38 protein-coding genes (1 of these 38 running past the window's edge) are annotated in these 57671 nt (G+C 66.8%); 8 read left to right on the top strand and 30 right to left on the bottom strand.

The features are described from left to right. From HAV22_RS15580 to HAV22_RS15445, 28 genes are all read right to left on the bottom strand, one after another. Positions 1–21881, bottom strand: partial view of a hypothetical protein gene (locus tag HAV22_RS15580; protein ID WP_166860094.1) — the 5' portion only. 3526 nt of this gene lie to the left of the window's left edge; 21881 of the gene's 25407 nt are visible here — the first part of the coding sequence; its start codon is at positions 21879–21881; the stop codon falls past the left edge of the window. 242 nt (positions 21882–22123) lie between these two features. Further along, a complete protein-coding gene (gene flhA / locus HAV22_RS15575; protein WP_166860093.1) occupies positions 22124–24163 on the bottom strand; it encodes a flagellar biosynthesis protein FlhA in 2040 nt (679 codons plus the stop codon). Beyond that, entirely contained in the window at positions 24163–25248 is a 1086-nt protein-coding gene (locus HAV22_RS15570; protein ID WP_166860092.1) for an EscU/YscU/HrcU family type III secretion system export apparatus switch protein, read from the bottom strand. The genes flhA and HAV22_RS15570 overlap by 1 nt, the downstream gene beginning before the upstream one ends. Beyond that, positions 25249–26007, bottom strand: coding sequence for a flagellar biosynthetic protein FliR (locus HAV22_RS15565; RefSeq protein WP_166860090.1), 759 nt, complete (start codon positions 26005–26007; stop codon positions 25249–25251). An 11-nt stretch (positions 26008–26018) separates the two neighbouring features. Beyond that, positions 26019–26285 (bottom strand): flagellar biosynthetic protein FliQ, encoded by a 267-nt coding sequence (locus HAV22_RS15560; protein WP_166860089.1) that lies wholly within the window; start codon positions 26283–26285, stop codon positions 26019–26021. Between the two features lie 60 nt (positions 26286–26345). Then, positions 26346–26714, bottom strand: a complete 369-nt coding sequence (locus HAV22_RS15555; RefSeq protein WP_166860088.1) for a hypothetical protein — start codon at positions 26712–26714, stop codon at positions 26346–26348. A 15-nt stretch (positions 26715–26729) separates the two neighbouring features. Further along, entirely contained in the window at positions 26730–27329 is a 600-nt protein-coding gene (locus HAV22_RS15550; RefSeq protein ID WP_166860086.1) for a tetratricopeptide repeat protein, read from the bottom strand. Positions 27330–27381: 52 nt separating this feature from the next. Then, a complete protein-coding gene (locus HAV22_RS15545; protein WP_166860085.1) occupies positions 27382–28107 on the bottom strand; it encodes a sigma-70 family RNA polymerase sigma factor in 726 nt (241 codons plus the stop codon). 34 nt (positions 28108–28141) lie between these two features. Then, positions 28142–28894, bottom strand: a complete 753-nt coding sequence (gene fliP, locus HAV22_RS15540) for a flagellar type III secretion system pore protein FliP (RefSeq protein WP_166860084.1) — start codon at positions 28892–28894, stop codon at positions 28142–28144. Then, positions 28891–29235, bottom strand: a complete 345-nt coding sequence (locus HAV22_RS15535; RefSeq protein WP_166860082.1) for a flagellar biosynthetic protein FliO — start codon at positions 29233–29235, stop codon at positions 28891–28893. Before HAV22_RS15535 ends, fliP begins: the two co-directional genes overlap by 4 nt. Further along, a complete protein-coding gene (locus HAV22_RS15530) occupies positions 29235–29585 on the bottom strand; it encodes a FliM/FliN family flagellar motor switch protein (RefSeq protein ID WP_166860081.1) in 351 nt (116 codons plus the stop codon). The genes HAV22_RS15535 and HAV22_RS15530 overlap by 1 nt, the downstream gene beginning before the upstream one ends. An 18-nt stretch (positions 29586–29603) precedes the next feature. Continuing rightward, complete coding sequence (locus HAV22_RS15525; RefSeq protein WP_166860079.1) at positions 29604–30386, bottom strand: FliM/FliN family flagellar motor switch protein; 783 nt, start codon at positions 30384–30386, stop codon at positions 29604–29606. Continuing rightward, positions 30386–31564: a flagellar hook protein FlgE gene (locus HAV22_RS15520; protein WP_166860078.1), complete on the bottom strand. Its 1179-nt coding sequence runs from the start codon at positions 31562–31564 to the stop codon at positions 30386–30388. The genes HAV22_RS15525 and HAV22_RS15520 overlap by 1 nt, the downstream gene beginning before the upstream one ends. 9 nt (positions 31565–31573) lie before the next feature. After that, the gene (locus HAV22_RS15515; RefSeq protein WP_208296217.1) at positions 31574–31978 is read right to left on the bottom strand and encodes a flagellar hook assembly protein FlgD; all 405 of its coding nucleotides are present in this window, start codon (positions 31976–31978) and stop codon (positions 31574–31576) included. Further along, on the bottom strand, positions 31979–32893 hold the full coding sequence (locus HAV22_RS15510; protein WP_166860076.1) for a hypothetical protein: 915 nt from the start codon (positions 32891–32893) through the stop codon (positions 31979–31981). Further along, positions 32883–33353, bottom strand: a complete 471-nt coding sequence (locus tag HAV22_RS15505) for a hypothetical protein (protein WP_166860075.1) — start codon at positions 33351–33353, stop codon at positions 32883–32885. Before HAV22_RS15505 ends, HAV22_RS15510 begins: the two co-directional genes overlap by 11 nt. Continuing rightward, positions 33350–34660 (bottom strand): FliI/YscN family ATPase, encoded by a 1311-nt coding sequence (locus tag HAV22_RS15500; protein WP_229421265.1) that lies wholly within the window; start codon positions 34658–34660, stop codon positions 33350–33352. The genes HAV22_RS15505 and HAV22_RS15500 overlap by 4 nt, the downstream gene beginning before the upstream one ends. Beyond that, the gene (locus HAV22_RS15495) at positions 34657–35508 is read right to left on the bottom strand and encodes a FliH/SctL family protein (protein ID WP_166860073.1); all 852 of its coding nucleotides are present in this window, start codon (positions 35506–35508) and stop codon (positions 34657–34659) included. The genes HAV22_RS15500 and HAV22_RS15495 overlap by 4 nt, the downstream gene beginning before the upstream one ends. Continuing rightward, positions 35496–36020 carry a hypothetical protein gene (locus tag HAV22_RS15490; RefSeq protein ID WP_166860072.1) on the bottom strand — a complete coding sequence of 175 codons (525 nt, stop codon included), beginning with the start codon at positions 36018–36020 and terminating at the stop codon, positions 35496–35498. The genes HAV22_RS15495 and HAV22_RS15490 overlap by 13 nt, the downstream gene beginning before the upstream one ends. After that, entirely contained in the window at positions 36017–37438 is a 1422-nt protein-coding gene (gene fliF, locus HAV22_RS15485; RefSeq protein WP_166860437.1) for a flagellar basal-body MS-ring/collar protein FliF, read from the bottom strand. The genes HAV22_RS15490 and fliF overlap by 4 nt, the downstream gene beginning before the upstream one ends. An 18-nt stretch (positions 37439–37456) precedes the next feature. Further along, complete coding sequence (fliE, locus tag HAV22_RS15480; protein ID WP_166860070.1) at positions 37457–37753, bottom strand: flagellar hook-basal body complex protein FliE; 297 nt, start codon at positions 37751–37753, stop codon at positions 37457–37459. After that, positions 37750–38187: a flagellar basal body rod protein FlgC gene (flgC, locus tag HAV22_RS15475; protein ID WP_166860069.1), complete on the bottom strand. Its 438-nt coding sequence runs from the start codon at positions 38185–38187 to the stop codon at positions 37750–37752. Before flgC ends, fliE begins: the two co-directional genes overlap by 4 nt. After that, the gene (gene flgB, locus HAV22_RS15470) at positions 38187–38567 is read right to left on the bottom strand and encodes a flagellar basal body rod protein FlgB (protein ID WP_166860067.1); all 381 of its coding nucleotides are present in this window, start codon (positions 38565–38567) and stop codon (positions 38187–38189) included. The genes flgC and flgB overlap by 1 nt, the downstream gene beginning before the upstream one ends. A gap of 49 nt (positions 38568–38616) precedes the next feature. After that, on the bottom strand, positions 38617–39756 hold the full coding sequence (locus HAV22_RS15465; RefSeq protein WP_166860066.1) for a flagellar basal body P-ring protein FlgI: 1140 nt from the start codon (positions 39754–39756) through the stop codon (positions 38617–38619). Positions 39757–39760: 4 nt separating this feature from the next. Then, complete coding sequence (locus tag HAV22_RS15460; protein WP_166860064.1) at positions 39761–40333, bottom strand: flagellar basal body L-ring protein FlgH; 573 nt, start codon at positions 40331–40333, stop codon at positions 39761–39763. 14 nt (positions 40334–40347) lie between these two features. Next, on the bottom strand, positions 40348–41334 hold the full coding sequence (gene flgA / locus HAV22_RS15455) for a flagellar basal body P-ring formation chaperone FlgA (RefSeq protein WP_166860061.1): 987 nt from the start codon (positions 41332–41334) through the stop codon (positions 40348–40350). A gap of 13 nt (positions 41335–41347) precedes the next feature. Further along, positions 41348–42130, bottom strand: a complete 783-nt coding sequence (flgG, locus tag HAV22_RS15450; protein ID WP_166860059.1) for a flagellar basal-body rod protein FlgG — start codon at positions 42128–42130, stop codon at positions 41348–41350. Between the two features lie 4 nt (positions 42131–42134). Then, entirely contained in the window at positions 42135–42878 is a 744-nt protein-coding gene (locus HAV22_RS15445; RefSeq protein ID WP_166860057.1) for a flagellar hook-basal body protein, read from the bottom strand. 208 nt (positions 42879–43086) lie between these two features. Between HAV22_RS15445 and HAV22_RS15440 the strand changes: the two genes are divergently transcribed. The 5 genes from HAV22_RS15440 (at position 43087) to HAV22_RS15420 (ending at position 51305) form a co-directional block, all read left to right on the top strand. Next, positions 43087–44265, top strand: a complete 1179-nt coding sequence (locus HAV22_RS15440) for a tetratricopeptide repeat protein (RefSeq protein ID WP_166860055.1) — start codon at positions 43087–43089, stop codon at positions 44263–44265. A gap of 29 nt (positions 44266–44294) precedes the next feature. Next, the gene (locus tag HAV22_RS15435; protein WP_166860053.1) at positions 44295–44936 is read left to right on the top strand and encodes a hypothetical protein; all 642 of its coding nucleotides are present in this window, start codon (positions 44295–44297) and stop codon (positions 44934–44936) included. Positions 44937–45327: 391 nt separating this feature from the next. Then, on the top strand, positions 45328–48147 hold the full coding sequence (locus tag HAV22_RS15430) for a TonB-dependent receptor (RefSeq protein ID WP_166860051.1): 2820 nt from the start codon (positions 45328–45330) through the stop codon (positions 48145–48147). A gap of 99 nt (positions 48148–48246) precedes the next feature. Further along, positions 48247–49767: a tryptophan halogenase family protein gene (locus tag HAV22_RS15425; protein WP_166860049.1), complete on the top strand. Its 1521-nt coding sequence runs from the start codon at positions 48247–48249 to the stop codon at positions 49765–49767. Positions 49768–49796: 29 nt separating this feature from the next. Beyond that, entirely contained in the window at positions 49797–51305 is a 1509-nt protein-coding gene (locus HAV22_RS15420; protein WP_208296216.1) for a glycoside hydrolase, read from the top strand. A 28-nt stretch (positions 51306–51333) separates the two neighbouring features. Here HAV22_RS15420 and HAV22_RS15415 read toward each other — a convergent pair whose 3' ends face one another. Further along, positions 51334–53418: an amidohydrolase family protein gene (locus HAV22_RS15415; protein WP_166860047.1), complete on the bottom strand. Its 2085-nt coding sequence runs from the start codon at positions 53416–53418 to the stop codon at positions 51334–51336. 324 nt (positions 53419–53742) lie between these two features. Between HAV22_RS15415 and HAV22_RS15410 the strand changes: the two genes are divergently transcribed. Further along, entirely contained in the window at positions 53743–54171 is a 429-nt protein-coding gene (locus HAV22_RS15410) for a DoxX family protein (RefSeq protein ID WP_166860045.1), read from the top strand. Between the two features lie 152 nt (positions 54172–54323). Here HAV22_RS15410 and HAV22_RS15405 read toward each other — a convergent pair whose 3' ends face one another. Further along, the gene (locus HAV22_RS15405; RefSeq protein WP_166860043.1) at positions 54324–55706 is read right to left on the bottom strand and encodes a TonB C-terminal domain-containing protein; all 1383 of its coding nucleotides are present in this window, start codon (positions 55704–55706) and stop codon (positions 54324–54326) included. A gap of 697 nt (positions 55707–56403) precedes the next feature. Here HAV22_RS15405 and HAV22_RS15400 point away from each other — a divergent pair. Continuing rightward, on the top strand, positions 56404–56721 hold the full coding sequence (locus HAV22_RS15400; RefSeq protein WP_166860041.1) for a type II toxin-antitoxin system HigB family toxin: 318 nt from the start codon (positions 56404–56406) through the stop codon (positions 56719–56721). Continuing rightward, positions 56711–57085 (top strand): helix-turn-helix domain-containing protein, encoded by a 375-nt coding sequence (locus HAV22_RS15395; protein ID WP_166860039.1) that lies wholly within the window; start codon positions 56711–56713, stop codon positions 57083–57085. The genes HAV22_RS15400 and HAV22_RS15395 overlap by 11 nt, the downstream gene beginning before the upstream one ends. Positions 57086–57671 lie beyond the last annotated feature (586 nt).

The raw sequence follows: 57671 nt of genomic DNA, 5'->3' as shown, positions 1-57671 counted from the left end.
GTGATGCTCTTCGCGCCGGCCGTGATGCCTTTCTCGATCATGCCGCCGGCATACTCGGTGCCCTTGAACAGGTCGGCGATTTCGCCGGAGACCGCCGCGCTGACGCCCACCGCGGCGACCTGGCGCCAGCTGAACGAATCCTGCTGCTTGAACGCGATCGCCACCCCTTGCGAGGCGATATTGCCGGCCGCCGCGTTGAGGCTCTGCGACAGGATCGGCGAATTCGGCACGCTGAATGCGCCGATCGAACCGACGCCGGCCGTGACCATCGAGCCCACCGCGCTCAGCGCCACGCCCTTCCAGTTGATCTTGTCCTGCAGCCCCACGCCGACGGCGAAGGCCTGGCTCGCAAGCGAGCCGACGGCACCACCGATCGCGACGGCGGCCATGCCCGCCGCGGTGAAGCCCGCGCTGCCGCCCAGCACCGCCATGCCCATGCCCATGGTCGTCGTGGCCGTGCCGGTCGCAGCGCCGAGCAGGCCGGCAGCCGCGCCCGCGGTGTAGATCGTCACGACGATCGCGATGACGACCACCAGGATCATCAGCAGGCCGGAACAGCCCTTCTTCTTCGGCGGCGGCGGCGATTTCAGGTTCGGCAGCTTGCTGCCGATGATCTCGTTTTCGTTATAGGTCTTGTGCGCCGACTCGTCGATGTCGCCGGACGCCGTCTTCGCCGGCACCGACAGGACCTGGCCGGCCTTCAGCTTTTCCGTGCCCGTCAGGCCGTTGGCGCCGGCCAGCATGTACCACAGGCTCGGGGTGCCGTAGACCGAATTCGAAATGCTCTGCAGCGTCTCGCCATCGGCATTGACGGTGTACGACGTCATGCCGCCGGACGGGAAGTCCTTGCTGTAATGCTGGAACAGCGCATAGTTCTCGCTGTCGATCTGCGTGTACGCGCCGCCGTCGATCTTCGTGCCAGTCTCCGCCACCGGATTACCCATCGCATACAGGTAGTCGATGCGGTCGCGCGCCGAACCCTTGCCGCTGTCGTGGTACTTGGCCAGGATCTGGTTCGTGTTGTCGTAGACGTAGTACGACACTTCCTCGCGGTCCATGCCGTCGCCCTTGCCCTGGTTGAGCGCGACGAGCTTGTCGTTGCTGTTGTACGAGAAGGTGGCGTTGCCGCTGGCGTCGCCGAAGGCACGGATGCCGGCCTCGCGTCCGTCCGCGTGGTAGTCGTAGACGTAGTAATAGGTCTTGTTCGACTTGCCGAACGTGCGCATGGTCGTCTTGCTGACCCGGCCCGCCGCGTCGTACTGCTGCGTCACTTCCTGCACTTCCAGGTCGCTGCCCGGCTTGTGCGTCTCGGTGCGCGTGAAGGTGTTCGCGGACGCGTTGTCGAACTGCTTGGTGATCTTGCTCGTCACCAGGCCGTCCGTCACCTCCTGGAAGAAGGTGTTGTTGCCCACCGCGTCGTATTCCCAGGTCAGGACGAGGTGCTGGGCGCCGTTCACCACCGTGACCGCGCTCAGCGGACGGTTCTGGCTGTCGTAGGTATAGGTGGTGACGCCGTCGCCGGCCGTGTAGGTGGCGCGGTTGCCCGCCGCGTCGAACGTGTACGACCCGGTGATGGTGCCGTTCGGCCCGCCGTCGCGCAGCGTCTTGACGCGCCCCGCTTCGTCGAATTCGGTGTAGTGGTCGACGGTCGTGCCGCCGCCAAAGCCCTGCACCCGGATCTGGTTGCCGGCATCGTCGTAGGTGATCGTTTCCTGCAGGCCCGTGACCGCGTCGGACCAATGCGTCATGCGGCCCATGTCGTCGTACACATAGGTCAGGTCGCGGTCGTGCGAACGGCCTTCGAAATCGACCGCGCCGACGGTGCGTTCCGACACTTTGCGGCCGAGGATGTCGTAGCCGTACGTGGTCGTCACGCCCGTGCCGAAGTCGCGCACTTCGACCAGGTGGCCGGCGTCGTCGTAGGCGCGGCGGATGTTGCGCGTGCCCGTCGCCGGCCCGGTGCCGCCACCGCCGCCACCGCCACCACCGTCGTCGTCGCCGCCGACGTCGACCAACATCGGGCTGACCATCGACCGGTTCTGCACGGTGGCGCCGCCGAAGTAGCCCGTGTTGGCGCCGGCGCCGCTGGTCTCCGTCACCTGGCGGCCGTAGTCGTCGTAGGTGTAGTCGACGACGCTGCCGCCGGCGTCGATGCTGCTCGCCAGGTGGGCGTAGCCGCCATAGATGCTCGTGTTGGTCGCGCCATCGCCCTTCGTCTCGACGATCATGTTGCCGAAGACGTCGTAGGCGCGGCGCGTCGTGACGGCGCGTTCGGTGCCGTTGACCGTGCGCCATTCGGTGACGCTGTCGACGCGGCCCTGGCTGTCGTAGGTCATCTCGCGGCGATGGCCCTGGGCGTTGCCGACGTCGTGCTGGGCAATGCGGTTGCCGCGCACGTCGTACTCGAAGGCCGTGGTGCCCTGGCGCAGCACGCGACCCAGCGAATCGTACTCGATCGGCATGCGGACGCCGTTGCCGTCGACGATGGCGCTGACGCGGCCGAAGCCGTCGCGTTCGTACGTCGTGATCCGGCCCGTCGCGTCGATGGCCTGGACCTGGTTCCCGGCCGGGTCGAAGCGGCTGTAGCTGGTGAAGTTGCGTTCGTCCGTCACGCTGACCTTGTGGCCCAGCGCATCGTAGCCGTAGGCCTTGTGCTTGCCCAGGGTGTTGATGGTGCCGACGAGGTTGCCGTTCAGGTCGTACTGGTTGTACGACGTCTTGCCGGCCGCGTCGGTCTGGGTCAACACGTGGCCCAGGAAGTCGTAGCTGGTGCGGGTGAGCGCCTGGCGCGCCACGCTCTCGCCCTGCACGACGAACGCGGCGTCGTAGTGCGCGATCTCGCGGTTGAGCAGGTCGTACTGCGCGTAGGACGTCAGAGCCTTGGCATTGCCCTTCTTGCCATAGGTGTCCGTGCGCACGGCATTGCCGGCCGCGTCGACGCCGTACTCGCGCCACACGCCGTCTTCCCCGGACGTTGCGATCTTCGCGTTGAGCGCGTTGTAGCGCGTCTCGACGAAGTAGCCGGCGCTGGTCGACGTCGCGTTGACCGACCCGCCTTCCAGGCCCGTCTCCGCCGACGCGAGCTGCATGCCCGCCAGGAAGTCGTCGTTGCTCAACTGGCCGATGTAGACGCCGGCCGTCAGCTTGGTGCCGTTGATCGAACCGCCGTCTTCGCGTGCCACGACGGTGTACGAGCGGCCATCCGCCGCGCCGCTGATGTCGCTGTGCGCCTGGTTCCAGTCGACGATCACTTCGCGGCCCTGGGCGTCCAGGTACCACAGCTTGTAGTCGTACGCGGTCGCGGTCGGAATCTCCTCCATGTCGTAGCGGTACTTGCCGCCACCGAGGTCCGTCATCACCTTGTCGTGGTCGAAGGCGATGCCGTCGCCGCTGCCGCTGGCGCGCCACGACAGGTGCAGGCCGCCCGTGGCCTGTGCCGCTTCGGCGTCGGGCAGCGTGGTGTCGAAGCGCAGGTTATAGCCCTTCTTCTCGTAGGCCCCGACATCCTTGCCGTCGACGATCTTCGGTACCCAGACCTGCCACACGCTCGACGTGGTGACGGTCTCGTTGGGCGACGCGGAGCGGTCGGCGTAGTACACCTGCACGGCACCGGTCGGGTTGCCTTGCGTGTGGATCAGCACGCGGCCGTCGACGCGCTCGCTGGCCGCGGGCTGGCCCTGGACGATCACCAGCTGCGTCGGCGCGCCCGGCGGCGCATCCCAGCCGGATGCCTGGAACGTGCTGGCCTTGCCGGCGGTGCCGGCCGGAGTATAGACGATGTGGTCGAGCAGCGTTTCCTTGCCGTCCGCATCGACACCCGTGATCTCGATCTCGTACGCGGCACCGACGGCGAGCGGCGACTGGTCGCCCAGCACCATGCGGCCGTCGGCCGCGCCGGTGGCGGCGAAGCCGCTCGAGCTGCCGGCCGGGCGCCAGCGGGCGGTGATCAACGAATAGCTGCCGTGCGCCGGGGTCGCGTCGACGGCGAGCGCCAGCGACACGCCGCCGGGGACGACGCTTTCGGTCACGGCAGTTGAGCTGCCGGCGTAGTCGGTCGCAGCCTGGAACGACTTCTCGCCGCTCTCGAACACCGTGCCCGCGGCATCCTTCCATTGCACCTTGAAGCTGTACTTGCCCGGATCGCTGCCGATCGGCAGCAACGCCTGGTAGTAGCCGTCGGCGCCGGCCGTCATCGCGACCGATGCGTTGACGGCGCCCGTCAGGCCATAGGCCATCGTGGGTGCCACGGGCGCGGCGGCGAACTTGACGCGCACGAGCATCTTGTCCGGCGACGGACGGCTGACCTGCACATCGTCCACCGACGGCGGCATGACCACTTTCTGCTCGGCCGTGTAGACCGCGTTGCCCGCCACGTCGCGCGTGACGACGCGGTAGAAGATGGCGGTGCCGGCGGCCGGGCGCGGCACGTTCGCCGAGCCCGAGGTCGAGCCGAGCGCATTCGTCGCGGCGGCACGGTTGGCGTAGTCGGACGGGGACGCGTGCGAGGCGGTATCCCACACCACGTACGAGGTCGTGCCCGCGCTGACGTTGTACGACACGGTGAGTTGCTGGCCCACCGTCACGCTCAGCTGCGTGGCCGGGGCGGCCTGGTTGCTCATCTCGCCCGTGAAGCTGAAGATGGTATTGCCGGCCGCGTCGAAGAACTGGCGCGTGCCGCTGCCGTCGGCCTGGATCGCGCGCACGGTGCGTCCGGCCGCGTCGAATTCTGCCTGGACCACATAGCCCGCCTCGTCCTGCGTGCGGGTGCGGTTGCCGGCGGCGTCGTACTGGTAGCGCTTGCCGACCGCGCCGCCCAGCGCGACCGTGAAGTCGGTGTCGGTGATGCTCGTGATCGACACGCCCGTCACGGCATCGTCCTGGCCCACCAGCTGGCCACGGTCGTCATACGTGAAGATGCTGCCCTGGTCGGCGGCGGACGGCGTCGCCAGCGCGTACAGGCCGGCATACGTGAACGCATTGCCGCCGGCCAGCGCGGCACGGTCGACCGGACGCGCGAAGCGCACCGTGGCCAGGGTACGTCCCTGGTCGTCGAAGCGGGTGAGCGTCAGGATGCCGGCCGCATCGACGGTGCCGATGCGGCGGTTGCGCGCATCGTACAGGGCGTATTCCACCTGCTCGGACGACGTGCCGGCCGCCTTGATGGTCTGGGTGATGTTGCCTGCCTTGTCGTGGACGTAGCGGGTGACCACGCTTTGCAGCGTGGCGGCGTGGCTGTCCTGGTCGACGACGACGACGGCCGGCGCACGCACCTCGACGAGGCGGTTCGCGAGGTCGTAGACATAGCTGGTGACCGCGACGTCGCCCGCCGGCGCTGCCGGCGCCTGGCCGCGCACGACCGTCGCCATGTCCAGCGCCTGCGCATACGCGCGCTTCTCCGTCATGTTGCCGCTGCCGTCGTACGTGAACTGCGTCAGGTAGCCGGCCGGGTCGATCTGCGCGACCAGGCGGTTCATGCTGTCGTAGTAGCCCAGCGTGCGGCCGCCGTTGATGCCGATCGACTCGCTGACGTTGCCGTAGGCGTCGTAGTAGAGCTTTTCTTCCGGCGTGACGAGGCCGCTGCTCGTCGCGGGGGCTCCCGTGCCCTTGTCCAGCGTGGTGAGGGTCACCTGCGGGTAGACCTTGCGCGTCACCTTGCCGTTCAGGTCGTACTCGAAGCCGTAGTCGCGCACCACGCCGGCCGGGGCGTCGGGACGCGCCGCCGGATCGTGCGCGGAAGCGTCCAGGCGCGTCATGTACAGGCGCTCGCCGACCTTCTGGCCGAACGCGTCGTACGTGTACTCGTGCAGCACGTTGTCGCCGTCGAGCTGGGCTTCCATGTGGCCGCCCGCGTCATACCAGCTGGTCGTCACGAAGCCGTCGGCGTCCGTGCTCTGCACCAGGTTGCCGACGCCGTCGTACTGGTACGAGACGCTCGCGCCCCGCACCTGCGTGCCGCCGTCGATCGTGTACTGGGCCGTGCTGGCCAGCTGCATGCTGCTCCGGCGGTTCGCCTTGTCGTAGGTGTAGCGCAGTTCGCCCTTGGCGCCCGTCTCGCGCACCACGTTGCCGTGATTGTCGTACGCATAGGTGTTGGTGAGTGCGCCGTTGCCGTCCCTGACCTCGACCAGGCGGCCGCTGTCGTCGAACGTGCTGCGGATGGCGCGCCCTTCCCCGTCGCGCGTTTCGAGGACGTTGTTCAGGTCGTCGTAACGGGTCGTCGTCGTGATCGCCAGGCCGCTCGGATCGAACACACTGCCCACGCGGCGGTTGTCGCGGTCGTAGCTGTGCGTCGTCACGCGGGCCGCGGCGGCGCCCTGCGGCAGCACCTGCAGCTCGACCAGGTTGCCGAGGAGGTCGTACTGCATGACGCTCTGCGCGCCGTCCACGCCTTTCTGGCTGACGAGGCGGTTGGCGGCGTCGTAGCCGGCGGACGCGGTGCGCTCGGCCCCCGGCTCGCCCACGTGCGTCGTTTCGCGCACACGGTTGCCGGCAGCGTCGTACACGAACTCGCTGCGCGCGCCGTCGGCGGCCGTGATCCAGCTCTGGCGGCCAAGCTTGTCGTAGCCCGCGACGACCACGCGGTCGTGCAGCGGGTCGGCGTCCATGACCGGGGCGTGATCGAGATCGACGGAGCCGCTGTAGACGGCGGCGTACTGGTGGCTGGTGGCCAGGTTGCCCGTCAGGTCGTACGCATAGGTGGTCAGGTGGCCCATCCCGTCGAGCAGCGCGACGAGGCGGTTCGCGTCGTCGTACCAGCTCGTGGCGACGTTGCCGTTGGCGTCGCGGCGCGTGCGCGCGTTGCCCACGGCGTCGTAGGTGTACTCGGTGCGGTTGCCTTCGCCATCGGTTTCGGACAGGACGTTGCCGTTCGCATCGACCGTGCGCGTCACGCCATGCTCGTCGCCCGCGTCGCCCGTGACGTTCGCGATCTCGTCGCCGAACGCGTCGTAGCGCATGGTGTGCTTGACGCCGCCCACGGTGGCACTCAGCACGCGGCCGTTCGGGTCGTACGTGTACGTCGTCACCAGCGCCGGGCCGTAGCGGTTCTCGCGCGTCACGCGGCTCGGCTTGTTACCCTGGCCGGCGTTGTACTCGTAGCACACGACGGCGCCCTCGGCCGACGTGGTGGTCGTCACACGGTCGTGCAGGTCGTACGTCGTCGTGCTCGTGCGCTCCAGCGGGGTGCCGGCGGCCGTCGTGACGGCCGTGCGGTTGCCGCGCGCATCGTAATGGTTCACCGTGACCATCCCGGCGGCGTCGGTCGTGCTGGCGATGCGGCCCAGGCGGTCGTAGCTGGCCGACATCGACGCCGGATGCGCGAGCGCGGCCTGCGCGGCGTCGTAACCCGCGTCGCCCGGCGCGCGCAGATAGGCGCCCGTCGTCGTGGCCGTCGCTTCGCCGAACACGTTGTAGGTTGCGGTGGACGTGTAGCCCAGCGCATCGGTCGTCGCGATCCGGCGATCCATTGCGTCGTACGTGTTCACCGTCGTGCGCGCGTCGGTGCCGTCGGCCGCCGACACGGTGCTGCTGGCCACGAGGCCGCACACGTCGATCACGTTGGTGGTGAGCTTGCCCTCCGGCGTCAGGGTGCTCAGCACCCGTCCCATCTTGTCGAAGGTCTGCGTCGTCACGCGCCCGAGCGCGTCGCGCACGGCCGTGCGGTTGCCCGCGTAGTCGAGCGTGAATTCGGTGCCGCCGCCCATCGGATCGGTGACCTTGACGAGGCGGTTTTCCAGGTCGTAGCCGTACGCGGTCGTGCGCACTTCGCCGCCGCCCGTCTCCGTCGATGCGATCAGGTTGCCGGCGCCGTCGTAGGCATAGGTCGTCACGAGGCCGCTGGCGTCGGTGCTCGACGTGGCATTGCCCATCGCGTCATAGGTCAAGCGCTGGTCGCGCGCGCCGTTCGCCGCATCGAACTCGCGGATCAGCGTGCGGTTGCCCAGCGTGTCGTACTGGTACGCGCTGTACAGCCCCGCGCTGGCCAACGTGCCGTCCGGGCAGTCGGCCAGGTTGGCCTGCATCGTCAGGCGGTGCTTGTCGTCGTAGGCGTACAGGGTCGTCTGTTCTTCGCCCGGGATACCGGCCGCAACCGTCTTGCGCAGCATGTCGCCGCTGGCGCCATAGGTGTACTGCGTGACGACGCCGAGTGCGTTCGTCTGGCTCAGCACGCGTCCCATGCCGTCGTAGACCGACGACGTGGTGCGCGCGTCCGGCGTGCCCGCGCCGTCGACGACGCCGGTCTCGTTGCCGACAGCGTCGTAGGTGTGGAGCTTGAGCTTGCCGCCGGCATCCGTCTCCCACGTCACGCGGCCGAGCAGGTCGTACTGCATGTGCGTGCTGCGCTGGACGTTCGTGCCGACGTAGTCGACGCGCTCGACGAGCATGCCCTGCTCGTCGTAGTGGTACGCATGCACGGCGCCGTTCGGGTCCGTGGACGTGACCATGCGGCCCATGCCGTCGTACGCATAGGTCCCGACGGCGGCCGTATCGCCGGCGACCGGCTGCGGCAGGCCGGCGGCCGGCACCGGCACGCGGCTGGTCCAGGCGGCCGTTTGCACGACGTTGCCCGCCGCATCGTAGGCGGTCGTGACGAGGTAGCCTTCGGCATTGCGGGTGGCGACGTTGCGGTCCAGGGCGTCGTAATAGTAGCGGGTCGTCTGCACCGTGCCCGCGTGGTCGAGCTGGTGGTGCGTCTCGAGGACGTTGCCGACGGCGTCGTTGACGAAGTCGGTCCGGTAGCCCCCGTCGATGACGGCCACCACGCGGTTGCCGGCGTCGTACACCGTCACCGTCGTGTTGCCGGCGAACGTGGCGCTGGTGCCGACGGTTTCGCTGACGCGCTGGCCGTCCGCGTCGTAGGTCCAGCTCGTGGTGACGCCGGCGTCGTCCGTCTGGGCGATCCGCCGGTTGTCCGCGTCGTAGACGTACGTGATGCCGTTGTTGTCGCCCGGTGCATCCTTGCGGACCAGATTGCCGACGAGGTCGTAGGCGTACGTCGTGTCGTAGCCCAGCGCATCCGTTTCGCGCACGAGGCGGTTGGCCGGGTCGTATTCGAAGCGCGTGACATAGCCCAGCGCATCGGTGTGCGCCAGCAGGTTGTGGTTCGCATCGTAGCTGTAACGCTGGACGCCGCCGAGGGCGTCCGTCTCGCTCAGCTTGTAGTTGCTGGCGTCGTAGGTCCAGCGCGTGATGGCCTGGCGCGCCGTCCCGGCCGCCGTTACCTGGCTCGTCTTGTTGCCGACCGCATCGTAGCCGAACGTGGTGGCCACGCCGTCGGGTCCGACCTGGGCCAGCAGGCGGCGCTCGCCGTCGTAGGTAAACGTGGTGGTGAAGCCGCCCGTATCGGTACGCGACACGACGTTGCCGACTGCGTCATAGGCCATCGAGGCGACCTGGCCGAGGGCGTCGGTCTTGGCGACGTTGCGGCCCAGCGCGTCGTAGGCGTAGCGGGTGGTGCGGCCGTTGGCGTCCGTCGTTGCGATCACCTGCCCCAGCACGTCGTACTGCGTGGCGTCGGTATGGCCCAGCGCGTCGGTGGTGGCGACCAGGCGGTTCAGGCTGTCGTACCGGTACGTCGTGGTGTTCCCGTTGGCGTCCGTGTGCGTGACGCGGTTGCCCGCGGCATCGTAGGTGAACCGCGATACCGCGCCCAGCGCATCGGTGGACGCAATGACCCTGTCGTCGGCGTCGTACGTCGTGGTGGTCGCGTGGCCCAGCGCGTCGCGCTGCACGGTGCGGTTGCCGTCGCGGTCGTATTCGTACGTCGTCGTGCCCTGGCCGGGTGCCTGTTGCGATACCAGCTGGTTGGCCGCGTTGTACGTGAAGCGGGTGACGACGCCGCGCCCGTCCGTGACGGACAGGACGTTGCCGGCGTTGTCGCGCTCGAACACGCTCGTGTTGCCGGTCGCGTCGGTCTGGCTCACGACCTGGTTTGCACGGTCGTAGGCGACCAGCACGCGGTGGCCGTTGGCGTCCGTCGTCGCGATGCGGTTGCCCGCGTTGTCGTAGTCGTAGCGGGTGACGTTGCCGAGGCTGTCGGTCTGGGTCACCAACTGGTTCGCGGCGTCGAAGCCGAAGCGGGTCGTGAATCCGGCCTGGTCGGTGCTGGCGATGCGGTTGCCCACTTCGTCGTAGGCCTGGCGCTGCACGCCGCCGAGCGCATCGGTCTGCGCGACGAGGCGGTTTTCCGCGTCGTACGCATAGGTCGTCAGGTGGCCCGCCGCGTCGCGGACGCTCGTGCGGTTGCCGAGCGCATCGTACTCGTAGCGCGTGACGCCGCCCTGCGCGTCCGTCTCCGTCAGCAGGCGTCCGAGCGCATCGTAGGCATACGTGGTGGCGTTGCCGTTCGGGTCCACCATGCCGACGCGGCGGCCCAGCGCATCGTACTCGTAGCGCGTGACGGCGCCCGTCGGGTCGGTACTGGCCAGCAGCCGGTTGTTGGCGTCGTACGTGTACGTGGTCGTGGCGCCGTTGCGTGTCGTGCTGCTCAGGCGGTTGCCGACGGCGTCGTTGACATAGGTTTCGGCATGGCCGAGCGCGTCGATGGTGGCCACGAGGTGGCTGTTGCCGTCGTACGCGTACGACACGGTGCCGGCCGGGCCGCGGTACGTGGTGGTCGTATTGCCGAGGCCGTCGAAGCGCTGGCCACCCTGCCCGCCCAGCGCGTCGCGGCTGGTCGTCGTGCGGCGCAGGAAATCGACGACATAGGTCGTCGCGTTGCCGTTCGGGTCCGTCACGGACGTGCGGTTGCCGGCGTGGTCGTAGCCGAACGTCGTCGTGCGGCCCAGCGCGTCGGTCGAGCTGACCATGCGGCGCGCCGCATCGTAGACGGCCCGCGTCACATGGCCGCGCGCATCGGTCGTGGCGACGAGGTCGCCGCGCGGGTCGTAGGCGTAGTGCGTCGCGTTGCCCAGCGCATCGACGTGCTCGACGAGCTGGTTGTCCGCGTCGTACACGGACTGGCGCACGTGGCCGAGCGCGTCCGTCACCGCCACTTCGTTGCCGTTGGCATCGTAGGCATGGGCGGTCACGCCGCCGAGGGCGTCCGTGCTGCTGGCCAGGCGGCCCAGCAGGTCGTGCACATAGCGCGTGACGTTGCCCAGCACGTCGGTGGTGCTCGTGCGGGCGCCCGTTTCGTCATAGGTGTAGCGCGTCACGCCGCCCATCGGGTCGGTCTGCGCAATGAGCTGGTGCTTGGCGTCGTACGCAAACGTGACGGCATGGCCGTTGGCGTCCGTCATGCGGGTGCGGTTGCCGTGGGCGTCGTACTCGTACCGGGTGACGCCGCTTTGCGGATCCGTCTCGCTCAGCATGCGGCCGGCGCGGTCCCACGTGTAGGTGTGCACCTTGCCGTTCGCGTCGGTGCGGCTCAGGTGGTTGCCGAACGCATCGTCGACGTAGACGTTGCCGGCGGTGCCGTCGACGCCCTCGTCGGAGACGACCCGGCGCAGCGCGTCATACGTCACACGGCTCGCGACGACGCCTTCGCCATTGATCTCGGCCACGCGGTCGCCCAGCGCGTTGACCACGTAGCGCGTCGTGTTGCCGAGCGGGTCCACGGATGCCACGAGGCGGTTGACGGCGTCGTACTGGCGGGTGCTGGTCTGGCCCAGCGCATCCGTCGTCGCGACCAGGTTGCCCGTGCCGTCGTAGCGGTACTGCTCCAGCGCGCCCAGCGGGCTGGTACGGCTGGCCAGGCGGTCGGCCGCGTCGTAGGTGAATTGCGTCGTGTTGCCACGCGCATCCGTCTGCGCCGTGCGGTTGCCCACCGCGTCGTACGCAAAGCGCTGGACCGCGCCCAGCGCGTCGGTGCTCGCCACCATGCGGTTGCCCGCATCGTACGCGTATTGCGTGAGCGCGCCGCGCGCGTCGCGCATGGCGATCCGGTTGCCGGCCGCGTCCAGGGTGTAGGTCGTCACGTAGCCGAGCGCGTCGGTCTGCGCCGTCATGCGGTTGGCGCCGTCGTAGGTCATCTGCGTGACGTTGCCGTTTTCGTCGATCCGGCGAATGGCATTGCCGGCCGCGTCGTACACGGTGCGCACGACGCCGCCCTCGCCGTCCGTGCGGCTGGTCTGGCGGTTCAAGGCATCGTAGGTGTAGCGCGTGACCTGGTCGTGCGCGGCATCGGCCGGGCTGCCGGGGACGTTGGCGAAACGCGTCTGGCGCACCAGGTTGCCGTTGCCGTCGTAGTCACTGGCCGTCAGGTAGCCGAGGGCATCGACCGTGCCCGTGAGGCGGTTGCCCGCGTCGTACGTGAACGCGGTGCGATTGCCCAGCGCATCGATGGTCGCGGTGCGGTTGCCAACCGCGTCGTACTCGTACGCGGTGACGGCGCCGGCGGCGTCGGTGCTGCTGGCCAGGCGGTACAGTTCGTCGTAGGCGTAGGTGGTGGCGTGGCCGTTCGCGTCGATCAGGCGCGTGCGGTGGCCCAGCATGTCGTATTCGAAACTGGTCACCTGGCCCAGACCGTCCGTCTGCCAGATGGCGCGGCCGAGCGCGTCGTAACCGGTGGCGCTGGCATGGCCGTTGCGGTCGACCGTGCCGATGCGGTTACCGACTGCATCGTAGGTGTAGCGGTCCGTGGCGCCGAGCGGGTCGGTCATCGCGACCATCCGGTTCGCGGCATCGAACGTGTAGCGCGTCGTGTTCCCGTTACGGTCGGTCGAGGCGATGCGGTTGCCGACGGCATCGAACGCCGAGCGCTCGGTGTGGCCGAGGGCGTCCGTGCCGGCGACCTTGCGGTTCAGCGCGTCGAACGCGGACGTCGTGACGTTCCCGTTCGGATCCGTCGACGACACCAGGTTGCCCACGGCATCGTAGGCATGCACGGTGACGCCGCCCAGGGCGTCGATGCGGGTCACCATGCGGTCGGCGGCGTCGTATTCCATGCGGGTGACGTTGCCGTTCTTGTCGGTCGCGGCGACGCGGTTGCCCACCGCGTCATAGGTCACCGTCTCGACGAGGCCCAGCGCATCGGTGCTGGCCACCTGGCGGTTGGCCGCGTCGTAGGCGAACGTGCTCGTGTGGCCGTTGCGGTCGGTGGCAGACGTGCGGTTGCCGACGGCGTCGTAGCCGTACGATTCCGTGCCGCCCAGCGCGTCGGTGGAACCGAGCAGGCGGTTCGCGGCATCGAAGCGGTACGTCGTGGTGCGGCCGTAGGCGTCGGTCTGCGCCAGCTGGTTGCCCACGGCGTCGAACGTGAACGTGGTGACCGCGCCGAGCGCGTCGGTGCTGCCGACCAGGCGGTTCAGGGCATCGTAGGTCATGCGCGTGACGGCACCGTTGGCGTCCGTCAGCGCGACCTTGTTGCCCAGCGCATCCAGGGTGAACGCGGTGACGCCGCCCAGCGCGTCGGTGACGCCGACGAGGCGGTTCGCGGCATCGTACGCCATGCGCGTGACGCCGCCGTTGGCGTCCGTCACGGCGACCTGGTTGCCGTTGGCGTCGTAATCGTAGGCCGTGCGGTTGCCGAGCGCGTCGACGGTGGCGGCCAGGCGATCGGCCGCATCGTACTGGCTGGCCGTGGTGCGGCCGGCCGCGTCGGTCACGGCGATCTGGTTGCCCTTCAGGTCATACGCGTAGCGCGTTTCGTGGCCGAGCGCATCCGCGCTGGCGACCAGGCGGCCGTCGGCGTCGTAGCGCATCGTGCTGCGGTGCCCGTTGGCGTCGGTCGACGCCACGCGGCGTCCGGCGGCGTCGTACTCGTACGCGGTGGTGGCGCCCAGCGCGTCGGTCTGGCTCACGAGGCGGCCCGCCGCGTCGTAGGCGGACCGGCTCGTGTGGCCGTTGGCGTCCGTCGTGCTGTCCTGCCGGCCCAGCGCATCGTACGTGACGGTGGTCGTGTGGCCCAGCGCGTCGGTCGTGGCGACGACACGGTTCAGCGCGTCGTAGGCATAGTGCGTGGCGTTGCCGTTGGCGTCGACGGCCTCGATGCGGTTGCCCACGGCGTCGTACGCGCTCGTGGTCACGCCGCCCAGCGCGTCACGCTGGCCGACCAGGCGGTTGACGGCGTCGAACGTGAAGCTGGTCACGCCGCCGTTGGCATCGGTCAGGCCCGTGCGGTTGCCCACCGCGTCGTAGGCGTAGGACGTGGTATGGCCCAGCGCGTCGACACGCGCGACGACACGGTTGACCGCATCGTACGACGCCCGCGACACGTTGCCGTTGCGGTCGAGCGTGGCGACCACGTTGCCGACGGCATCCAGCGTATAGGTTTCCGCATGGCCGAGCGCGTCGACCTTGGCGACGAGGCGGTCGGCCGCATCGAACACGGAGCGCGTCGTGTGGCCGTTCGCATCGGTGACGCTTGTCTGCTTGCCTGTGCCGTCGTAGCCGTACTGCGTCAGGCCGCCCAGCGGGTCGCGCGCGCTGACCATGCGGTTGGCGGCGTCGAATGCGTACACGGTCGCGTTGCCCGTCGCGTCGACCATGCCGGTGCGGTTGCCGGCGGCGTCGTAGCTGTAGGCGGTGACGTTGCCCAGCGGGTCCGTCTGGCTCAGCAGGCGGTTGACGGCGTCGAAGCGCGACGTCCAGATCTGGCCGTTGGCGTCGGTCCTGGTGGTGCGGTTGCCCGCCGCGTCGTAAGCGTACGACGTCCGGTTGCCCAGCGCATCGGTCTCCGACGCGAGGCGGTTGACGGCGTCGTAGGCAAACGCGGTGGCATGGCCGTTCGCATCGGTACGCAGCACCTGGTTGCCGACGGCATCGTAGGCGTAGGCGGTACGCGCGCCGAGCGCATCGATCTGCTCGACGAGGCGGTCGGCGGCATCGAAGTTCGATTGCGTGGCGTGGCCGTCGGCGTCCGTCACGCGGACGCGGTTGCCCACGCCGTCGTAGGCGTACGCCGTCGTCTGGCCCAGCGCATCCGTCTGCGCCAGCAGGCGGCTGGCGGCGTCGTAGGCGAACAGCGTCGTGTTCCCGTTGCGGTCCGTCAGCGCGGTGCGGTTGCCGAGTGCGTCGTAGGCGAAATGCTCGACCTGGCCGAGCCCATCGGCCAGCGTGACCAGGCGGTTGTCGGCGTCGTACGTCGAGTGCGTCGTGTGGCCGTTGGCGTCGGTCGTCGTCAGGCGGTTGCCGACGGCGTCGTACTCGAAGCTCGTCACGTTGCCCAGCGCGTCGATGCTGGTCGTCACGCGGTTCAGGGCGTCGAACACGGTGCGGGTCAGGTTGCCGTTCGGGTCCGTCGTGCCGACGCGGTTGCCCACGTGGTCGTACGCATACGACGTCACCTGGCCCAGCGCGTCGGTACGGGAAACGAGGCGGTTGGCGCCGTCGAACGCGTACGTCGTGCGGTGGCCGTTGCCGTCGACGTCGGCGATGAGGTTGCCGGCCGCGTCATAGCTGTGCGCGACGACGGCGCCCAGTGCATCCGTCGTGGCGACGAGGCGGTTCGCGGCATCGTAGGCGAAGCGCGTCACGGCGCCATTGGCATTCGTGGCGGTCACGCGGTTGCCGACGCCGTCGTAGGCGTACGACGTGACGGCGCCGAGGGCATCGGTTTCCGTCACGAGGCGGCGCGCCGCATCGTAGGACGAGCGCTTCGTGTGGCCGTTCGCATCCGTCACGGCCAGGCGGTTGCCCACCGCGTCGTATTCGTACGAGGTGACGAAGCCGAGCGGATCGGTCTGGCTCGTCAGGCGGTTGACGGCGTCGTACACGTAGCTGGTGGCGTTGCCGTTGGCGTCCACGCTGCCGATCCGGTTGCCGACCGCGTCGTACGACTGAGTGCTCGTGAAGCCCATCGCGTCGACCTTCGACACGGCGCGGTTCAGCGCGTCGAAGCCGATCCGCGTCTCGCCGCCGTTGGCATCCGTGATGCCGACCTGGTTGCCGACCGCGTCGTACTGGTAGGCCGTGACGCCGCCGAGGGCGTCGACGCTGGCGACCAGGCGGTCGTCGGCGTCATAGGTCAGCGTCGTGCGGTTGCCGTTCGCGTCGACCTGGGCCGTTCGGTTGCCGACGGCGTCGTATTCCGTCACCGTCGTGTTGCCGAGCGCATCCGTCTGGCGCACGAGACGGTTGGCCGCGTCATAGCCGAGCTGCGTCGTATTGCCGTTCGGGTCGGTGCGCGTCACGCGGTTGCCCACGGCATCGTAGCCGTAGCGCGTGACTGCGCCCGTCGCGTCGGTCGTGGCGACGACGCGGTTGTTGGCGTCGTAAGTCTTAGTGCTAACGTGGCCGTTGGCGTCGGTCACGCTCACCTGGTTGCCGACGGCGTCGTAGGCGTAGGCCGTGACGTTACCCAGCGCATCGGTGACGCTGGCCAGGTGGTTGTCCGCATCGTAGCGGTACGTGGAGACGTTGCCGAGCTTGTCGGTGAGGGTCGCGCGGTTGCCGGCGGCGTCGTACGTGACGACGTCGCTGTTGCCCAGCGCATCCGTCTCGCGCACGAGCTGGTCGTCGGCGTCGTACGCATAGGTCGTCACGTGGCCGTTGGCGTCGCGCAGCGCGATGCGGTTGCCGACCAGGTCGTAGGTGTACGTCGTCACGCCGCCCAGCGCGTCCGTCTTCGTGAGCAGGCGCTGGCGGGCGTCGTAGCTCATGCGCGTCGCGTGGCCGTTAGCGTCCGTCTCCTGCAGGCGGTTGCCGACGGCGTCGTAGACATAGCTCGTGGTGCCGCCCAGCGGGTCGGTCTGCGCCACGAGGCGGTTCAGCGCATCGTAGGTGTACGTGGTGCGGTGGCCGTTGCCGTCGACCTGCGCGATGCGGTTGCCGACGGCGTCGTAGCTGTAGCTCGTGGTGTTGCCGAGCGGGTCGACCTGGCTGAGGAGGCGGTTTTCCGCGTCGTAGGCGTAGGTCGTGCGGTGGCCGTTGGCATCCACCATGGCGGTGCGGTTGCCCGCCGGGTCGTATTCGTACGTGGTGACGGCGCCCGAGGGGGCGACCTGGGCGACGAGGCGCTTGCCGGCGTCGTAGCGGTACTGCGTGATGTGACCAAGTGCGTCGGTCAGGCTCGTGCGCTGGCCGGCGTAGTCGTAGGTCATCGTCGAGCGGTTGCCGCGCGCGTCGACCTGCGCGATCTGGCGCCCGGCGGCGTCGTATTCGGCGGCCAGCACGTGGCCGTTCGGATCGACCTGCGCGAGGCGGCGGCCCATGCCGTCGTACGTGTACCGGGTGGTCGCGCCGAGACCGTCGGTGGTCGACACGATGCGGTTGGCGCCGTCGTAAGCATACGCGACGGCGTGGCCGTTGGCGTCGACCTTGCCGATGCGGTTGCCGTTGTTGTCGTACGAATAGCTGGTGACGGCGCCCAGGGGATCCGTCTGACCGATGACGCGGTTCAGCGCGTCGTAGCGGTACGTCGTCGTGTTGCCGAGCGCGTCGGACAGGCCGATGCGGTTGTTGTTGCTGTCGTACGCGTAGCCCGTCACGCCGCCCAGCGCGTCGATCTGCTGGACGAGGCGGTTGTCGCGGTCGTAGACGAACTGGGTGACGTGGCCGTTGGCGTCCGTCACGCTCGTGCGGTTGCCGTTGCCGTCGTAGGTGTAGCGCGTGACGTTGCCCAGCGCGTCGGTCATCTCGACCATGCGGTTGTCGGCATCGTAGCGGTAGCGGCGCACGTGGCCGTCCGGATCGGTGACGGCGACCGCGTTGCCGTTTTCGTCGTACTGGTAGCTGGTCCGCAGCGCGAGGCCGGCCGGGTCCACGACTTCCTCGATGCGCCGGCCCACGCCGTCGTAGCGGTAGGCGGTCGTCTGGCCGTCGACGCCGTTGGCGCCCTGGGTGACGGTGAGCGTACGGCCGGCATCGTCGTAGGTGTAGGCGGTTGAGAGGCGCAGGCCGTTCGGGTCGACAAGCGTGCGCGTGACTTGCCCGCGCAGGTCGTACGTGGTCGTGGTGACGGTGCCGTTCGCGTCGGTCTCGCTGACCTGCTGGCCTTTGGCGTCGTAAGTGTAGCTGGTGGTCAGCTTCAGCTTCGCGGTATCCACCGTCCGGCTCAGGCGGCGATTGACGGCATCGTAGGTGGTGCTGGTGGTGACGCCGTTCGCGTCGGTGCTGGCGATGAGGCGCTCGGCGCGGTCGAACGCCTGGGTGCTGATGACGCCGTTGGCATCGGTGATGCCGACCAGGTTGCCGCTCTGGTCGTACGCGTAATGGGTGCTGTTGCCGTTGCCGTCCTGGACGGTGAACTTCTGCCCGTGGCGGTTGTTGACGGTGCTGGTGACGATGCCTTCCGGCGTCGTCACGACGATGCTGCGGGCCTGGTCGTCGTAGGCGTAACGGGTCGTGTTGCCGCGCGCATCCGTTTGCGTCAGCACGCGGTCGAAGGCGTCGTAGCTGGTGGTGCGCGTGTAGTCCAGCGGGTCGACCGTCGACACGGTGCGCCCGTCGTGGTCGTAGCGCGTGCGCGTGATGTTGCCGCGCGCGTCGATGGTGGTGATGGCACGTCCGAACGCGTCGTATTCGGTGCCCGTGCGGCGGTTGACCGCGCCCACGTCTTCGACGACGGCCGTGCGCTTGCCGCGGTGGTCGTAGGTGTACTGCACCACTTCGCCGACAGCGGCGCTGATCGGGCGGCGCTCGGTGCGCAGGTCGCCGAACGCGTCATAACTGTAGGTGGTGGCCTTGCCCAGGCCGTCGATCAAGCGCGCGAGCTGGCCGCGCAGATTGTATTCGCGCACCACGTGCGTGTCGTTGGCGCTGGCCGCGGCGGCCAGCTTCGCGAGCAGCGCGCCGTTCATGCCGCCCGTCAGGCCCGTCGTGTCGATACGGGTGGCGTAGACGATCGATTCGACCTCTTCGCCGAAGGCGTTGTAGCTGACGCCGCGCACTTCGCCCAGCGCGTCGACCGTGTGGGTGGCGCGGCCCTGGTTGTCGTAGAAGTACAGCGTGGCGGCGCCCAGCGCGTCGATGCTGCGCGTCATGCGGCCGGCCGCATCGTACTCGTAGCGGGTCGCGTACTGGGCCCAGATGGCGGCATCCTGCGTGGCGTTGCCCGTCAGGAGGGCGGCACCCCGGCCGGACAGCGACGCGATGCGGCGGCCCTGGTAGTCGACCTTGAACAGGTTCTGGCGCTGCTCCGACGTGCCGGCGGCCGCCGTCGACGAGGTCTCCTTGCTGACGTTGTTGTAGACGACCGCCGTGACGGTGCCATAGACGTCGGTGGTCGACAGCTGCTGGTTGATGCCGTCGTAGGTGAAGCTGCGCGACTGGTCGGCGCCCGACACCGCCGGACGGATCGACGCCAAGGTGGTGCCCGCGGTGACGGCGCCGGCCCGGTTGGCGTAGCGCCGCTCGCCGATCTTATTGCCTGCCAGGTCGTAGGAGGCGGTCGTCAGAAAGCCTTCGCCGTCCACCGAGCCCGTCTGGCGGCCCTCGGCGTCGAAGAACTGGTAGACGTGGATGTCGTCGCCCGACGTGGCCGGTTTCAGGTCGGCCATGCTGCCCGACGCGCGCAGCGCGGCCGGCGTGGCGGTGGCATAGCGCACCGTCTCCGTCAGGTGGCGCGCGGCGTCGTACTTGTTCTCGGTCAGGTAGCCTTCCGCGTCGAGCGTGCCGATGCGCAGCTTGTCCGCGTCGTAGAAGTGGCGCACGTGGCGGTCGGCCGCGCTCGACGTCACGCTGATGGCGGCCGGGGTCAGCTTGGCCGGCAAGGTGGAACGGTCGACCGGGGTGGCGTAGCTCACCACGTCGGTGAGGCGGTCGGCCGCATCGAAGAACTGCTGGGTGACGGAGCCCGTTTCGTCGATCGTGAAGATCAGCCGGTTGTCCTTGTCGAGCACGTAGTCGACCTTGCGGTCGGCGCTGCTGGCGGCCGGACGCAGGCGGTCGATGTCGAGCGGCTGCGGGTCGCTGGCATTGTTGCCGAGCAGGGCGCGGTCCACGAGGGTGGCGTAACGCACGACGCGCACGACGTTGCCGGCGCCGTCGAAGATGCTCTCGGTGAGCGCCCCCATGCCGTCGACGATGCCGACGCGGCGTCCGGCCGCGTCGTACACGTAGCGGGTTCGCACGCCGGTCGGGTCCTGCGTGCAGATGAGGCGGCCGTCGGCGTCGTGGAACACGCGCGACGTGCCGAGCACCGTCTTGCTGGGGTCGCTCTCGATGACGGCCGCCAGGTCGCCGCTGCGGTCGTACGTGGAGGTCGAGACGAGTCCGTTGGCCTGGATGCTGATCGTCCGGTTGCCGGCATCGTCGTACTGGTTCAGCACCTGGTCGCCGTTGGCGTTCGTGAACGCCAGCAGCCGATCCAGGCCGTCGTACGTGTACGAGCTGACGAGCGCGCCCGGACCGGGCGGCACGCGCGGGTCGAGACTCTTGACGAGGCGACCCGTGCGGTCGTAGAAGAAGCGGGTCACCGACTCGGTGCCGTCGGCGATGCCGTTGCCGTTCGCATCGACACGGGTGTACGTGGTGCTCGTGGCAAGCTGGCTGCGGAAGTCGTAGGTGTAGTCGGCGCGCTCGGTCCGGCTGCGGTCCTGGCCGGCGGCCCACGCGGCCATCGTCGCTTCCGTCAGCGCGGTGCCTTCGGCGAGACCGTCGACCGGATACTCGGCACCCACGTACGAAATCTCGCTGGTCTTCTCGCCGAAGCCGTCATAGCGCTGTTCGGTCACCCTGCCCTCCGGGCTGACCTTGAAACGCAGGTGGTTGCGGCTGTCGTAGACGTAGCGCGTCACGAGCGGCGCGACGCCGTCGCCCATGCGCACCGACTCCGTCAGCACGTGGTTGGCCGCATTGAACGTGCGCGCGACGACGTGGCCCATCGCGTCCTGCTGGAGCACCTGGTTGCCGTTCGCGTCGTACTGCATGGTGACCGCATTGCCATTGCCATCGGTAATGCTCAGCACGTTGCCGTTGGCGTCGTACGCATACGACGTGGCGATGCGCACGCCGCTCACCGCCGGGCTCAGCACCTGCGTCAGCCGGTCCGCGCCGTCATAGAAGAAGCTCGTGACGTAGCCGAGCGGATCGGTCATGTCGGTACGGCGCGCGGCCAGGTCGTAGTTCAGGCGCGTCACGCGGCCCTGGCCGTCGGTGACGCTGGCCACGCGGTAGTTGATGTCGACCTTGACGTAGGTGAACGTGAGCGACGTGCCGTCGGCCTGGACCATCTTGGTCACGCGGTCGCTGTTGCCGTCGTAGGTATAGGTCGTCGTGTAGCAGTTGCCGTCGGCGATGCTGTTGTCTTCCGGGCTCAGGTCGACCGTCATGCTGGTCAGGCGGTGCGAATTGTCGTACGTGTAGTGCATACGCGTATTCGTCACGCCCTGGCTGACGGTGCGCACGGCGAGCAGGTCGTGGTCGTTCGAATAATCGAAGTACATGACGTCGCCGGACGCCATCACCACGCTTGCAAGCACCTTGCCGTTGATGTAGTTGTAGGTGGTGGTGTTGCCGTCCGCATCGGTGGCCGACAGCATCACGCCGGAGTTGTTGTACACCTCGCGCGCCTGGGTGACGCCGTCGACCCACGTCCATGTGGGGGTGCCGCCCGGGTTGTAGACGATCGTGTCGTAGGCGCCGGCGCCGTCGTTGCCGACGTACAGGCCCCGGTTGACGTCATAGAAGTAGACGCTGGTGCTGCCGTCGCCTTCGGTCCGCGTGATGGAAGCGCCGCCGGTGTTCAGATTGCCGGTGTGCTTCACCGTCTTCTGGATGCCCATGCGGAAGTTGTCGTCGTTGCCGTCGCCGGCCGCGCCGAAACGGTCCGTATAGACGCCCTGGCTGTTATAGGTTCGGAACAGTGCGGTATTGATGCCGCGCGACGCGAGGAAATCGTCGCGGTGCTGCATCATCAGGTTACCGTTGGCAGCGTTGATGTAGACGAGGTCGCCGTTACGCCCCGATGCGGGATTGCCGATCTGGCCGTTCTGCGTGCCGAGGACATCGAGGGAACTGCTGAGAAGACCAAGGCTCTTGCCGCTGACGATCGCTACCATAGTGTGTGTCCCGTGACTATTGTTGATGTGCGCGAGGAAGTAATTTCCAGGGGTAAATTCCCCCATACAAACAATTTATCCACGGGAAAATCGGATTGTTTAGCGCGGCGGGGAAAATATTTTGCAAATACGGCGCGGCAGGCAGCGGCGGCCGGCCGCGTCACCGAATTAGCGCGAACACAGCCGACGAAAAAAAGCGCTCTCGGGCCAGGCCGGAGAGCGCGATGGGAAGGGGCGGATGCTTAGAGGCTGACGGTGAAGTAGGACTTCAGATTCACGGAATTCGGAATCTCCGCCATCGACAGGATGCGCATATGGGGAATGACCCGCTCCGACAGCGCGCGGATGTGGCGCCGCAGATCCGGCGAACACAGAAGCACCGGCAGCAGATTCGCCTTCATCATGCGTTCTCCCTGCGCGGCCAGCCTGGACAGCAGCTGCTCGGCGAACTTGGGTTCCACCGGGAGCGTGGCGCCCGCCTCCGCGTTGCGCACGCTTTGCAGCAGCACCTGCTCGATGGCCGGGTCGAGCGTGAGCACGCTGAGCGCCGTGTTCTCGCCCAGCAGCGTCTGGCAGATCGCCGCGCCCAGCTTCTGGCGCACGACCTCCGTCAGGTAGCTCAGGTCCTTGCTGGTGCGGCCGACGTCGGCCAGCGTCTCGAGGATGACTTCCAGGTTGCGGATCGAGACCTTTTCCTTGAGCAGGTTCTGCAGGATTTTTTGCACGTCGCTCAGCGACACGATCGTGGGCACCAGCTCCTCGACGAGGCCCGGCTGGTCGTCGCGCACGCGCTGCAGCAGGCGCTCCGTCTCGGTGCGGGTCAGCAACGCGGCCGACTGCTGCTTGAGCACTTCGCTCAGGTGCGTGATGAAGACCGTGCTCGCATCGACCAGCGTATAGCGTGCCGCCCGCGCCACTTCCTTTTCGCCGTCCTCGATCCAGATCGCGGGCAGGCCATAGGTCGGCTCGCGCGTTTCGATGCCCTTCACGGGGCGCGACTCGCCGCCCGCATGGATCGCGAGGGTGCGCTCGGTCATGATTTCGCCGCGGCCGGCCAGCACGCCGAACACGTGCAGCTCGTAGGCGTTCGGCGCCAGCAGTGGGGCGTCGCGGAAGCGCACGCGCGGCAGCACCATGCCCGAGTCGAGCGCGTACTGCTTGCGGATGGCGGCGATGCGCTCCATGAAGATCGTCTGTTCGCCGCTGACGAGCGGGGCCAGGTTGGCGCCCACCATCACTTCCACGGGCTCGACCTTGAGCATGGCGTAGGAATCCTGCTCGGGCTGGTCGGCGGCGTCATCCTCCGGCTCGCCCGCCACGGCCCGCTTCCTGCCGCGCTGGACGAGGAACGCGGCGCCGCCCAGGATCGTGCCGATCACGAGCACCGGCAGCGACGGAATGCCGGGCAGGAACAGCAGCACGGCCAGCGCGGCCGTGACGAGGTACAGCGTCTTCGGGAACGACGTCAGCTGGCGCAAGGTCTCGGCGCTGAGGTTGCCGTCCGACGCCGAACGGGTGACGATGATGCCGGTGCCCACCGCGATCACCAGCGCCGGGACCTGGGTCACGATGCCGTCGCCCACGGTGAGCAGAGTGAAGGTGTGGAGCGCCTCGTCCCAACGCATGCCCATCTGCATGACGCCGATGACGAGGCCGCCGATGATGTTGATGAGCAGGATGACGATCCCGGCGATGGCGTCGCCCTTCACGAACTTGCTGGCGCCATCCATCGCGCCGTAGAACCCGCTCTCCTTTTCCAGCGTCTTGCGCCGTTTCTTCGCCTCTTCCTGGTCGATGAACCCCATGTTCAGGTCGGCGTCGATGCTCATCTGCTGGCCCGGCATGCTGTCGAGCGTGAAGCGCGCCGCCACTTCCGAGACGCGCTGGGCGCCGTTCGTGACCACGACGTACTGCACCACCACCAGGATCAGGAACACGATCAGGCCGATCACGTAGTTGCCTCCGACGACGTACGACCCGATCGACGCGATCACCCTGCCCGCGTTCGCGTCGCTGAGGATCAGGCGCGTCGCCGCCACGTTGAGTGACAGCCGGAACAAGGTGGCGATCAGCAGCAGCGACGGGAAGGTGGAAAACTCGACGGGCCGGCCGATGTAGAACGTGAGCAGCAGGATCAGGAGGGCGAAGCTGATGTTGGTCAGGATCAGGAAGTCGAGGAGGCCTGAGGGGATCGGCACGAACAATACGGTGAGGATGCCGATCACCAGCAGCACCATCACGAGGTCGGCGTTTTTCGCGAATACTTTACTAAATGACGACATCAGGCAGTCCTTCCGGAAGCGCGCCGCGCCTCACGCATTGAATAAACCCAGACCATGATCTTGGCGATCTGGGGGTAGAGCTTTTCCGGCACATAGCCGTCGTGGTCGACTTCGCGGAACAGCGCCCGCGCCAGCGGCTTGTTCTGGACGATGGGAATCGCGTGCTTGGCGGCCATCGCGCGCATCGTGCGCGCCACTTCGCCCGCCCCTTTCGCCACCACTTTCGGCGCACCCGAGACCCCGTGCTCGTAGCTCAGGGCCACGGCAAGCCGGGTCGGGTTCGTGATCAGGACGTCGGCGCTGGCGACCTTGCCCACCGACCGGCTGCGCTTGAGCATGTCGCGGCGCAATTCGCGGATGCGCGCGCGGATGCGCGGATCGCCTTCGCGGTTCTTCGATTCCTCGCGCACGTCGCGCTTGCTCATGCGCATGCGCTTGGCGTAGTCCCAGCGCGTGTACAGCATGTCGAGCAGCGCGATGACCAGCAGGGCAAGCACGAGCTTGAGGACGAGCCCGCCGGCCATGCCCAGCAGCAGGCGCGCATAGCCCTTCGGGTCCACGGTCGTCAGCCCAACCAGCCCGGGAATCAGGCCCTTCACGAGCGTGTACAGCACCATCCCCAGCACCGCCAGCTTGATGAGGCTCTTCGCGGCCTCGAACAGCACGCGCAGGGAAAACAGTTTCTTCAGGCCCGTCACGGGATTGATGCGGGTGAGGTCGGGCTTCAGGGGAAAGAAGCTGAAGATGGGCCCCGTCTGCGCGATATTGGCGAGCACCGCGACGACGAGCAAGGTGAGGAAGAGCGGCGCCATCAGGCTGAGCGTGTCGAGCAGCAGCTCGCCCAGCCACGCGGCCATGGCATCGGTGCTCCAGTCTCGCTCGGCGGCGCGCGCCAGCACCTTCTGCTGGGTGCGCAGGCCATGGCGCAGGGTGTCCCAGCCGTTCCCGTACAGCCAGACGGCGAGGCCCGCCAGCACGGCCATGGAAATCATGTCGGTGCTCTTGGCAACGCTGCCCTTCTTGCGCGCTTCGTCGAGTTTGTGCTCGGTCGCCTGTTCCGAGCGGTCGGCATCCTGATCGGCCATTTACGTCAGCACCCGTTCCCAGAAAAGAAAAATCGACGCGTACACGGTGGCCATCGCGGGCGCCAGCGTGTTGACGGTGAGCGCGAGGATCGCGAGCGCCGCGAAGATCTTCACCGGCACCATCACGAAGAACACGTTCATCTGCGGCAGCACGCGCGAGATCATCGCCAGCCCGATCTCCACCAGCAGCAGGCACAGCATGACAGGCACGATCAGCGCCACGCCCAGCGAGAACATCAGGCCGAACTGGCGGATGACGGGTTCCGGCGCGAGGTTCGCGAGGCCGGCGCCGGGCGCGGCCTGCGTCAGCGAAAATGCCAAACCGCGCAGCAGCGCGTGGTGCGCGTTCATGCCGAAGAAGGCGGTGACGCCGACCAGGTTCAGCATCGTCGAAAACAGCGGCGCGCCGGCGCGCGTCACAGGGTCGTACACGCTGCCCATCGAGAAGCCGCTCTGGATGTCGAGGATCTTGCCGGCCACGGAAAACGCGCCGAAGGCGGCGAACACGCCGAAGGCCATGGTCGCGCCGACGAACACTTCGCCGGCCGCCCCGAACACCAGGCCGCCCAATGTCGGCGGGACGGATGCGACGGCGCCGCCGCCCACCAGCACGGCGGACAGGCCCAAGGTCAGCAGCACGCGCACCGTGACGAGGCTGGCGAGGCCGGAAAAGACGGGCGACATCATCAACAGGGTGCCGACGCGCACGGCCACGAGGAACACGGAGCCGATCCAGCCTTGGTCGAGAGTGACTACCATCGTGCCCGCATTCAGAAATAGCCCGGGATGGCGCCGATCAGGTTGACCGAAAACGCCACCAGCCGCTTGAGCATCCACGCGCCGCACACGACCAGCACCAGCACGGCCGCGATGATCTTGGGGATGAACGTCAGCGACGTTTCCTGGATCTGGGTGATCACCTGCATCACGCTCATCAGCAAGCCGACGGCCAAGGTGACGGCCAGCAGCGGCCCGGAAATGATGAGCGCATTCCACAGCACGTCGGCCAGCATCTGCAGCGCCTGGTCAGAACCCATGGCTGCACTCCTGGAACGGAAACGAAAGGAAAACCATGACACAGGTCCGATAAAAAAGTCTCAGTCCGCCTGCCCGAGCAGGTGGTCGATCGCCCGGCCGATCAAGCGGGCGCATGCGGGGTCGGCTTCGAGTCCGCTCTGGATCTCGTCGACGACCTGGAAAAATTTAGGATCGGCCACAAGCGCTTCGCCGAAGTGCGACAGCAGCACCGCCTCCAGGAACACGCGGAACGCCTTGCGTCCGCGCTGCGGATCGTCGGCGCCGATCAGGCGCACGCGCTGCTCGATGAGGGCCGTCAGCTGGTCGGGCGCGTAGCGCGTGCTGCGCGGCGCGGCACGGCCCGCGGGCCGCCGCGCCGGGCTGCGCGCGGCGAGCTGGCCCTGGATGACGGACACGAGTTCGTTGACGGCACCGATCGATACGCTCATGGGATGGCCGCCTGGTTAGTGACCGGTGTTGCCGGTGTAGGCCGACAGCAGCATGCGGTGCGCGTCTTCGGGGGCCGCTTCCGGTTCCGCCGCCTGCGCCAGCGGCGCCGCGGCCGCGCCGGCCAGGTGCGCGTCGATCGCGCCGATCATTTGCTGCATGTCGCCGTTCAGCGGCAGATTGGTGGTGTTGGCGGCGATGCCGGCCGCGAGCAGCGCGCGCGCGTCGGCGAACTCGTCGCGGATCAGGTGGCACAGGCCAATGCCGAACAGGCGCAGCGGGTCGTCTTCGGCCAGGTCGGCCAGCGGGCCGAACACGGTCAGCGCCTGCTCGGCCGCGCCGTTCGTCAGCCACAACAGGCCGAGCTGCAGGCGCGCGATCGACAGCGCCGGATCGAGCGCCAGCGCGGCTTCCATTTCGCCCACCGCGCGGTCGTACATCTTGATCTGCGCATATTCGGCGCCCAGCACGTAGTGCGCGGCGCTGGTGGCGTCGGGACGTGACACGGCCTCCTTCAGGTAGGCGATGGCGGTGCCGGAATCGTCGGCCGCACTGGCGTTGAGCGCCAGCTGCAACAGCTCGGCCTGGTCCAGCATGGAAAGCGTCGTGGTCGTCATAAAAAAATCCTGGTCAAAATGATCCGCAGCCGCGGCACGGGTACAGCTTATCCTAACAACAGAGGTTGACCTCCGGTGCATTCTTCAAGCCCGAGCGCAGATTGGCCAGGGCCTCCTTGTGCAGTTGCGCGATGCGCCCCCGCGTCAGCCCCAGGTTGCGGGCGATTTCCTCGAACGGCAGGTACTGCAAATAATGGCCTTCGATGACTTTCTGCTGGTTCGCGGGCAAGCTCGCCAATTGCGCCCTCACCCGCGCCTGCAGTTGCTTCAGCTCGACGGCCTGGTAGGTGTTGTCGGCATACTCGGCCTGCTCGTCCATCACCATGCCCGAGTCTTCCAGCACGAAGCCGAGCGCAAGCCCGATGGCGAGTTCCGCCAGCTGGCCGAACACGTCCGCGGGGCTGTCGGCCGGCGGCGCGGCGGCCGCGTCCTTGAGCGAGCCGAGGCGCTGGGCGATCACCCGCCGCCGGGCCGCGACCTGCTCCTGGATCTCGCTCGACGACTCGAGGCCGTTCAGGATGGCGCCAGTGATCCGCGTCGACGCATACGTCTCGAACCGGATGCCCCGCGACGGGTCGAAGCGGTCGATCGACTCGATCAGGCCCACCGTCGCGTAGTGCAGGTAGTCGTCGAATTCCATCTCGGTGTACACGCGCCGCGCATACACCTTGGCCGCCATGATACGGGTCAGGCCCTGGTAGGCCTGCACCAGCCGTTCGCGCACGCCCGCGTCGCGCTCGCGCACGTAGCTGTGCCACAGCGCGTCGGTATCGGTCATCGGCGTGGCGTCGCCAAGCATCGGGAATCCCGTCTCAGGCGAACGTGCCGAGCAAGGCGCGCACGATCAGGTTCCAGCCGTCGATCAGCACGAACAGCAAGACCTTGAGCGGCAGGGAGATCGACGCCGGCGGCACCATCATCATGCCCAGCGACATCAGCGCTCCCGAGACGATCAGGTCCACCAGCAGGAACGGCAGGAAGATCACGAATCCGATCTGGAACGCCGAGCGCAGCTCCGACAGCATGAAGGCGGGGATCAGCTGCACCATGCCGATGTCGTCCATGCTGCGCGGCTGCTCGGCCTTGGCCAGCTCCACCATCAATGCGAGGTCCTGTTCGCGCGTCTGGCGCACCATGAAGTCCCGCAGCGGCGTGGTGGCCGCCGCGAGCGCCGCCTCCGTCGAGATGCGGTTCGCCAGGTAGGGCTGCATCGCCTTGGTATTGACCTCCTGCAGCGTCGGCGCCATCGTGAAGAACGTGAGGAACAGGGCCAGACTGACGATCACCGTGTTCGGCGGCGTTTCCTGCATGCCGAGCGCGTGGCGCAGCATCGACAGCACGATCACGATGCGCACGAACGAGGTCATCGACATCAGGATCGCCGGCGCCAGGCTCAGCACGGTCAGGCCCAGCATCACCTTGACGGCGGATGCCGTTTCGCCGCCGGTGCCGCCCACGTTCACCTGCAGCCCGGGCATCGCCAGCACGGGGTCGGCGGCCCACGCGGCGCCGCTGCCGAACGCCAGCAGCGCCAGCGCGGCCAGGCAGGCGCGGCGCGCGTTCATGTGCCCTCCTTCGGTTCCGACGCGGCGCTCGTGGCGACGCACGTGATGCCGTGTTCGCCCTGCGCCAACAGGTAGCGGCGGCCGTCGAATTCCACGACGGACAGCAGCGCGCGCGGCCCCATCCGTTCGCTTTGCAGGACCTTGACGAGGCGCTGCCCGCCGCTGCCGGGCAGCGGCAGGTTCAGGCGCTTGCGCAGGTACAGCACGGCGCCGATCGCGGCCAGCGCGACCAGCAACACGGCCAGGCCACCGCCGGCCACGCCGGCACCGGCCCCGCCGCCATCGTGCTTGAACGGGATCGGCTGGGGTGCGGCCAGGGTGAGACGGTCGGACGCGGGCATCAGTCCAGTCTCGCTGCGATCTCGGTCACGCACACGCCGAAATTGTCGTCCACGACGACGAGCTGGCCGCGCGCGACCACGTTGCCGTTGATGACGACGTCGACAGGGGCATCGACCATGCGGTCGACCTTCAGTACGGCGGCTTCCTTCAGGCCCATCAGCTCACCGAGGGTCAGGTGGACGTCGCCCAGCATCACCGAGAGACTGACCTTGACGCTGTCGAGCAGGCCCGGGTGTGCGCCCACCAGTTCGGCGCCGCCGGGCGCGCGCGGATGCAATTCCGGCAGACCGACCGGCTGGGTCTGGACGAGGTGGACGGCGTCGCCGCTCTTGTTGCTTGCACTGCTCATAAGTACGCTTCCAAAAAATTAATGACGGCCGTCGATTTCGATCGCGACCATGCCTTGCGTTTGTCCGGGAAAGGCACGCAGCAGCGCGCCGCCGTCCGGGGCGAGCACCTCGACCGGCGCGTCGGCGGCGCGCCCGAGGCGGATCACATCGCCCACGGCGACGCTCATCAGGGCGGACAACCCCAGCTCGGCCTGCCCCAGGCGGACCGCCAGGCGCACCGGCGTCGCATGGAGCGCCTTCAACAGTGCGACCGGCGCCAGCGGCGCACGCGCCGCGGCGGCCGGGGCGAACGCGGCGACGCCCGCGCCGTCGAGCAGGATGCGGCAGCGGGCCGCGCCGATGGCGACCGTGACGCACAATGTTCCCGCGCCTCGCGCCAGCAGATGCGCCGGCGGCTGCGCGGGTGCGCCGGGGCCGGCGTCCGCGTCCAGCAAGGCACTCGCGAGCGCCGCGCCGAGCGCGTCGGCGGCACGTTCGGCCGCCAGCGCGGCCAGCTGGCCCGGTGCCGCGCCGAACCCGGCGGGACGGTCGTCGCGGCCGAACATCGCGCGCTGCAGCGACTGCTGCAGGGCCGGCGGGAACGCGAGCCAGAGCTGGCGGTTGCCGGCTTCACGGCGCGCCTCCCAGCGCGCCTCCCACGCGACCCCTGCCAGCTCGCTGGAGGGACGCGCGCACAGCACCTGGCACGCGTCGTCGGCGACACCCCATTGCCCGGCCCAGGCCGCGACGGCGGCGGCGGCACGGGCCCGCACGGCGTCGAGCGTCGCTGCGCCCAGCAACCGGAAATCACGCACGTCCATCAGCGTCTCGCCATGTCGAACAATTGCTGGATCATCTCGTTGGCCGTGCTGATCACGTGCGAGCTGGCCTGGTAGCCCCGCTGCATCAGGATCAGATTGCCGAACTCCTCGGCCAGGTCGACGTTCGAGCCTTCGAGATGGCCCGCGCGCAGCGTGCCGAACGTGGCGTCGCCGGCATGGCCATACGTGGCCTGCCCGCCCTCCTTCAGGGCGAACGCGCTGCCCGAGCGCTCCTCGAGCTCCGAGGCGCTGCGGAAGTTCGCGAGCGCCAGGCGCGGGCCGTCGCCCGTCTGGCCGTTCGAGTAGAACAGCTTGATGGTGCCGTTGCCGTCGATGGACTGGTCGGTCCTGACGCCGGCGGTGTAGCCGTCCTGGCTCGCCATGCTCAGCGTCGTCTGGTCGACGAGCGACGTCACGTTGTCGGAAAAGTCGAGACGCACGTCGAACGCCTGGGTGCCGGCGGGCGCGTACGAGAACGACACGCTGTTCGCGTCCGCGACGGGGAAGCCGCTGGCGAACTTGATCGTGCCGGTGGTGAGCGTGGCGCCGGCCGCATCGGTGACGGTGACTTCGAAGGCGCCGCCGCCCGTGTTCTTGAACGACAGGTTGATCGGGCGGTTCACGCCATCCGCGTCGTACACGGCGATGCTGCGCAGCGACGGATTGATCGGCGGCGTCGTCACGGTCGAGGTCAGGTTGCCGTGGAACGTCACCTTGGCCGTCGCTTTCGGCGCGCTGTGGTTCAGGGTCTCGACGTTCACGTCGACGAGCTTGCCGTCGGCCAGTGCCTTCACGTGCTCCCCGGCGGCGTTGACGAGGATCCCCTTCTCGTCGAAATGGAAGCCGCCGGCGCGGGTGTACAGGATCTGGCCGTCGCGCTCGATGGCATAGAAGCCGTTGCCGTCGATGTTCAGGTCGAGCGGATTGCCGGTGCTGGTGTCCAGTCCCGCCTTGAAATTGATGTGCGTGCCCAGCGTACCGAGTCCGGTGCCGCTGCCGCCCGTGCCGGGGCCTTCCGGCTGCCCGCCGCCCGCGCCCTGGTTGAACAGGTCGGTGAACGCCAGCTGGCCGCTCTTGAAGCCGGGCGTGTTGACGTTGGCGAGGTTGTTGCCGACCGTGCGCAACCCTTGCGCGTGGGTCAGCAGGCCGGTGGTACCGATGTTGATCGTGTCGAACATGGCGTCTCCTTAGCGAATGTTGGCGACCTGGGACAGCGTGATGCCTTCCGTGGACTGGCCGGCGGCCGTCGTCACGGTCAGCAACGGCTGGCCCGAATCGAGCGCCAGCGCCGATACGCGTCCCGTCACCGTGACGCCGTTGACGTTCGCGTCGACCGTCTTGCCCAGGAGGCCGATCGACTGCGTCGACGATTGCACGAGCAGCATGTTGTCGATCTTCTCGTTCAGCTGGCGGCTCTGTTCGAGCGTCGCGAACTGGGCGATCTGGGCCACGAACTGCTCGTTGTCGACCGGCTTGAGCGGATCCTGGTTGTTGAGCTGCGCGGTCAGTATCTTGAGAAAATCCTGGATCCCGATATTGCTCGACTGCGAGGGCGAGCCGGCGCCCGCGATGGTGGCGGTGCTGATGGACATTTATGCTCCTTTGAATACGAAAGGCGTCGATGGCGCGGCTGGCGGCTCGCCCGGATGACCGGCTGCACGGCGGCCGGGCTGGTCGTCGGCCGTGCCGGACGACAGGATGCGTCGTCCGTTGACCGTCAGTGCGGCAAGCGGCGTGCCCGCCAGCGCCAGCTCGCCGGCCATCGCGCTGGCGACGCGCTGGACCTGCTCGCTGCTCAGGCTCGCATCGCGCAGCCAGGCATGCACGCCGTCCTCGGCGGGCAGCACGTGCAAAAGGCTGCGCGCGTATTCCTCGCCTTCGGGCACGAGGCTCGGTGCCGGACCGTCGGCGGCGTGAACGTCCTGGCCGCCGGCCGCTTCCGCTGGGGTGCCCGTGGACGGCGCCATGCCCGCGGCGAACGCCAGCTGCCAGCCGGCGGCGGGTGCGGCGGACAGCGGCGCCGCGACGGCCTGCGCCGCGTCCGGCACCGGGGTCGCACCACCGGACGTCGGTACGGTCCCCCAGGCGGCCGCAGACGCAGCCGCCTGATCGCCGGGTGAGGTACGGGTCCAGTGCGCGCCGGCGACCATGTGCTGCGCCGGCGTGGCCGCGCCGTGCGTGCCGGCGGCGCGGCGTGCGGCCTTGCTTTGCGCGTCGTGGCCCTGCTGCGCGCGGGTGTCATGGCCGGCGTCATGCGCGGTGCGCATGTCCTGGTGCGCCGGTGCGGCGCCCGCGGCGACGTGGTGCCCGGCCGCCGCGGCGGGCGCGCCGCCCGGCGCCTGGACGGTCGATCCCGCCCGCGGCGCCCGGTTGGCAGCCTGTTCGGCGAGCGCCGCGCGCTCGAGCTCGAGCATCCAGCGGTCCTTGCGCGCTTCCGGCTGCTTGCGCTCGATCGGGGCCGTCAGGCTCCCGGCGGCGCCCGCCCTCGCGTCGAAATTAGCTTGCATGGCTCGTCATCCCTGCTTGTAGAGTGCTCCATTGATCATCGGCGACCTTGAAATCGCCACTCAGGCGCTGCTGCACGAACTTGTCCTTCATCTCGTCGCGGTGCTTCTCGACCGCGTCGACCCCGCGCCGGCTGGCCACCACCCGCTCGGCCTGCGCGTCGCGCAGCGCCTCCAGGCGTTCCAGCTCGGCCTGTTCGCCCCGCAGGCGCAGCGTGACGTCGCCGACGTAGCGCGACACGATCAGGAAGCGCTGCACGGACAGCGTGGCCCCGGAGCCGGCCAGCGCATTGAATTCCGCGCCGGCCGCGGCCAGCTCGGCCTGCAAGCCGCCGACGCGCGCCGCCTGCGCGGCCACGGCCGCGTTGTGTTCGCCCAGTTCCACCAGCAGCGCGTCGAGTTCCCACTGGCGCGTGAGCAGGATCGGCTCGAGCGGATAGCGAAAGCGTGCGTTCCGGCTCATCGTGCGCCTCCGAGCGCCTTGCGCAGGCGCGCGATCGCATCCTGGCGCGTGCTCGATTCGAGCACCGACTGGCGCAGCACCGCGCGCACCGCGGGAAACAGCTGCATGGCGCGGTCGATGCCCGCATTGCTGCCGGCCTTGTACGCGCCCATGTCGACCATCTGGCGGTTGCGTTCGTAGCTGGCCATCAGTTCGACCGTGGACGACATCAGCGCGAGATCGGCCGCGCCGACCAGTTCCGACGCGAGCCGGCTCGTACTCTGCAGCACGTCGATGGCCGGGAAGTGGCCTTCATGCGCGAGGTCGCGCGAGAGCATGATGTGGCCGTCGAGCGTGGCGCGCACGATGTCCGAAATCGGCTCGTTGAAGTCGTCCCCTTCCACCAGCACCGTGTACAGCGCGGTGATCGCGCCGCCCGAGTCGGTGGTGCCGCAGCGCTCGCACAGCGCGGGGATATCGGAAAACACGGAAGGCGTGTAGCCACGCGCGGTGGGCGGCTCGCCGGCCGCCAGTCCGATTTCGCGGCGCGCCATCGCGAAGCGCGTGATCGAATCCATCATCAGGAGGACTTGCCGGCCCTCGTCGCGGAACGATTCGGCGATCGCCGTGGCCGCGTAGGCGGCGCGGGTGCGCGCGAGCGCGGGCTGGTCGGACGTGGCCACGACCACGACGCTGCGCCCGATGCCCTCCGCGCCCAGGTGTTTTTCGACGAACTCGCGCACTTCGCGCCCGCGCTCGCCGATCAGGGCGATCACGTTGATGTCGGCCTTCACGTCGCGCGCCAGCATGCCGAGCAAGGTGCTCTTGCCGACACCGCTGCCGGCGAAGATGCCCATGCGCTGCCCGCGCCCGAGCGGCAGCAGCGCGTCGATCGCGCGCACGCCCGTGTCGAGCAGATGCTTGATGCGCGGCCGCGTGAGGGGGTTGATCGGTTCGGCCGTCAGCGGGCGCATGGCCGTCGTGCGCGGGACCGGCCCGCCGTCGAGCGGCTGGCCGAACGCGTCGATGACCCGTCCCAGCAGCGCGCTGCCAACGGCCACGCCGGCCTGGCGCCCGGTGGCGCACACGTCGTTGCCGACGCCGATGCCGCGCAGTTCGCCGTACGGCATGAGGACCACGCGTCCCGGCTTCATGCCCACCGCTTCCGCCAGCAGCGCCGGGCCGCCGTCGATGCTCACCTCGCACACCTCGCCGATCGTCACGTCCGGCCCGGCCGCTTCGATGCTCTGGCCGGCGATGCCGGTCACGTACCCGCGCCGGCGGGTCAGTTCGGTGCGACGGACGGCGTCGAGATAGGCTTGCATCATGCGCCTTCCCCGCCGCGGCGCGCGGCGCGCACGGCCAGCAGCGTCTCGGCCAGGCGTGCGAGCTGGATTTCCAGGCGCGCATCCAGCGCGCCGGTGGAACTGTCGACGATGCAGCCGCCCAGCACGATGCCCGGGTCGGCACTGATGCGCGCGTGATGTCCGGCGCCGTCGCCGAGCAGCGCGACGTCGTCCGGATGCAGGCGGATGCCGACCTGTTCGCGCTCGCGCACGTCGGCCGCGCAGCGCGCGACCATCGCGTGCACGCCGTCGCGGCTGGCGGCCTGCTCGCCCAGGATGCGGCACAGGGCCGCGAACGCCAGTTCGACGATGCCGTCTTCGGCATCCGCCAGCACAGTGGCCCGGGCCTGCACCAGTTGTGCGGCGAGGCCCTGGAAACGGTCGATCTGCGCTTGCAGTTGGCGGCGCGCGTCGGCCTCGCCCTTTTCGTGGCCGACGGCGTACCCACGCCGTTCGGCCTCGGCGCGCAGCTCGGCCAGTTCGGCCTGGACCTTGCGGCGCTCCGCTTCCTGCTGCGCCGCCGTGACGGCAGCCGGCACCGGGGCCTGCTGCGCCGGTGCCGGTGCCGGCGTCGAGGGTGCGGCAGGCGGCACGCTGGTCGCGGCCGGCGCGGCAGGTGCCGGTACGGTTGCCGGCGGCGCCACGGGCACTGGTGCTTCCTTCACCGGCGCGCGCTCGACGGCCGCCGGGGCCACCGCCGCACTTGGCGCCGGAGCGGGCGCCGCGGGCGCCGCACCCGCGCGCGCGGGCGTCGCGGCCGCGCGTTCACCGCGCCGGCGCAATTCGAAGGCGACCGGCGACACGGCCGCGGCGCGGATTATCGCGTCCATGCCCGGGCCCTGGCGAACAGTTGCACGACCTTCGAACGGGGCGCCGCTGCGTCATGCGCCGCCACGCGCGGGCCCAGCGCTTCGATCAGCACCGCGGCGCAGGCCGGCGCCGGCCCCTCGGCACGCCGCGCATCGAGCGCACGCTGCACCTGCGTGCGCCGCGCCGGCTCCAGCAGGGCAAGCAGTTCGGCGTGCCACGGCCACGTATCGACGGCCAGCAGTTGTGCCACGAGGCCCGCCGGTTCGTCAGCGAGCAGCGCGGCGATGGCGGCGGCCGGCGCCGCGCGCAACTGGTCGTGCGCGGAGACGGGGCCGCGCCGGACGCGGAACGACGGGAACGCCGGCGCGGCCGACGGGCCGGGCGCCGTGCCGTCGAAACCCAGCTCGGCCAACTCGGCCAGGTAACCGCGCAGGCGGGCCTGGTCGGCATCTGGCAGCGCGGCCAGGATCAGCTCCCGGTCGGCGGCGCCGAGCGGGTACAGCGCCAGCGCCGCATGGCGATGGCCGCTCATGCTTTCTCCAGGTTGGGTGCGGGCGTCTCGATCCAGGCCCGTACTTCGATCAGCATCTGCTCGCGCTCGGCCGCCGTCAGCACGCGCTGCGGCTGCGGCACGGGGCGGCGCGGGCGCAGGAACAGCCACGCCAGCAAGCCGGCCAGCAGCACGGCCAACGCGACGAGCACACCGATCACGACGTTGACGGAGGCCGCGTCGCGCCTGGCCGGAGCGGGCTCGGGAACGGTATCGGGCGGCACCGCATCCGTCGCGGCGGCGGCCGGCGTGACGAGGCGGTCCATCGAATTGACGACGATGGCGTCGCCCCGCTCGGCATTCAAGCCGACCGCCAGTGCCACCACTTCGCGCAGCTTGTCGCGCTGCTCGTCCGTCATCGCCTGGCGCACGACGACGGCCACCGTCATGCGGCGCACGGTGCCGGCGGCCACCGACAGCTGCTCGACGCGGCGCCCGACCTGGTAGTCCGACTCGCTGCTGCTGGTCCCGCCCGCCGACTTGCCGGCGCCGCCCGGCGCCGCGTCGGCATCGCGCGCGCTGATGCGCTCGCGGACCATGACACCGGTGGGCGAGCCGTTCGAGACGCCGCCGTGCGCCGGCAGCACTTCCTCCGTCGTGACCTTGCTCTGGTTGAGGTTCAGCGCCACGTCGACGCTGGCGATGGCCTCGCCGGCGCCGAACGTGCGGTCGAGCACCTGGGCCACCTTCTTCGTCAGGTATTCCTCGGTGCTGCGCTTCGATTCGAGCTGGTTCGACGCGCTTTCGCCCGCCCCGTCGGCGGACGACGGCCGGGTCAGCGCGACGCCGTGCTGGTCGATCACGGTGACGTCCGCCGGCACGATGTCCGGCACGGAGGCCGCCACGAGGCGCTGGATGCCGGCCACCTGGTCGGCGGCGAGCACGTGGCCGGGCTTCAGCGTGAGGGTGACGGACGCCTTGGGCTTGGCCAGCGCTTTCTTGAACAGGCCCTGCTCCGGAATGGCCAGGTGCACGCGAGCGTTGCGGATGTCGTCGATCGACAGGATCGTGCGGGTCAGCTCGCCCTGCACGGCGCGCAGATAGTTGACCTTCTGGACGAACTCGGTCATGCCGAAATCGGCATTGTTGAACACCTCGAACCCGATCGCGCCCTGCAGCGGGACTTCCTTGCCCATGACCGCGAGGCGCGTCTTGTACACGAGGCTGCGCGGCACCATGATGGTGGTGCCGCCGTCGGCCAACTGGTACGGCGTCTTCATCTTGTCCAGTTCCGCCGTCATGGCGGCGGCGTCGCGCGCGGCCATGTCGGCGAACAGCACCTGGTAGTCCGGGCGGTAAGCCCACCACGCCAGCGCCCCGACCAGCACGACGATCGCCAGCATGCCGGCGCCGATGCCGACGCGGGCCCGGCGATCGAGACTCGCCCATTTCGATTGCATAGCTTCCACGCTCTACTCCTACACCTGCATCCGCATGACTTCCTGGTACGCGTCCAGCAAGCGATTACGTACCTGGGCCAGCAACTGGAACGACAGCTTGGCCTCTTCCATGTGAATCATCACGTCGTGCAGGCTCGTGGCCTGGCCCGCCGCCAGCATCCTGACGTCGTTGTCGGCGTTGACCAGGTTGGTGTTGACCGCGCCCACTTCCTGCGCGAACCAGGCGCCGAAGCCGGTCGGCTGGGCCACCTCGGCGGCAGGGACGACCACGTCGGGCAGCTCGGCGCCGATCGCGGCGATCGCTTCGATACTCATTCCCGGCCTCCGATGTCGAGTGCCCGCGCGGCCATCGCCTTGGCCGCGCTCATGGCGGCGACGTTGGCGTCGTAGGCGCGCAGCGCGTTGTTAAGGGCCAGCATCTCGGCCGTGTGATCGACGCCCGGGTAGGCGACGAAGCCCTTCGCATCCGCGTACACGTTGCCGGGCTCGTAGACCATGCGCGCGGGGACCGGCTGCGCTTCCACGCCGGTGATCTCGACCCCGCCGCCCTGCAAGGCCATCAACTGGCCGAACTGCTGAGAAAAACTCAGCGCCACGGGGCGCGACTGCACGCGCAGCGGCTGGTAGACCTGGCCGGCACTGGCGGCGGCCGTGTTCATGTTGGCGATATTGGCTGCCGTGACGTCGAGCCGCATTTTTTCCAGCGCCATGCCGCTGGCGCTGATCTGGAAGGCTGCGTTGTAGTCCATCACCGTTTCCCTTCGTTGATCGCGATGCTCATCAGCGACAGCTGCTTGTTCAATGCCTTGAGCAGCGCCTGGTGATGCAACGTGTTTTCCGACAGCTGGGCCATTTCCTGGTCGAGCGCGACGCTGCTGCCCGCTTCGAGCGGCGCGTCATACACGAAGCTCGGACGGAAGTCGGCCAGGCTCGCCAGCGACGGCGGCGCCATGTTGCCGCGGCCGTCGCGCAGCGCGTCGAGGCGGCTCTCGAAGCTCACGCTGATGCGCTGGTAACCCGGCGTGTTCGCATTGGCGATGTTGTGGGCGATCGCCTGCTGGCGCATGCCGGCCGCGTCGAGCGCGAGGCCGAGCAATCCGACGGTGCTGTTGTCGATGATGGAAACCACTGCTGTCACTCCTAAGATGAAGAGGATGGATGCCGCCGGGGCGCCACGGTTATTGCACGATCAGCTCGGCGTGCAGGGCACCGGCCGCCTTCACGCCACGCAGGATCGCGATGATGTCGCGCGTGTTCGTCTTCAGGCGCGCCAGCGACTGCACCAGCTCGGCCACGGTCGTGCTGTTGGGCGCGACGTAACCGGTCTCGTTGCGCTCGTCCACGCTGACCCGGCTGTTCGAGACGGGCACCGACTGGACGCCCGGTCCGACCTGGCGCACGAGCAGGGGCTGCGAGACCGAGTTGTCGGTAACGATCGACACGCGCAAGTCGCCCTGCGAAATGGCCACGCGCGAGATGCGGACATCGCCGCCGGACACGATGGTGCCGGTGCGCTCGTTGATCACCACGCGCGCGCGCCGGTCCGGTTCGACCATGACGTTCTCGATATCGGTCATGAAGTCGGCCAGGCGCGCACGGCGCCCGTCCGGCACGGCGATCTCCACGCCGCCCGCGTCCTGGGCGACCGCCAGCTGCGCGCCCATGCGCGCATTGATGGCGGCGGCCACGCGGCTGGCCGTGGTGTAGTCCGGCTCCGCGAGCACGAAGGTGACCGTGTTGCGCTCGCTGCGCATCTCGCTGTGCATGTCCACTTCGACCGTGGCGCCGCCGGGGATCGACGCCACCGTCGGATGGTTCTTCTGCACCACGTTGCCGTTCATGTCGTACTTGTAGCCGCCCACCGACAGCGGGCCCTGGGCCAGGCCGTAGACCTTGCCGTCCGGTCCCTTCAGCGGCGCCAGCATCAACGCGCCGCCCACGAGGCTGCGCGCATCGCCGATCGACGTGACCGTGACGTCGATGGCGTCGCCGGCACGAGCGAACGGCGACAGCACGGCCGTCACCATCACCGCGGCGACGTTGCGGCTTTGTACGTCGTCGGCCGGGATGGTCAGGTCGAAGCGCGCCAGCATGTTGGCGATCGACTGGCGCGTGGTCTTGTTGCGCGCGGAGTCGCCGGTGCCGGCCAGGCCCGTGACGAGGCCGTAGCCCGTCAACGCGTTGTCGCGCCAGCCCGACATCTTGCCGATGTCCTTGATGCGCAAGGTGTCTCCCTGGGGCGCGCCGGCGGCGACGGCCGGAGCGCACAGCGCGGCGGCGCACAGCAGCGCGCCGAATGGCAGGGTCAGGATACGCATCGCATCACACTCCGAACCAGGTCAGGAATTTCTGCCACCAGGCCGGCGCCTGCTTGTCGGACAGGTCGCCCTTGCCCGCGTAGCGGATGCGCGCATCGGCCAGGCGGCTCGACAGCACGACGTTGGTGTCCGACACGTCCTGCGGACGGATGCGGCCCTCGACCGAGATGCGCTGGGCTTCGTTGTTGATTTCGAGCGTCTGCTCGCCGCGCACGGACAGGTCGCCGTTCGGCGCGATCGCCACGATGCCGACCGTGATCTGGGCCAGCACCTTGCCCTCGCGCTGCGTGCGGCCGCGCCCGTCGAGGGCATCGGTCGTGTGCAGCCCGGCGTTGAACGTCGTGTGCGGCGCGGTGGCCCCGATGCCGACGCTCGCATCGCGCGCGGCGCTCGTGTCGGCCGTGCTGCTGGCGCTCGCGTTTTCGTACACCATGACCGTGATGAGGTCGCCGATCCGGCGTGGACGCAGGTCCGACGTCATGGCCTGGAAGGTGGATGGCTTGTACAGGCTCTCGGCGCCCGCGCCCTGGATCACGGCCAGCAGCAGCGCCAGGCCGCACATGAGATGACGATGCATGTCGGTTTCCTCGTTTATTCGATCAGGACGGTGCCGGCCGCCGTCAGGCGTCCCGTCAGCGTCTCGCTGCTATGCCGGGTGCGCACGACCACCCGCTCGCCCGGCATCGCCTCGGCCTGCACGACGGCCGGCACGTCGATGCCGATGGCGCCGCTGTGCGCCTGCACCACGACCGTATCGCCCGGGAACACGGTGCCGCTGGCCGGCAGCAGCGCGCGCGCCAACAGCTGGCCGGGCTGCATGGCGCGGCGCAGGCGCCAGCCGGCTGCCGGTATCTCGATGGCCGGCTGCGCATCGAGGCCGGCCACGTTCTGTTCCTGCACGTCGAAGTCCGCGGCGCGCACGATGCTGCCTGCGGCCAGCGCGCGGCGCGCCACGTAGGCCGGGCGCTGCCACGTGAAGCTGACCGGGACCACCACGGAGCGCTGCGCCTGGCCGTCGACGAGCAGGTCGAGCCAGACGGCGGCGCGCGCCGGCAGGCGGGTCGTATCGAGCGGGCGCGCCGTGATCGTGTAGGCGCCACGGGCGATGTCGACGTCGGCCGGCGCCGCCTCGACATGGGCCTGCAGGCCGGGAAAATGAGGGCCCCACGCGGCCAGCACGGCATCGACGGCCGCGTCGCCCAGCACGGCGCCGGCGACCGGCTGCGCGTGGCGCTGCACGCGCACGTTGTCCGCGCCGCTCCAGGCCAGCGCCGCCGCCGGCCACTGCAGACGGCGCCGGATGAGCAGCGCGATCTGCGCGCGCGTCAGGCGCTCGACGGCATTCGCGCGCGGCGCGGCGCCCAGGTCGAGGCCAGCCACGTCGGGCGCGGTGCCGGCCGGCAGGGCAGCGACGTCGCCGAGCAGAATGCGCGCATGGTCGACCTCCACGTCCTGGCGCAGCTCGAGCGCAAGCACGGGCGCGGACGCGGGCGCCGCGCCGGACGCGAGCGACGGCGACAGCGCGATGGCGCATGCCAGCGGGAGCCGCAGGCTGCGGACCAGGAGGAACGACATCATGGGGACAATCCGCTTACTTGCGCAGGTTATTGCTCATGGCAAGCATCTCGTCCGAGGCCTGGATCACCTTGACGCTCGATTCGTAGGCGCGCTGCGCCACCATCAGGTCGACCATCTCCTCGACGAGGTTCACGTTGGACGCTTCGACATAGCCTTGCGCGAAGGTGCCGAATCCATCCTCGCCGGCGCGGCCGTTGATCGCGTCGCCCGAACGTTCGGTGGGCTGGTACAGATTGCCGCCGAGGGCCGCGAGACCCGACGGATCGGCAAAACGCACCAGCTCGATGCGTCCCGCCTCCATGGGGCTGGCCCCGTCGCGGGCGCGCACGAGCACGCGGCCGTCGGCCTCGATCGTGATGTCTTTCGCGTCGGTGCCGACATGGATCGATGGCTTGATCGGGTGGCCGCCGGCGCTGGCCAGGAAACCGTCCTTGTCGATGACGAGATTGCCGCCGCGCGAGTAGGCAGCCGAGCCGTCGGCAGCGACGACCTCGACGAACCCTTCTCCCTGGATCGCCAGGTCCATCTGCTGGTCGGTCTTTTTCAGCTCGCCGGCAACGAAGGACTTGAGGATGGACGACACGGCGACGCCGCTGCCCTGCCACAGACGCTGGGCGCCCGGCGCGCCGGCGACGGCACCCGCGCCGCCGAGGTCGCGGTACACCATGTCTTCGAAACTGACCTTGCCGCGCTTAAAGCCGGGGGTGTTCACGTTCGCCATGTTGTTGGCGATCGTGTCGACACTTTTCTGCTGCATGTGCATGCCGGTGGCGGCGATGTAGAGCGAATCGTTCATGGGGCTAGAAGTCTCCAAGCTTGCGGATTGCGTTTCCCAGGGACTCGTCGTTACCCTGTACGATTCTTGCCAGCGCCTCGAAGTGGCGGATGGTTTCGTTCAGCCGCACCATTTCCTGCGGCGAGCTGACATTCGAATGTTCCTGGAACCCGGGACGGAGCGGCTCGCTGCTGCGCGGCTCCGTCACGACGGCGCCGCCTTGCAGATACAAGCCGTCACCCTGCGGCAGCAGGCGCTCGGCATGCTCGAACAGCACGCGCTTGAGGCGGCCCGCCACGCGGTCGCCCTGGATCACGTCGCCGTTGGCAGCGATCCGGAACGGCCCGCCGGCCAGCGTGATCTCGCCGCCCTCGCCCATCATGGGCATCCCGTGCGCACCGACCAGGCGGCCCTGGACATCGGTCTTGAAAGCGCCCTGGCGGGTGTATGCGGGGCCGGTCGGCGTATTGACTTCAAAGAAACTCTGACCCTCGATGGCCACGTCCTGCAAATTGCCCGTGGACCGCAGCGCGCCGGCCGCCGGGTCGATCGACACGCGCGCGGGCGCGCCGGGCAATGCAGACAGGCGGAGGTCGCGTCCGGCCAGCGCAGCGTTCATCTGCACTTCGAAAGCGGACGTCGTCACGGTCTGCTTTTTGTAACCAGGAGTTAACACATTGGCGACGTTCTGGGCAATGCTGTCGAGGCGCAGTTGGTCATTCTGCATCGCGGCGGCGGCCAGGATCATTGAATCCATCGCAACTTCCATGTAAAGTTAAATTTCTTTCGCGCAAGCTTGCGCGGAAACAATCATAGCATCAGAGAAAGCATAATGAGCAACAATTTGCTGCCCCGCTGTTGTTTTTCTGGAATCGGAACGTGCGAAAAACACGCGCTTCAGAGGGGAAAACTGAGGGAAACGCGTCATTTTTCCGGCTCATACGCTTGTGTCATGGAATTATTAATAGCGTAGAATCATGTCAAATTCTTTCCACACTCGGGCAACCATGGCATCGATCGAGCAGCTGCAACAGCAAATACAGCGTTTCTCCGCCTTCCTGAAGATCGATCCAGACAATCGGTCACTGCTGCTCGAGATGGGGGAGCTGTACCATCGGGCCGGACAGCACGACGATGCCCTCGCCTACCTGGTCCGCCTGCTCGAACTGGAGCCGGGCTCGGTCGTGGCGCAAAGCAGGATTGCGTCGGTCTACTTGTCCCAGCACCGCTTTGCCGAAGCCTCGACGATCCTGCAGGCGCTTGCCGCCGGCGGCGAACGCAGCGCTGCCCTCGAGCACAACCTGGGCATCGCCCTCTTTTTCCAGGAACGCTACGACGAGGCGGCCGTCCGCTTTGCGGCCGCGCGCGACGCCGGGCTCGACAGCCCGACGAACGCGAAATTCCTCGCCTACTGCCTGCACCACGAAGGCAACCTGGAAGGCGCCAGCGCGGCATGCGAAGCGTGGATCGCCGGGGACGCCGGCCCGGCCGGGCGCGCGTACCTGTCGCTCCTCAGCTTCGACGCAGGCGACCGCGAGCGGGCGCGCGACCTGGCCCTACAAGTGCTGGCGGACGTGCCGGACAATCCGGACGCCAATGCCGTCGCGGGCTCGCTGGCGCTGGAAGACCAGGATATCGACAGCGCCAATGCGCACTTCGCCACGGTGCTGGCGCAGCAGCCCGACAACGGGCGCGCCCTGCTCGGTTACGGCCTGACTCTGCTGCACCGGGAAGACCACGCCGGCGCGGTGGCGGCCCTGACCCGGGCCAGCGACGATATGCCGGGCAACGCCGGCACCGACGTCGCGCTCGGCTGGACGCTGCTCACCGGCGGCGACGCAGCGGCGGCGGAAATCCGTTTCCGGATCGCGATCGAACACGACCGTGGTTTCGCCGAAGCCCATGGCGGACTGGCGTCGGCCCTCGTCCACCTCGGGCGCGTCGACGAGGCGAAGCAGGCCATCGTCGTCGCCAACAAGCTCGACCGGAACAATTTCGGCTCGGTCTATGCCCAGGCAGCACTGCTGAAACTGGAGCAGCGCAGCGACCTGGCGGACCGCTTGATCGCACGCGCCCTGGAACGCACACCCGTGGCCGGCGGACCTACGCTGCTCGAGGGCTTGAACAAGCTGCTCGTGCCACGCGTCAAACACTGAACGGCCGGGCTGCCGGCAAAGGAATCCGGATGCCGAACCTCGCCCGATCGCTGCTGGTGCCGGCGGTCCTCGTCACGCTCGGCGCCTGCCAGGGCCCGCCTGCACGCCACCTGGGCGATACGAGCGTGCCGCTGATGCAGCCCGGCTACGGCCTGGTGGCGACAACCCTCGTGTACCGCAGCCGGGACTACCGCACCGATCTGCCGACCCACACCCCGTCGTACCGGAAAGCGGTCGCGTTCTACGCCCCGCTGCGCGGTGCCGGCGGCACCGCGTTCGTCGTCCAGCCGTACGGCGACACGCGGGCGTCCTACGTGCATCGGCAACGCTCGGAAGACGCGGACCACGGCTTCCTGATCTTCCTCACGCCCGCCAAGCCGGGCAGGTACGTCCTGGATACGTTGCTGGTGGACGGCGCAAAAGAACAGCACCCCGTCGGGCCGAAGCATCCACCGTCATTCGAGGTGGTCGAAGGCGAAGTGACCTATGCGGGCACCGTGGACCTGCTGACGGGCATGGAAAAGCGGTACGGCCTTTATGCGCCGGTGTCCATGGGCGTCCAGGTGGTCGACGCTTATGCGTACGACGTGGCGACGATCAAGGAGCACGAGCCGCGGCTCCAGGCGATCACGATCAGGAACGGGCTAGCGCGGCAGGAGCCCGCCCACTGAGTCCGTGGCGTCGCCACATCGATGGCGCGCCAGTCGTCCCCTTCAATGTCACCGTCACTTCCGACGGACGCCATGGCGATTCAGATCTGCAGCCCGGCCCCGCTGCGGGCATAGGCGGATCTATCCGGAATCGCTATACATACACGCAAAATCCGCATAGCAATGTTACCAATGCTTTCTCGTAACATTGTTTGCGACAACCTTGTCGCACGCGCGGAATGGTTGTTCCCGTTGATACGGGCGTCAGGACCTGCTGGACCCGAGCCACATTCCGGCCTGTGGGAATGCGAATCAGATCGAGCCCGGCAGCACATAAAGGCATTGCCTAAAAAATGACTAAAGGGAGACATGAGCTGTGAGGAACGGACATACAAAAACGATCAGAAAGACGGTGTTGGCCCAAGCCTGCGCGCTTGCAATCGCAGGGCCAATTGCCGCCCATGCGCAAGACTCCGGCGCTGCCGGTGCAAACCAGGACACGAACGCTCCGACCACCGTTATCGTCACCGGTCAGCGCGCGGCGTTGAAATCGGCGCGTGACCTCAAGCAGGACGCCAACCAGATCGTCGACTCGATCCAGGCAACCGACATCGGCAAGCTGCCGGACGTGAATACTGTCGAGTCGTTGCAGCGGGTCGCCGGGGTGCAGATCCAGCGCCGCTACGGTGAGGGTGGCACCGACTACGACCATCGCACCGAGCCCGCGATCACGATCCGCGGCATTACACAGGTCCGCAACCTGATCGATGGACGCGACTTTTTTACGGCCAACGGTGGTCGGGCACCGGACCTGGAAGGCCTCCCCTCCGAACTGATGGCCGGCGTCGACGTCTACAAGAACGCGGCGTCCAACCTGATCGAGGGCGGTATCGGCGGCGTGGTCAACATTCGCACGCGGCTGCCGTTCGACTCGAAAGACGACATCAACGTCATTGCGGTAAAAGGCAATTACTACGACCGCATTCGCAAATCGTCGCCGTCCGGTTCCGGCCTCCTGAGCCGCCAATTCAAGACGGATTTCGGCCGCATGGGCTTCCTGGTGAATGCCACGGCGAGCGAGACCTATTACCGCCAGGACGCCGTTCTTCAACAGCAGCAGCACTGCCTGACCGCAACGGTTGGAAAATGTTCGAACGACCCGACGCAAGCCCCTTCCGCGGCGAAGGTTGCGGCCTACAATTCGATGCCGAACAAAGGGTCGCTCTCGGAACTCTATGTGCCGACTTCCTTCGAGATGTACCAGGACTCGGGTAACCGCAAGCGCCAGGGCCTGGCACTGGCCTACCAATGGCAGGTGAACAACGACGTTCTGCTCACGGCGCAGAATCTCTATTCGAACTACAGGTTCATCCGTCGCGGCGAATACATCTACGGCGACGACAAGAACACCGACCCGCGCGCAGCGGCGGGTTCCACGTGGACCTGGGGCGCCGATGGCAGCGCAACGAGCGGCGTGTTGTCGCCGCAAATTTTTTCGACCTCCCGATTCGACCAGGACGTTCGCAATCGCACGAACTTGTCGGCCCTGAACGTCAAATGGCGCATCTCGGACAAGCTCAAGTCGAAGACCGACTTCGCTTATGAACGTGCCAGCTATGACGCCGACCGGAATGGCGACTCCATCAAGCTGTACGATAACGAAAGCAGAAGCGTTGCCAACATTCCCAACCTGAATCTCGCGTTCGATGTGCGCGGCAAGATTCCGACATTTTCCATCGTCGATCCGGCCAACCCGAGCAACCCCTACGCCTATTTCGGCAATCCGAACAATTGGTATTACGAGTGGCTCGCCAACGCGGTCGACCGCCACAAGCTGAGAATGACGACGTTCAGCCAGGATTTCGACTACGACCTCGGCGATCACTTCTTCACCAAGCTGCACGTCGGCCTGCGCGCAGCCGATACCAAGGTGCTATTGCGGGGCAACTGGAACAATACCGGTGTCTGTAACGATACGGGTACCAATCCCAGCTGGGGCGCATGCCCGCTGATTCCAGTGTCCCAACATCCGGGTCTCGCCTACGCCGGACCTGCCAGCAACTTCATGAAGCCTGGCATCGGTTGGCCTGTTGCCGTGTTCCCGGAGTACGCCAATCCCAACTCGAACGTGTTCGACCGTACCGTCGCGACTTATGCGGAGCTGTTCGCCGGCAAGCCGAATACCTATACGTTCGATACGTCGTTTCATCCCGGCGATATCAATGAGCAGCACGAAAAGACGAAGTCCCTGTTCGTCACGGGTGACTTCGCGACAAACGTATTCGGTTACGAGTTCGACGGTACTGCCGGTGCACGAATCGTCAGGACCAATCAGACTTCGATCGGCTTTGTCCAGGACAGCGCCGGGTCGCACGCCGCCACGCTCGATAACAGCTACTCGAATTTCCTCCCCAGCCTGAACACACGCCTGCACCTGAACGAGGATGTGCAGGTCCGTTTTGGCTACAGCAAAACGATGACGCGGCCAAACTTTACCGACATGGCCGCCCATGTTCAGCTGAATCCGAACATCCCCTCGCAGTACGACGCCAACGGACGCCCCACCGGCAGTTCCGGCAACCCGTTCCTGAAGCCGATGACCGCGACTTCCTACGACTTGACGGTGGAAGACTATTGGGGCTCGTCCAATATGGCGTTCCTGGGCTTGTTCAAGAAGGATATCAAGGGTTACCTGGCCGGAGGGACCGAACCGATGAACTTCGGTGGCGTCACCTACGATATCGGCACCAGCATCAATCTGGGCGCGGGTTCGGTAAAAGGCATCGAAGCCGGTATCACGCAATTCTTCGATTTCCTTCCCGACCCGTTCAAGGGATTCGGCGTCCAGGCCAACTATACGTATGTGGATTCGAAAGTCGAGCTCAAGCCCGGGACTCTCATTCCCTTGCCGAAGCTGTCCAAGAACAGCTACAACCTGATCGGCCTCTATGAAAAAGGACCGATCCAGGCCCGTCTCGCATACAACTGGCGTTCCTCTTACCTCGACCAGATCAATGGCAGCGGTGTGTTTGGTGCGAACCAATATGCAGCGCCGTACTCGTCACTCGATGCTTCGGTGAGCTATCAGATCAACAAGGTCTTCACGCTGTCGGCGGACGCGGTGAATTTGAAGAACTCCATGTACCACACGTATGTCGAGCGCCCCTCGGGCGGTTTGTTATGGCAACTTAACGACCGTCGATATAGTGTGTCCCTGAAAGCAAGCTTCTAGCGCATCGGGCGGTTGCGCCACGCAAAGGCGCCATGAGCGAACGCGCCGCGGGATTCCTGCGGCGCGTTTTCGGCATTCGAGGCCAGACGAGGGGATAGGATGGTCAAGGGTAAATGGATCAGTAAAGTCGTCATTCTCGGCGGCGGTACCGCCGGATGGATGACAGCGGCCGCGTTGTCGCACACGTTCGGTCGGGCCGTCGAGGTGGTGTTGGTGGAGTCCGACACCATCGGGACGGTGGGTGTCGGAGAGGCGACGATCCCGCCGATCCGCACGTTTCATCAAATGGTCGGCATCGATGAAGCCGAGTTCATACGCGCCACCGGGGCGACGTTCAAGCTCGGCATCGAATTTCGCGGCTGGCTGAATGAAAGGTCGACGTATTTCCACCCTTTCGGCGCGTATGGGGTGGAACGCGACATCGGCTATTTCTTCCAGTACTGGCTACGTTTGAAGGAGAAGGGACAGGTTGCCGACTTCTCCGAATTCTCGCTCTGTACGTTGGCCGCTCGACATAACCTCTTCGCGCCAGCGTCCGAACGGCCAGGCGATCCGCTGCAGCATCTCCAGTCGGCCTATCACTTCGACGCCGGACGCTACGTGAAATATTTGAAGGGGCTCTGCATCGCGCGCGGCGTGTCGCACAAGATCGAAGACATGCTGACGGCGGAACGTGAGTCTGAAAATGGGCACATTACCGCTCTGAAGCTCAAGTCCGGCGAGCTTGTGTCGGGTGACTTGTTCATCGACTGTTCAGGAATGCGCGCCATGCTTCTTGGGCAGGCGCTGGATGTCGACTATGAAGACTGGTCGCATTGGTTGCCCATGAACCGCGCGTGCGCCGTGCCTTGTGAACAGAGACTGGCACTGACGCCCTATACGATTTCGACGGCCAAACCTTTCGGTTGGCAGTGGCGGATACCTTTGCAACATCGCGTCGGTAACGGTGTGGTGTATTCGAACGAATTCATCACGGACGAAGCGGCAGAGCGATGTCTGCTGGAGGGATTGGAGGGAGAGCCACTCGCTGCGGTGAACCGCATCAAGTTCACGGCAGGACGGCGCAAAACGCCCTGGTGCAAGAACGTGGTAGCCATCGGCCTTGCCAGCGGCTTTCTCGAGCCGCTGGAGTCTACCAGCATTCAATTTATTCAATCCAGCATCCAGCGCCTCATTCGATATTTTCCGGATACGGGATTTTCTCCAGTATGCGCACAGGCTTTCAACAAGGACGCACATCGGGAAATCGAAAATGTCAGGGACTTCCTCATCCTGCACTACCACGCCACCGAACGCGACGACTCGGAGCTGTGGCGCTACGTAAGAACCATGCAGATTCCAGACAGTCTGCAGGAAAGAATCGAGCTGTTCCGCGAGCGCGGCCAATTGAACCTCGCCGCCGAAGAACTGTTCCAAAGCACGTCATGGCATGCGGTCCTGCTGGGTCAGGGAATTCGACCGAAATCCTATATGCCGACCATGGCCCTGCAAGATGACGCCATGCTCGCGAATGCGTACGGCAATCTCGAGCGCAACTTCAAAAAAATCGTGTCGAGGCTTCCGGATCATGCTGCCTACATCAGGGACAACAAGCTGACCTCGACAGTCGAGGATCGCTGATGAGGTACTGTGACCAGGAGATGCCGTCCATGATCCTTCGTCCATTGCGAATCCTTATGGTAGGCCTGTGTTTCCTAGCTGGCGGTGCCCATGCCGACAACAGCGACGACAAGCCGGTGAACGTTGCGGCCGTCGTCAATGTCGACTGGCGGCATCCCGGTCCGCCGTTCGAAGGATGGGGAACCGCTCTTGCCTGGTTCGCCCATGTGTCCGGGCGATTCGCCGAGCCGCATCGCACGCAGTTGGCCGATTTGCTCTATGGACGGGACGGTCTCGCACTCAATATCGCGCGCTACAATATTGGTGGTGGCAATGCACCCGACACGCCGCCGTATCTGCGCCCCGGTGGGGATATTCCCGGATTCTGGCGCAAGCCAAGCGGGACTTCCGGGACGGATTGGTGGAATCCCGACGCCGACGATGCCTGGGACTGGTCTGCCGATGCAGGACAGCGCTGGTGGCTCGACGCAATCAAAGCGCGGGTTACGCCGCAAGAATTGATTCTGGAGGCGTTTTCGAACTCGCCGCCCTTTTTCATGACGCGCAGTGGCGTGGTGTCAGGTAACGTCAACGGGTTGGAAGACAATCTGATCCCGGGATTCGAAGCCAAGTTTTCAAAGTATCTGGTGCGCGTCGTTGCGGAACTTGAGCGGCGGCACGGCATTCGATTCAGAACACTATCTCCGATCAACGAGCCCAACACACCGTATTGGTTTTCCACGAACAAACAAGAAGGCGCGCATTGGTCGCCGGAAGCGCAATCGCGCATGTTCATTGCGTTGGCTCAGGTGTTACGCCAATCGGGCATGAAGACCGAGATTTCGGGGCCGGACGAAACCAATCCGCAGACTTTCTTTGTCGATTGGGCTGGTTTGTCAGCTGACGCGAAAAAGGCCATCCGGCAAATCAACGTCCACAGCTACGAATGGATCGGAAAAAGTGGGGTCAGGGATATTGCGGACACGTCGGGAAAACGGTTGTGGATGTCGGAAGTCGACCTGTCGCCCAGCAATGTGCGTGAAGACGTCAACGACATACGCCCAGCCATTGCGCTGGCGCAGCAGGTAGTCAGCGACATCCACAGCATGAACCCACGAGCGTGGGTACTGTGGCAAGCCATCGAAAACAGGTCTGCCGACTCGAAGAACAGCTCGAACTGGGGATTGATCAAGGCTGATTTTTCGAATCTGGAACGACCGGAATATCAGCTCACAAAGAAATTCTGGGCGTTTGCCAATTTCACCAGATTCATCAGGCCGGGATATCGGTTCGTGAAATCCGATAACCCGGATGCGTTGGTGGCGGAAAACCCGGAGACGAATGAAGTCGTCGTGGTGGCGGTCAATCCCGGCACCATTGCGCGGACGCTGGACATCCGGCTGCCCGCTCCGAAACGCGGCAAGACAGTATGCAAAACCTACATCACACAGGCAAACGATAACCTCGCCGCTTCGCAACCTGCCTCATGCGGCGCCAGGCTATCCGTGCAGTCGCTACCCATGTCAGTGGTGACTGTCGTGTCGACGCCCCAAAAATAGGGAGGACACGACACGAGCGGGTGGCCCCTCAGCGCCGCGCCGTCGAGAGCGAGCCCGAATCGCCCGGCTGTACCGGCAGCGTCTTGAGCTCCGGCTGCTGCGCGACGAAGGGCTGGATGCCGAGCGCCATGTCTATCTCGCGCGGGTAGATCAGGTAGCCGCGCGTGATGACGGCCGCCACCTTGCGCACGTCGCCGATGGCGCGCGTCGGGTCGCCGTCGATGAGCACGAGGTCGGCCAGCTTGCCCGCCGCGATGGAGCCGCGCTCGTGGCTCGTGCGCGTGTAGCGTGCGCCGTTGCGCGTGGCCACCTGCAGCGCCTGTGCCGGCGTCAGGCCGGCCTTGACCAGCATCTCGAGTTCGGCTTGCAGCGTGAAGCCGGCAAGTTCATCCGTCCCCGCCACCAGCGGCACGCCGGCGCGGTACAACATGCCGACGAACTGCACCATCTTCGCGTACGACTTTTCGTAGCGGTGCAGGGTCGCCTCATCGGGAATCTTCATCGTACCCACGTAGAAGCCGCGCTTGACGTCCGGCGGCATGTGGTCGGCCACCGGCGCGAACGGCTCGTTGATGTCGCCGTCCTTCTGCTTGAGGAAGGCAAACGTGGCGAGCGTCTGGTCGATCACGGTCTGCTGCTTGGCCAGGCGCGCGATGAACTGCTTGACCTGCGGCGAGTCGAAGTCCAGCGTCGCCACCTTCTCGGACGGGAGCACGAAGCGTTCGAGCGTGCGTGTCTCCGTCTGCGGCGTGGCGAGGAAGTTCAGCATGACCTGGTTGATGTGCTGGATTTCGTCATAGCCGGCGTCGAGCGCCTCGAACGCGCGCAGCCCGGCCGGGATATGGCCGGACACCCGCATGCCACGGCTGTGCGCATACGCGACGGTCTCCTTCAGGATCGCCTTCGGGAAGGAATTGTAGATCTTCAGTTGGGGGTAGCCGTGTTCGGCGTACCAATCGACTGCGCGCTTCGCTTCGTCGAGATCCTTGATCACGAAGCCGCCGTTGGACGAGTACGGGCTTTCCCCTTCGAGGAAGCCGGCCGGCACGATCTGCGGCCCGAGCAGGTTCCCGCGCGCCGTCTCGTCGAGCATCAGCTGGAGCTGGGCGTTGTCGTTGCCCATGTCGCGCACGCTCGTCACGCCGGCCGCCAGATTCAGGCCGCCTTCCCAGCGGGTCACGTGGGCGTGCATGTCGAACAGGCCTGGCAACAGCACCTTGCCTGTCGCGTCGATTTCGTGGTTCACGCCGCGCATCGGGGTCCCGGCCGGCAGCACGGCCGTGATCCGCCCGCGCAGGACGTAGACGTCGGACGGCCCCGTGAGCACGGCCTTGTCGCTGTCGAACACGCGCGCGTTACGCACGACCGTGAGGCCGTCGAGCGGATGCTGGAGCCGGGCCGCGAGGTCCGCCAGCATCTTCTGCTCGGCCAGTTTCTGGTGCGCGCGCATCGGCTTGATGGCGGCCTCCCAGCCGTGTTCGACGAGGGCCATCTGGCCCGGCTGGATGGCGGCGAACAGGCGCGGCCGCGTGTCATGCGTGGCCCACACGAACGTCGGCGACAGGCCGATGCCGGTGGTGGCGATCAGCTGGACCGTCCGGGACTTGCCATCGGCTCCCGTGACCTGCAGCTCGTCGAGCTTCGTCTGCGACAGCGTGCCGTTCGGGAGCAGCGGCAGCGTGCCGCCGGGACGCGCCGCCAGCGCGCCCAGCGCGGCCGACGCGACCTCGAACGAGCTGTTGAGCGGCACGTACATGGCCGTGCCAGCAACCGGGGTGCGCCCCGTTTCCGTGGTCGAGTGCCAACTGGCCGTGCCATCCTTCAGGTCGAAATGTTCGTCCACGGTAGCGCCGAACGTGGAGGCGCCCTTGACCTCGTATTCCGTCATCGTGCCATCCGGCGCGTAGCGGATGCGCTCCGTCAGTTCCGGGCCGCGGCCGTTGTCCTTGAAGACGAACTTGACCCGCGTCAGGCCGTCGTCGCCGCGCTCCACCACCTGCTCGCCGGCGCGCTTGCCGTTCTCGACGTAGATGTCGTAGGTCGTCACGCTGGCCGCGTGCGCGCTGCCGCAGGCCGCCAGCAAAGCCAGCATCAATCTTGTTGTCATTGTCATGTGGTCTCCTCAGGTTTGCAGCCGCTGCATGCGGCGTCGCGCACGACGCGCGTCGTCCGGCCAGCGATTATTCCACACCGACGGGAAGCTCGGCATGGCTTTTTGCTGTGAATTCGTTCATGCATGCGCCGGGAAAATGCTTGGTAAATAGACATACAATTTCCGCCTTGTTAATCTCCCGGCAAGGCAGAGCGAGCGCGCGATGAACCGGAAATGGAAAGCTTCGACGAAGGCGGGAATTGGAAGCGGATTGGCAGTGGCGGGGGTGCTGAGCGAGGATAGGAGCCGATCCCGTCCAGACAGCATGCAACCAAAGGAGGACAAATGCTTCAACGATGGTACAAAGCCATGCCCGAGTATGCTGTTCCGGGAATCGATATTGTGCGGCTAGGCGTCGCGGCAATCATCCTGATGCACCCCTTGCACGGTTTTTATCACTACCGGGACGTTGCACCAGGCTTCGGGGGCTACCTGAGCAGCCTCGGTTATCCGATGGGAGGCGTTCTGGCATGGCTAATCCTCGTCACGCAAACCGCCTGCAGTCTCGCGCTCATCGTGAATCGATGGGTCGTTCCAGCGTGCCTGGGGCACATCGTGATTGTCACGTTCGGCATCATCCACTTTCATCGCCCGCACGGCTGGTATGTCACGGGGCCTGGGGAACACGGGATGGAATGGGGCTTCATATTGCTGGTGTGCCTGTTCGGCGTATTGCGCGCCTATTGGCGTCCTTCGACCGGCGTCAGGACTTAAACTGGCGAAATTCGACCCTCGAATTGCCCAACACAGCGCTAGGTCTGCTTTTGGCCGTTCTCGGCAGTTCGGTCCAACATACCGTCTTGTCATTCTGAAAAAGTCACTCAGTGTCACGACGGAAGGAATAGGCCGGAACTGGCCAAGAGCGCTTATTGAAGGCGGATGGCGTAGTCGAAAACCCAGGTGCGCCGAATTTCGATGACGTCATACCGGTGCGCAAGCGAGGGCGGGAACGCCCCGTAGGGTGCTTGGCTGGCAATGATCTTGCGTATGGCGTCGTCGAGAGCCGGAACGCCACTCGACACTTCAAACGTCACCTTCTCCACGGAGCCGTCGGCGCGCACCGCAACCGTCACTGTGGGTTGTGTGTGCGGCTGCTTGAGCAGCTCACGCACCATGTCAATTGTCAGATTCAGCTCGATTTTCCGGCTCATCGCGTCTGCGTACAACACCAGATCCTGGTCCGGGTCCGCACGGCCGAACAGCCATCGCCGACGCAGGCCGCTCACCGTCGGCAACGGCGAGTTGGCCTGACGGTCCACCGTGTTTTCGCGCTGCGCCCGTTCGAGGTCGAGTTGCTTGCCGATCTGACGTAGCCGCTCTTCGCGCGCCGATTCCTGCGCCTCGCGCTCAGCCAGTGCCTGTTCCTTTTTCGCGAGTTCCTGCCGTGCTGCCTCTTGCCCGACCGCTTCCTGCCGCGCCGCTTCCTGCCGCGCCGCTTCCTGCCGTACCGCTTCCTGGCGGACCGCTTCATGACGCGCCGCTTCCTGACGTGCCGCTTCCTGACGTGCCGCTTCCTGACGTGCCGCTTCCTGACGTGCCGCTTCCTGACGTGCCACTTCCTGCCGTATCGCTTCCTGCCGCGCCGCTTCCTGGCGGACCGCTTCCTGACGTGCCGCTTCCTGACGTGCCGCTTCCTGCCGTGCCGCTTCCTGCCGTGCTTCTTCTCGCTTCGCGGCTTCCTGTCCGGCCAGCTCCTGCTTCGCGGCTTCCTGACGTGCCGCTTCAGCACGGGCTGCCTGCTGCCTCGCTTGATCCTGCTTTGCGGCTTCCAGACGGGTCGCTTCGGCATCGGCGGCCTGCTGTCGCGCAGTCTCCTGCTTCAACGCTTCTTCCTTTGCCAGCTCTTGTTTTGCCACCTCTTGCCTAGCCAACTCTTGTCTTGCCTCTTCCTGCTTCGCTTCCAATTGCAAAAGCTCTTGCTTGGCTACCTCGGCCCTTGTCGCTTCCTCCTTCGCGTCCTGCTCGGCCAATGCCGCGTTGCGCCGCAGCTCTTCCTGCCCCCGTGCCTCACGTCGAGTCTTGGCGAGAATCTCCACTTGCCGCTCCCGCCCCACGTCGGCAGGAGCCTGCGCTGCGACCTGTCCTGGTAGCTGCCGTTGCTCGACCGGCTTCATCACAAGTCGCTCCGCTTTCCCGAACTCTTTGGATTCGGAAGGCAGGTCTTTTGGACGGACGACGTTGGTGATGACCTTGTGCGCCGCGACGGGCGCCGGCGTCAACTCTTTTGGAGCCGGGGGAAGGTGCGCCAAGGGAGTCGCTCCTTCGCTGACGTGCTCGTGCACTGGAGCGGGAGGGGCCGGCACTGGCGGTAATGGCGGCGCCAGTCGAATATGCAGCCCGTCGGCGCGAAGTGGTCGCGCTTGCCAAAAAAAGGTGAAACCCGGCATCCCGAACGATTGCCCGCCGAGCGAAATGCTCAACAACAACGCATGCGCCAGCAAAGACAACAATAATGCTGTGGTTGATCGCCAATGTGCGCGCTGTGCTGTCGAAGCGGTTATCAAATGTCAGCCTTGTGCAGGTCCAGTGAATACAGTCACCGATTTTACATACTCGACAATTCAAGCGATAGGATAGCGGCCGGTCGAGCCAGCATGGCAATCTGCCGGCCTGACTCTCGGCCAATGGCCGACGGTGTGGATGCGTCAGTGTACGGTGTTGTTACTCATACAGCAATCCGCAGCTCGGCCGCTAACTACCCTCCCAACGGAAAACAGAAGGCAGATGCGGTGCTCTAGAATTTTGAAAACTGGTGACGTTAATCAGCGCCGGAGCGCTAATCTAAAGAATTCTGGAGGCGAGGACGGGAGTCGAACTCGTCTAGACGGCTTTTCAGGCCGTTTAACCCCTTAAGAATCAATGAGTTAGGCCAGAACTACACTTTACGCCACATAAGCACGCCAACCTCCGGTTGCCTTAGTCCCAAATTGGGACTATCATGGACGTGTGCGAATCCTATCCCTACCTACACTTCAGACCTTCTACGAACGACCTGAATATGCCGACTCGAAGGAGCCGCTTCTTACCTGGCATGGCCATGTCCTCAAGGCCAGGTGGCAAACCCCGGCGGACGTCAAGGCCGATTTTGGTACCGCGAGCATCCTGAAGGACGGACGCGTGGTCTTCAATATCGCTGGCAACAAGTATCGCCTGGTCATGTCCATCAACTATCCGTACGGGATCGTTTTCGTCAAGTTCGTCGGCACGCACAAGCAGTACGACGCCATCGATGCACAAACTATCGAGGGACATCATGGACATTAAGCCTATCCGTACCGAAGCAGACTATCAAGCAGCGCTCCGCGAGGTTGAATCGCTCATGACTGCCGAGTTCGGGACACCAGAGGGCGACCGTTTGGATGTGCTTGCGACACTGGTTGAAGCCTACGAGGCAAAACACTTCCCAATGGAAATCGCAGATCCGGTCGAGGCCATCAAGTTCCAGATGGACCAGAAGGGCCTCACCGTCAAGGATCTCGAGCCGATGATTGGCCGATCCAACAGGGTGTACGAGGTGCTGAACCGTATTCGTCCTCTGACACTCCCTATGATCTGGAAGCTGCACAAGGGGCTTGGCATACCTGCCGAGGCGCTTATTCAGCCGCCCAAGGGCACTGCCTCTGTTTAACGGCGCACACAAAAGGCGGGGCGGTTCAAACAGTACGAACAAATGCATCCGCTAGATCGAAGCCACTCTGCCCGCGTCCTGTAGCGGACATCTCGCGGGCCAACAGTACGCCAGTTGACGCTCCCGGTCAGGAAGAAAGAACGCCCTTGTACGCGTGACGCGCCGTACCGGGCCGCGCGCCCTTCGTAGTTGCTCACGAAGGGATTGCCCTCCCAGATGTCCCCCTCATGTCTGGCGGCAGGTTTGCCACGCACCGGCGCTCGGCAGCACTGGCGGCGGCGAGAAGCCCGACCAGATCCGGGGTCAGGAGCCGCGTCAACTGCTGCCGTTGCCTCGCCGAGGGCAGCCCCGGGGTGTCGTAGGCAATCACCCACCGGTAAAACGCCTCGGCCGCGGCCATGGGGGTCGGACTGGCGCCGAACGCGAACACGTGGATGGCAGCCAAACGGACGAACAGATGTAAGCGTCGTCCCAGCACCGTGTAGACACCCGATAGCGCGCCACTCAACATAGTCCCCACTATTTTTTAGCGGGGACTATTTTGGCGGGTGAAGCAGAACAAAAGAAGCGTCGGCGCAGCACGAAT

The sequence above is a fragment of the Telluria antibiotica genome, assembly GCF_011682055.1.
Lineage (GTDB): Bacteria > Pseudomonadota > Gammaproteobacteria > Burkholderiales > Burkholderiaceae_D > Telluria > Telluria antibiotica.
Note: the sequence above shows the minus strand (reverse complement) of the source record. Positions and strands in the feature narration are given on the sequence as shown.

Bases quoted from the DNA above. Each gene is read 5' to 3' on its own strand.
- flhA (WP_166860093.1), bottom strand. From the start codon at position 24,163: ATGTCGTCATTTAGTAAAGTATTCGCGAAAAACGCCGACCTCGTGATG.
- HAV22_RS15570 (WP_166860092.1), bottom strand. From the start codon at position 25,248: ATGGCCGATCAGGATGCCGACCGCTCGGAACAGGCGACCGAGCACAAA.
- HAV22_RS15565 (WP_166860090.1), bottom strand. From the start codon at position 26,007: ATGGTAGTCACTCTCGACCAAGGCTGGATCGGCTCCGTGTTCCTCGTG.
- HAV22_RS15560 (WP_166860089.1), bottom strand. From the start codon at position 26,285: ATGGGTTCTGACCAGGCGCTGCAGATGCTGGCCGACGTGCTGTGGAAT.
- HAV22_RS15555 (WP_166860088.1), bottom strand. From the start codon at position 26,714: ATGAGCGTATCGATCGGTGCCGTCAACGAACTCGTGTCCGTCATCCAG.
- HAV22_RS15550 (WP_166860086.1), bottom strand. From the start codon at position 27,329: ATGACGACCACGACGCTTTCCATGCTGGACCAGGCCGAGCTGTTGCAG.
- HAV22_RS15545 (WP_166860085.1), bottom strand. From the start codon at position 28,107: ATGACCGATACCGACGCGCTGTGGCACAGCTACGTGCGCGAGCGCGAC.
- fliP (WP_166860084.1), bottom strand. From the start codon at position 28,894: ATGAACGCGCGCCGCGCCTGCCTGGCCGCGCTGGCGCTGCTGGCGTTC.
- HAV22_RS15535 (WP_166860082.1), bottom strand. From the start codon at position 29,235: ATGCCCGCGTCCGACCGTCTCACCCTGGCCGCACCCCAGCCGATCCCG.
- HAV22_RS15530 (WP_166860081.1), bottom strand. From the start codon at position 29,585: ATGAGCAGTGCAAGCAACAAGAGCGGCGACGCCGTCCACCTCGTCCAG.
- HAV22_RS15525 (WP_166860079.1), bottom strand. From the start codon at position 30,386: ATGGACGTGCGTGATTTCCGGTTGCTGGGCGCAGCGACGCTCGACGCC.
- HAV22_RS15520 (WP_166860078.1), bottom strand. From the start codon at position 31,564: ATGTTCGACACGATCAACATCGGTACCACCGGCCTGCTGACCCACGCG.
- HAV22_RS15515 (WP_208296217.1), bottom strand. From the start codon at position 31,978: ATGTCCATCAGCACCGCCACCATCGCGGGCGCCGGCTCGCCCTCGCAG.
- HAV22_RS15510 (WP_166860076.1), bottom strand. From the start codon at position 32,893: ATGCAAGCTAATTTCGACGCGAGGGCGGGCGCCGCCGGGAGCCTGACG.
- HAV22_RS15505 (WP_166860075.1), bottom strand. From the start codon at position 33,353: ATGAGCCGGAACGCACGCTTTCGCTATCCGCTCGAGCCGATCCTGCTC.
- HAV22_RS15500 (WP_229421265.1), bottom strand. From the start codon at position 34,660: ATGATGCAAGCCTATCTCGACGCCGTCCGTCGCACCGAACTGACCCGC.
- HAV22_RS15495 (WP_166860073.1), bottom strand. From the start codon at position 35,508: ATGGACGCGATAATCCGCGCCGCGGCCGTGTCGCCGGTCGCCTTCGAA.
- HAV22_RS15490 (WP_166860072.1), bottom strand. From the start codon at position 36,020: ATGAGCGGCCATCGCCATGCGGCGCTGGCGCTGTACCCGCTCGGCGCC.
- fliF (WP_166860437.1), bottom strand. From the start codon at position 37,438: ATGCAATCGAAATGGGCGAGTCTCGATCGCCGGGCCCGCGTCGGCATC.
- fliE (WP_166860070.1), bottom strand. From the start codon at position 37,753: ATGAGTATCGAAGCGATCGCCGCGATCGGCGCCGAGCTGCCCGACGTG.
- flgC (WP_166860069.1), bottom strand. From the start codon at position 38,187: ATGGACTACAACGCAGCCTTCCAGATCAGCGCCAGCGGCATGGCGCTG.
- HAV22_RS15465 (WP_166860066.1), bottom strand. From the start codon at position 39,756: ATGCGTATCCTGACCCTGCCATTCGGCGCGCTGCTGTGCGCCGCCGCG.
- HAV22_RS15460 (WP_166860064.1), bottom strand. From the start codon at position 40,333: ATGCATCGTCATCTCATGTGCGGCCTGGCGCTGCTGCTGGCCGTGATC.
- flgA (WP_166860061.1), bottom strand. From the start codon at position 41,334: ATGATGTCGTTCCTCCTGGTCCGCAGCCTGCGGCTCCCGCTGGCATGC.
- flgG (WP_166860059.1), bottom strand. From the start codon at position 42,130: ATGAACGATTCGCTCTACATCGCCGCCACCGGCATGCACATGCAGCAG.
- HAV22_RS15445 (WP_166860057.1), bottom strand. From the start codon at position 42,878: ATGGAAGTTGCGATGGATTCAATGATCCTGGCCGCCGCCGCGATGCAG.
- HAV22_RS15440 (WP_166860055.1), top strand. From the start codon at position 43,087: ATGTCAAATTCTTTCCACACTCGGGCAACCATGGCATCGATCGAGCAG.
- HAV22_RS15435 (WP_166860053.1), top strand. From the start codon at position 44,295: ATGCCGAACCTCGCCCGATCGCTGCTGGTGCCGGCGGTCCTCGTCACG.
- HAV22_RS15425 (WP_166860049.1), top strand. From the start codon at position 48,247: ATGGTCAAGGGTAAATGGATCAGTAAAGTCGTCATTCTCGGCGGCGGT.
- HAV22_RS15420 (WP_208296216.1), top strand. From the start codon at position 49,797: ATGATCCTTCGTCCATTGCGAATCCTTATGGTAGGCCTGTGTTTCCTA.
- HAV22_RS15415 (WP_166860047.1), bottom strand. From the start codon at position 53,418: ATGACAATGACAACAAGATTGATGCTGGCTTTGCTGGCGGCCTGCGGC.
- HAV22_RS15410 (WP_166860045.1), top strand. From the start codon at position 53,743: ATGCTTCAACGATGGTACAAAGCCATGCCCGAGTATGCTGTTCCGGGA.
- HAV22_RS15395 (WP_166860039.1), top strand. From the start codon at position 56,711: ATGGACATTAAGCCTATCCGTACCGAAGCAGACTATCAAGCAGCGCTC.